The organism is Nonomuraea mesophila, from assembly GCF_004352805.1.
GTDB lineage: Bacteria > Actinomycetota > Actinomycetes > Streptosporangiales > Streptosporangiaceae > Nonomuraea > Nonomuraea longispora.
Genome location: NZ_SMLD01000034.1, coordinates 1 through 54913, shown reverse-complemented (window position 1 = coordinate 54913; position 54913 = coordinate 1). Strand labels below are relative to the sequence as shown.

The following is a 54913-nucleotide window of genomic DNA, read 5'->3' as shown; positions in this document are numbered from 1 at the left end:
AAGGGCTAACACCGTCCCTAGATATGAATGGACACCTATGGAAAGTGATCAGGAGTGAGACGCCTTCGAACAGGTCTTTCTGACATCTGTGGACACTGCTGGACGATCTCGGTCTTACTACGGATCAGAAGGTTACGGGTTCGACTCCTGTCGGCCGCGCTCCAGCTCAAAGGCCCTCCTGGAAACATCCTGGAGGGTCTTTTTAGTGCCGTACAGCAGCGTTGTTCAGCAACGCCGCCGAGCTTAACCGTCTGATTCGGTAGTCAGACACTCATTCAGCCGGTCGAGCGCCTTGCGGGTCTCGGGGCTTGGGACCTGGGTGTACACGTCCATGGTCATAGAGATCTGGTAGTGGCGCAGTATCCGTATGGCCACACGCGGATGGATGTCGAGGGCGGCCAGAAGTGAGGTGCAGGTGTGCCGGGTGTCGTGCACACGGATCCGAGGAACGCCCGCTCTGCGACAGTGGCTCTGAACGCCCGGTTGAAGTTGCGGGGCTCGATCGGTGTGCCCGTTCGGGTGGTGAACGTCAGGTCCGAGGTCTTCCGCCCGTCGCCGGCCATCTTCCGCGCCTTCTTGAACGCGCTGACGATGCCTGAGTGCCGTAACGCACGGACCGAATGTGACCCGATGTGTGGGAGCGGGGAGATCCGGCGCGTCGTTACTTCGCCTGCCCGTTCATGAGCCGTCGCCATAGCGACTCGGCTTCGCTGACCCGCACCCTCGGGCTTTCCGAGACGACCCACGGGACGACGGTCCGATCGTGCCGCCGAATGAACCCTTGCCCGCCGGTCTGGCAGTACTCGAAGACCACCGGCAAGCATTCACAGGTGTAGTTCCGGACACGGGCGGGACCTGGATGCCGCTCGACCTGCGTCCACCTCACCAGCACCGGGTCCGGAAGAGGTGTGGCGGGATGCGTACCGTGGAAGTCGTAGTCGTCTGCCACAGCGCTCACCGTCCTTCGTGACGAGCGATCACCAACGACGCACCAGGGGCGTCGGAGGTGACAGTGACCGATGAACAGGCGTTGGCGAGCGAGGAGCCATCTCCAGTCGCAGTGCGCTCGCACGGTGCGGCAGGCCGGAGTGCAGCTACGAAGCCCCACCCGGAGGGGCCCTGGACCTCGCTCACCAACGCCATACCTCCAAGCTAGCAAGCCTGTAAGCCCCTGTCTATTCCACGCAGCTCCATGAAGCTCCACGATCCAGTGTGAAGGGCCATGAAACGCCCTTCTACTCTCATGCTGTGGCCAGATATGTCGAGCACACACGCACCTGGGAGTACGACGAAGACCGCTCCCGCTGGGAGCAGATCCTCGAAGTCCTGAACACGCGCATCGACTCGGGCGAGTGGGGCCCCAAGTACAAGATCTCCGAAGTCAAGCTCATGGAAGAGTTCGGAGTCGCCCGCCCCACCATACGCAAGGCCATGGAACGCCTCAGAAACGCCGGCAAGGTCTACACCGTCCCCAACCTAGGCAGCTTCGTGAAGACCGGCAGCGAGACCGAATAGAGCAGAGAACGCCGACGACCTCAGGAGAGAGCCGCCGCCGGACCTTCTCGATGTCGTTGGGTGAGTCGTCGGCCACTTGCGGCGCGTTCTTCCCGCCGTCGTGCGGGGGCGGCGGGCCGGGGGCTTATAGGACCGGGCGTACGGTGTGCAGCAGTGCGGTCTGCCAGGCCAGGGTGGCGGCGAGCGCGATCGCGTCCTCCCGCCGGATCATCCGCGAGACTCCGGCCGCAACCAGCTCCGGCGTGACCGGCTGGCGCAGTTCGGCGATCCACCAGAGCACCCCCGATGGGTCGCCCTGGTGGCCGATATCCCACGCCGGGTAGGTGTTGCGCAGCGCGGACAGCTGGCGTCCCCGCAAGTCGAGCAGGAGCGCCGCCTGCGCCACGACACGACGGGCGTTCTGGTCGGCGGCTTCAACGAGGGCGTGTAGCTCGGCGTACGTCATCGGGTGTCTCCGAGTGCTGTCGCTGGTCGAGGTGACGCGGTTACGGTGAAGCATGTTCCGGGTGACGCTCGTCACACGAGGGGTTGCCTGGACGGGGCAACAGGCAACCATGGCCTTTGGGGAGCAGCTGCGACACTGGCGTGAGCGGCGCAAGGTGTCGCTGTCGGTACTCGCGCAGGCCACCCACTACTCCAAGGGCTACCTGAGCCGAGTTGAGCGGCGGCAACGCAGTCCGGAACGGCTGCTCGCCGAGCTCGCCGATGACGTCCTCGGAGCCGACGGAAGGCTCATCCAATCGTGGGTGAGCGAATTCGGGCCGCAGCCTATGCTGGGGGCAAGCGCAGGAGGTGAGGCAACGAAACGGCGCACGTTCCTCAAGAGCGCGAGCACGGCGCTGGTCGCGGGCGGCCTGGCCGAGCTGGACCGAAACACCGATGCGGTCGCGCGGTTGCGTGATGCGCTCGTCCCGAACGCTCCCGCCGAGTCGGCCGGGATGGCGTTGCCGCAGTTCTCTCGTGCCATGACCCGGGCGCGCCGAGACTTCACCGCGGCCCGATACGCTGGCCTGGCCGACGATCTCGCCGAGCTGATCCCCATTGCCCGCACCGCCACCGAACCGGCCGGGCAGACGCTGGCCGCCCAGGTGTACCACCTTGCCGCCCGGACCCTCATCAAGCTGTCCGCCCCGCCATACGCTTGGGTGGCCGCCCATCAGGGCGAGCAGGCAGCCACCGCCAGCGCCGACCTGAGGGCGATCGCCGAGGCCCGCCGGGATATGGTCAGCCTGTTCCACCGCGCCGCCGACTACGGCAAGGCCCGCGACCTCACCGCCCGCGCCGCCGACATGTTGCAGACGCAGCTGGCAGGCGCGGCACCTCAGGCGTGGGGCGCGTACGGGGCGCTCATGTCCACCGGCGCCATCGCGGCCGCGCGGATGGAGGACCGGCACAGCGCGCTCGCCATGCTGGAGGAGGCGACGAACGCGGCGGCCAAGGCTCCCGCGCTGGTGCTTTCGGCCGGCCACGTGGTCACGTATCGGATCGGAGTGTCCATCGTGCTCGGGGACGCCGGGATGGCGATCGAACACGCCCGTAGCATCTCGCCCGACGACATCCCGACGGTGGAGCGGCGGGCCTCGTACTACACGGGCGTGGCTGAGGCGTACACGCTGTGGGGAAAGACTGATCGGGCGGTTCGCGCGCTGCTCGTCGCGGAGAAGATCGCGCCCGCCGAAGTGCGGCGGTCGGGCCCGCGCCGGGTCATCGAGGACCTGTTGCATCGGGACCTGCACAGCAACCTGTCGGGGCTCAGGGCGCTCGCCCGGCGTGCTTCCGTCGCTCTGTAGTCCTCGCGCGTACGGCTGCGCGTGGGCTGCGCACGCCGCGCTTTTACCTTGGCCTGAGGGAGCCACGGGTCAAGGAAGCTCGGGCCGGTCCCTCATCTCGTACCGCTGCCGCTCGTCGTACGGGCCGATCACGTCCGCCTCGGACAGCCGCTTCATCTGCTTCTAAAACCACGACCGCGAGATGCCGGGCGGGCGCCGGGCCGAGGCTGCTGGACTACACGGTCACCTGTACCACTCGTCACCGTCCGAGCCGGCCCGACGCTCCAGATAATCCTTCAGCGACCCAGCAACCCTCTTACGATCATCAGTCTCGTGATCCCACACGAACACATCGTCACGCGCTACCGGGACCCGGACATACGCGAACTGATCTCCGCCGCCGTTGTCCCCCACGAACATGAGCTGGTCGAAAGACATGTAAAGCCGCGCGAAGTCGGCGCTGCGCCGAAACGCCTCGTTCTCCTCGATGATCTGCTGCACGGACCACACCAGCCCAGATCCGTACTCATCCTGGACCCCGTTGGTGCCTCGCAGAAAATCTCGTAATTCGACTGGCACTTCTTGACCCAAGCGCCGCTGAATCTGATCGATTTCTTCATCGGAAGCAGGCGTAGCGAACTGCGCACCGTCGTACAGCCGACCGATCAGATCACTCCACATGACAGAACCTCACCGTCTACGGCAAATAGTGATCATGATAGGCGGGCCTCGATGCCGTCGAGAAGGAGGATGAGCCCGTCCTCGAAGGCGGCGGATCCATCCGGCGGACCGCCGTCGCGGATGGCGGCCAGGAGCGTGGGGGTCTCCCGGGCTTGGTCAAGGTCGCCTGGTGGGGGCTCGTCCCGCTGGTGGCGTGCCTGTTCCTCCAGGACGAAGCCGGTGATGTAGGAGCCGAGTGTGGTGATGGCGCGCATCGCCTGTACGGGGCTGAAGCCCTGGAGCACCAGCGCGTGGAGCTCCCGATCGAACGTGGCGGCGATGTCGGGGCCCGGGCTGGTTCCCGCTATGAGGCGGGCGCCGTCGCGATGGGACAGCAGGATGTCGCGGCGCTCCCGGGCCCGGCGGGCGAGCCAGTCGCGCCACTTCTCGCCCTCGCGCGGCGGCCCGAGATCCTGGCGCGCCTGAATGTGGCGGGCCAGCTCGTCGAGGAGTTCCTGCTTGTTGCGGAAGTGCCAGTAGAGGGCAGGGGACTTGACCTGTAGCCGGGCGGCCAGCCGGCGCGTCGTGAGCTCGTCGAGCCCGACCTCCTCCAGCAGCTCCAGCGCTGCGCTGATGATCGTCGTTCGATTCACGTCGTGTCTCGGTCTCCTGCCGCATTTGACTCCTTATCAACGATAAGGCATCGTGGCGTCGCCAACGATTTATCAGCGATAAGGAGAAGGTGTGCCGCACACGCGTTCCACCCGGCTTCTGCTGGGCTGCGGCCTGGTCGTCTCGGTGCTGTTCGTGGGGGTGATCCTCGTTGAGGGCGCGATCCGACCTGGGTACGAGCCCCTGCACCGCTTCGGCAGCGAGCTCTCCCTGGGCGAGCGAGGATGGGTGCAGATCGCCAACTTCGTCGTCAGCGGGCTGCTCGTCCTCGGGTTCGCCCTCGGTCTACGGCGCGTGATGCGCGACGGGCGCGGATCGACGGCCGCCCCCGTACTCGCGGCCGTCTTCGGGATGTGCCTGATCGTGGGCGGCGTCTTCGTCACCGACCCCAAGCCCGGCTATCCCGTGGGCAGCACCGGAACGACCGAGCCGACGGTGCACGGCCTGATCCATGACGGCAATCCCATTCCGTTCTACCTGTCACTGATCGCGCTCATGTGCGTGATGACCTGGCGCTTCGCGGCCGAGACCGGGGGGCGGCCCTGGATGTGGTTCTGCGTCGCCACCGTGATCGCGGTGCCGGTGACCTTCGTGATTGCCGCTGGTCTGTACGACGCCGAGAGCCAGACCGGGACGTACCACGGGCTCTGGCAGCGCATCAACCTGGCCATCAGCCTGGGCTGGTTCGGGGTGATCGCGGCGGTGTCCCTGCGCGGGGCGTGTCAAAGGCGGATGACGCCCTGTACGTAGCTCGCTCACTATGCACAGGAGGGTGTAATAGGCCCCTGCGCGGGCATGTGGGTCTGCCGTTCCCGCCGAAAGACGCCCGGGTCGCACGGCAGGATGGGCGTCATGTTGGAGATCAACTTACTGACCGAGTCCGACCGCGACCGCTGGGAGTGGCTGGCTCGGGGCAAGGACACGTACTTCGAGGTCGAACGCAGCGACGACGACTACGAACGGACCTGGAGGCGTCTGCTCGACGACGAGCATGTGCGCGGGATCGGCGCCGGGCTGGACGGCGGGATGGTCGGCATCGCGCACTACGTGTTCCACGCCGGGATCTGGTCCGCCGGGAGATGTTACCTGGCGGACCTGTTCGTGGACGCGGAGGTCCGGCGGCGGGGTGTCGCGACGGCGGTGATGGAGTGGGTGGCGCGCGACGCCGAGGAGCACGGCTTCCCCAGCCTCTACTGGAACACGGTGGAGGACGCCCCGGCTCGCCGGCTGTACGACAAGGTGGGCAGGTTCCACCAGGGGCTCATCCTGTACACCTACCGGCGGAACCCGAGCCGGGCCTCCGCCCGGCGCTGAGGAGCGGTCCAGGACGAAGTGATCGCGACGTTGGCCCGCCGGCTCTAGAACGCCGGCTCTAGAACGCTGCCTCGTCTCGGCGGAATCCGGGGCTGTGCGGCAGACGGGCCCGCTGGTGGATTCTCTCCACCAGTTCCGCGGCCCGGGCCTTGATGAACGCGACCCCCTCCGTGCCCCAGTCGTGGGGCTTGGTGTCCACAACGCAGATGGTGCCCAGGGTCTCCGTCCCGTCGATCAACGGGGCGCCCAGGTAGGCGCGGATCCCGATCTCGTCGACGACCGGATTGTTGGCGAACAGGTGATAATCCATCACTTCGTCCAACGCCATCGCGTGTTTCCTCGTCACCACGTACATGCAGTAGCCGTGGTCGCAGGCCATGGTCCGGAACGGATCCGTTTCGGGGTCAACGTTCCGGTCCAGCGAGGAAGGGTACAGACCGGCGAAATACTGCCGTTCGGGGCCAATGATGTTGACCATGGAGAAGGGTGCGTCAAGCTCTAGGGCCAGGGCCTTGGCGAACTCGTCGAACTCAGGGTCAGGCTCCTCCCGGATGCCCAGTTCCTCCAGCCGGGCGGCGCGGCGGTGCGCGTCCTCGTCTATGGGAGTCACTAGGCGAAAGGTGGAGGGAAGACTCATCACAGGCTCCTGTCTGCTTATCCGGCCGTTCCTATCTGGGAGTGCGGCCATCCGCTCGGAGGATAGCAAGGTGGTGACAAGCGGGCAGAGGCCAGCAAATCGGTCTGTCAAGCTCCGCGGCTTCGGGGGACGGCCCCCGGCACGCCGTGCGGTCGAGGCCACGTCGTGGCAGTTGGCAGCGCCGCATTGCAGCGGAGCCCCGGCGCTCAAGACCGTAACAGACGTACGCCACGTCACCTCATATCCCGAATGAACCGATAGTGTGCCCCTGACTCGTTATGGTGACCGTTGTCCCTCCGATCACCCGTGTACCAAGGACACTTGATGTCTGCGCCTTCCCTGCCTTCCACCGCCCCCGAACGCCAAGATGCCGGAGGCCGTGGCAGACCACGCGGTCGCGGCAAACGTCGTCCGCTCAACGTTCGCGCGTTTCACCTGTGGGCATCCGTTCTGCCAGCGGCTTTGATGGCCGCACTCGGCCTGGGCGCGGTGGCGGTGCTGATCCTGACGAGTCCTTCGACGCCACAGGCCTGGTCGACACTGGCGGTCATGGTGGGGGGAATGGTGGCCATCATGTGTGTCGCCATCGTCGCGGCGGACAAGGCCGCACAGCGGGAGCACCAGATTTCTGACCGTTCTGCCGCCCGTTTCAGAGAAGTCGAGACACGACTCGCGAGCCTGGGGTTCCTGATTTCTCGCGGACGGCAGGAGTTGCAACGCCTGGCAGAGCGGATCGCCGCCGGCGAGGTTCCCGCGCGACGCGGCGTCGACTTCCAGCCCATGGCGACCGGCGGCTCCTTCACGCAGCTTGAGGCCGAGGTCCAGGAGGCCCAGAACGAGGCCTGGAACGCGGTCATCACCGCGGCCAGCCGGAGAACGAACAACCGTCCCGCGCACCAGCCCGTCGAGGTCTTCGTCAACCTCGCTCTGCGCATGCAGTCACTGTCACACCGGGCGATGCGGGGACTCGACGAGTTGGAGAACCAGGTCGAGGATCCGGAGCTGCTCAAGGGGCTGTTCAGGGTCGATCATCTCAGTACGCGCCTGCGCCGGCAGGCCGAGAGCCTCGCCGTGATCGGCGGAGCCGTGCCGAGGCGCCAGTGGAGCAAGCCGGTCGCCACGTACGAGATCCTGCGCTCGGCCATCGCCGAGGTCGAGTACTTCAGCCGCGTCAAAGTGGTGCCGCCGGTCGAGGGCGCTGTGGACGGCGCCGCGGCCGCGGACATCATCCATCTGCTCGCCGAACTGGTCGAGAACGCCACCAAGTTCTCGCCGCCGCACACGCAGGTGCTTCTTCACGCGGAGACCGTGACCGCCGGCCTGGCCATCGAGATCGAGGACCGTGGCCTCGGCATGACGCGGGACACCCAGCGCCGGCTGAACGACATTCTCGCCGCTCCGGAACGTACGGACATCGACGAACTGGTGCAGGACGGCCGTATCGGACTGCTCGTGGTGTCCGCCCTCTCGCGCCGGCACAAGATCGTGGTCAAGGTGCAGACCAACATCTACGGCGGCACCCAGACCATCGTGGTGATCCCGAACGAGTTGCTCAATGTGGAGACCCAGGAGCCCGTCTCACGGCAGCCGGCCTCGGCCGAGCCGTCCGACCGCGCGCCCGCGGCACCGCCGGCACCGGCGCCCGCGGTGCCGCCGTCGCCAGGGGCCAGTGCCCCGGGCTCGCTCTTCTCCCCGAAGTCCTCCGCCGCCTCCCGACAGGAGGCCGCGGTGCCCGGCCCCGGCGCCCGCCCTGACGTCCCGCCGGAGACCCGCCGGAAGCAGAGCGCCGGCCAGAGCGCCGGCCCGCCCGCCCGGCACGTGGAGAAGCGGCCCGACGCCGGCCCTCCGCGAGGTGCCGGCCAACGCCCCGAACTGCCGAGGCGTCGCCCTCAGACGAACATGGCGCCCGGGCTTCGCAACGCTCCCGCGCAACTGGACGACGATACGGATCTCAACCTCGATCACGGGCTGATGGCGTCATTCACGAACGGGATGCGCAGTGGCCAGGACGAGGACACGAGAGACGAGACCGGACACTCCAGTTTGTAGATCACCACCCGTTCGAGAAGGAGGATCCTGTTGAGTCCAGTCCCGTCCAACAAGAACCCAGACCTTGCCTGGCTGCTCAAAGGCTTAGCTCAGGAGGTCCCTGCCATACGTGGCAGCGTGCTGTTGTCCTCCGACGGACTGGTGAAAGCCGCCCACGGTCTCGACCGCGACAGTTCCGAATATCTCGCAGCCCTCGCGTCCGGCCTTTTCTCCATGGCACGGAGCGCCAGCGACAAATTCGACGGCGCGAGCGAGGTCCGGCAGGTGGTGACCGAACTCAAGTCGAGCCGGCTGTTCCTCGCGTGGGCCGGCCACAATTCGGTCATCGCGGTGCTGGCCGGCGGTGACGCCGACCCGGGTGTCGTGGGTTTCGAGATGGCCCGGCTGATCAAGGCCGTCCGTCCCTTCCTGCACACCGCGCCCCGCCCGTCGGCGACAGGTTCCGGCGACAGGAACCGATGAACATGGCCGGTGACGACGAAGTATGGCTTGACGACGAAGCAGGTCCCCTGATTCGCCCCTACACGGTCAACGCTGGGCGCACCCGCCCGACCGTGGAGATGGATCTGCTCTCGTTGGTGGTCACCACGGGCAAGCCGAGTCCGGACGTCGATCCGGAACACGTCAAGGTCATCGGCCTGTGTCAGACACCGCTCTCGGTCGTCGAGGTGGCGGCGCACCTTCGGCTTCCCGTGATGGTCACCAAGGTCCTCCTCGCGGACCTGGTTGACTGCGGAGCCGTCGTCGTCTGGGAAACGTCCACTTCGTCCAGCCACGTCACCGACCGAGTTCTCCTGGAGAAGTTGCTCGATGGTCTACAGCGAATCTGAGATGCCGGCCATCCAGGTGAAAATTCTGATCGCCGGTGGATTCGGCGTCGGAAAGACGACCTTCGTGGGCTCGACGAGTGAGATCGAGCCGCTGAACACCGAAGAGCTGATCACTGCGGCCAGCATGGGCATCGACAACCTCAGCAAGACGGCGGACAAGTCCACGACCACGGTCGCCTTCGACTTCGGCCGGCTCACCATCCCGCAGCACAACATCGTGCTCTATCTGTTCGGGACCCCCGGGCAGGAGCGTTTCTGGTTCATGTGGGACGAGTTGTCGGCAGGCGCGCTCGGCGCCATTGTCCTGGCGGACACCCGGCGGCTTCAGGAGAGTTTCGCCGCCATCGACTTCTTCGAGAGTCGCGGCATCCGGTTTCTGGTCGCGGTCAACGTGTTCGACGACGCGTTCGCCTACGAACCGGACGAGGTGCGAGCCGCGCTCGAACTCGACTCGCACGTGCCGATCGTCCTCTGCGACGCCCGTGACCGCCGCTCGGCGATGTCGGTGCTCCGAGGGCTGATCCAGTATCTCCTCGCCGCCGCGTCCGCTTATTCCGCCTGATACGCGACGGCCGGCGATCGGTTCCGGCACGCGCGGTGGCGTCCTTCGCCGGAACCGACCACTGGTCACGGCCTCACGGTCGATCGACGGCCGGGACGGGGCTCACGATTGTGGCAGGGGCTTGGAGAGGTACGGGAAGTCCGCGCGAAGCGTCCCCGTGGCCGAGCCGGGGTCGAGGCCCATGTCGAACGGCGTGTTGAGCACCAACTCGAACATGACTTCCGGCGTGCAGTCCGTCAGATTGCGGCCGTTGCGCCTGTCGACGGTGAACTCCGGCGCGGTGCCGAGCTCGTATCGCAAAATGTCGGGGAAAATCAGGTCGCGAACGTGGCGACCGTGGACGGCGGGGTCCGGGTGTGTGCCCATGGCGCCGACCACGTCCGCGGTCAGCTTCTCCACCAGGGCCCCGTAGATGGCGTGGTCCTGGACCGGCTGCGTGGTGTTGTACTCGCTGGAACGTTCGGTGTCGTCCGGGTTGAAGATGGTGTTGACCAGCGGCTGCGCGCACCGGTTGATCTGACGCCAGCCGCCGGCGTCGGTCGCCAGCACGCTGGTGCCCCAGAAGCCGATGGAGGCCGTCCCGAAGGCGGCGTCGGGAACCTCGAGCACAATGGCGCTGACGTTGGTGCCGCTGAAGACGTTCGCCGCGTTGCCGCGGTCCCAGCCTCCCAGGTCGGGCGGGGTGCCCGTGGCGACGGCCTTGACGACGGCCGTGACGACCGAGCCTTCGATGAAGAAGGGGTCCCCGGCCGGCCCGGCCCAGACGCGTACGCCGTCCTTGCCCGTGATCTCCTCCTCGGTCCACCCCGAGGCCACGGCCGTCCCGGCGGCGAAGCGGTCGCGCGCGTCCGGGCCGTCGAGCCGGCGAAGCTCGATCGCCTGCCTGCCGTCGGCTTCGCGGGCGCCGAAGGTGGCCCGGAAGGTGATGTCCTGGACCGCGTCGCCGTCCACATCGATGTTGAACTCGTACATCGCCTCGGGGTGGAAGCCGTCCGTCCCGGACAACGGGTTCACATTGATGACGAAGACGGTGCCCGAGGTTCCTCGGAAAAGATAGACATCGCTGATGTCAAGACGCTTGTCCTGACGGGCGAGTGGCGAGTCGAGATGGTGCGACATGAAGCTCCTTGAAAGGCCGATCATTTACCACGGGTTCGAGATCCGCTGGGTCCACCAGACGACCTTGCCGATTCCCGATACGGCCGCCCTGGAGCCCCAGTCCATTGCCAGGGCGTCCACAATGGCCAGCCCGCGATGGTGTTCGTCGTCGTGCGCGGCCGTGATCAACCGGGGCGGCCGGGGGTCGGGATCGGAGATCTCGAAGCGCAGCGTGTCCCGCGACAGGCTGATGCGAAGGCGAACGAGGCGCCCTCTGCGCAGCTCAGGGTGCACATGCCTGGCGGCGTTGGTGACCACTTCCGAGGTGATCAGTTTCGCTTCGTCAATGGTTTCCGCGAACACTCCCCAGAACGAAAGAGTGTTTTCCACCATGCGACGTACGGCGCTCGGCCTGAAGTCGTCCAGATGCCACTCGCAGGACGCCGTACGCGCCTTTGTCCGCTGGATCATCCGCCACCACTGAATTCGGGACACGCGATTGCTTGTTATGGCTCGACCGATGCTAGGGCTATCGGCGGCGGAGCTCCGGTTTCTTTCTGCACAGTGATGCGGTCGGCCGGTTTCAAGCTGCTGGGTCAACACCAGCCAAAGGCAATGTCAGGACGGCGCCCCCGTTACGACAGCCCGCCCGAGTCGAGGATACGGAAGGCGAGCACGGCGTCGTGCCGCGCCGAAGGACCATTGAGCAGGGACCGGGAGAGAATCCCTTCCACGCGGACCAGCCGCTTGCGCACGGCCGGCACGGTCAGCCCCAGCAGCGACGCGGTCGCGTCCAGCCGGGCATTGCTGCTCAGCCAGGTCCGCAACGTCTCGAGAAGACACGGGTCGCTGTCGTGCAGGGGGCTGAGGTACGACTCCGCCCAGTGGAACACCGCAGGAGTGCCGAGGAGCGCGTCCAGCGTCACCTCACCGGGTTCGTCGTCGCCGGGCCGCGCCGGCTGAGCGAGGAGGCGTAGCGCGAGCTGCGTCTCCGCCTGCACGGCGAGATCGTTCAGGTCACAACCCAGCAGCCGCTCGATATGGCGCAACCGGGCGGACAACGTGTTGCGGTGGATCTTCAGCTGGCGCGTCGCCGCGTTGAAGAAGGCGAGCCACGACGTGAGGGTCTCCTTCAGCTCCTCGGCGTCGGGATCCTGGGGGCGTTCGGGCCGGTGATCGAGCAGCCGGCGCAGCGACCCGGCCGCCCACCGGTGGCCACGGGCTCCCAGCAGCGACGCTATGTCCTCGCGTGACGTGTACGTCGCGCACCGCGCGTCGATCCCCTTGGCCACCGCGAGCGCGTGAAAGGCCTGCTGGTACCCGGCCGCGATGTCGCGCAGCGGCACGAGGCGTCCGGCCCCGGCGTAGCACCCGGGGTTGCCCGCGACCTGGGAACGCAACGCCTGGTCCAGCGGGTTGCCCGCCTCCTGCGAGTCGGCCGGGGCCAGGATGATGAGGTGCCCGATGTAGACGGGACAGGCCACGATCCAGGCCCGGCCCCCGGTGACCTCGGCGCACCTCCTGGCGTAGTCGGCTCTGCGGTTCGCCTGGCACTCCACGATGTAGACACGGGCGGGATCGGGAAGCTGCCCCGGCAGAGCTCCGGCGACCCGTTTCGCCGACTGGACCTGGCCGAGCATCAGCAGATGCAGGACCGCCTCGCGGCTGTGCGACTCGGCCAGCTCCACCTGGCGCGAGTGCCGGCCGAGCTCCTCCATCCGCCACCGCAACCACAGCAGGCCGGCGGCGTCGGACACCAGGCTCCGGGTGCGCGAGGAGAAGGGTTCGTCCCTGGCGACGATGAGAACCGGGTTCGGCTCCTGGCTGCCGATGGACATGATGTGGGCGACCTGCGTACCCAGGCTGATCGAGGCGGATCGGGTCTGCTTGGTGATGACGCGGCGGATGTCCTGTTCCGCTCGGGAGAAGAGCTCCTCCGAGGAACTGGGGTAGGCGTACAACGGCGAGCCGGAAGGGTCGACCAGCATCGCGTGCCCGGAGATCTGCCGGGCCAGCCACCGCAGGAGACGGCTCAGGCCGTCCGGCCGCAGCGCGATGCGCTGCATCGTCTTCAACTGATCGGTACGCTCGTGCAGCTCGCGCCGCTGTTCCCGGCGGATGACGGGGTGGATTCCGGCGCAGACGTGGGGCGCGTCGTCCACCGCGGTGAGCAGCGGAACGCCGTGCTCCCTGGCGGCCGGCAACGACGCGGACAGCACGTCGTCCTCGGCGGCTCCCGCGAGGACCACTCCGGCGGCGCCTCCCACGGCCGGCCAGTCGATGCCCGCCCCGGCCGGCAGGACGAGCAGCACGTCGTTCAGCGCGTGGATCGGCCTCCTGCCGCCCGCGCCCAGCCTCCCGGCTCCCGCGCCGACCGCCCACATTCCCTCGGCGACCGCCGCCACCGGCCTGCCGCCGTGCCGGACCGCGTCCTCAGGGTCCACGAACCGCAGGCCCAGGCCGGGCCGGCTCACCAGACCACTGAGAGTCGGCATGCGTGCTCCTCTCCGGCGCCGGCGGAGGGCCGGCTCGCGCGGTCACGGCCCGCACCGGGCAAAACCACACCCTTGTGCTTGATCACACAAAAGTAGCGCGCCAACCGCGAAGGGATACAGCGATGTGAGATGCCGTGTAATTCGGCGTTCACGTCGCGCTGAACCGGGCGCGGTCATCCCCGGCTCGTGTCAGGCGCCGGAGCCGCCGTCCACCGGTACGATCGCGCCCGTCACCATCGAGGCGCGGTCGCTGAGCAGCCACGCGGCCGCCTCGGCGACCTCGCGGGGTTCGGCCATCCGGCCGAGCGGGATCGCGGCCTTGGCCCGCTCGATGATGCCGGGGGTCGCCTCCTCCCACGCGTCCATCATCTGCGTGGCCGTGCCGCCGGGGGTGATGCCGTTGACCCGGATGCCGTCAGGGGCCCAGCTCACCGCGGCGGTCTCGGTGATGCTGTTGAGCGCGCGCTTCATCGCGCCGTACGCGGGCAGGGCGGGGTTCGCGCGGCGGCTGCCGATGCTCGACGTGTTGACGATCGCCCCGCCGCCGTCGCGGCGCATGAGTGCGGCCTCGGCGTTCATGGCGGTCCAGTGCGCGCGGAAGTTCACGGCGAACTGTTCGTCGATGTCCTCGTCGGCCGTCGTGTCGAGCGGGCCGGGCCGCTGCTGGATGGCCGCGCCGTTGTTGAAGGCGCCGTCGAGCCGGCCGTGCAGCTCGTCGACGCGCTCGACCGCCGCACGGATGCTCGCGCGGTCGGCGAGGTCCAGGGCGACGGCGTCCGCGACGCCGCCGCCGGCGCGGATCTCGGTGACGATGCGGTCGAGGGCGCCGGTGCCGCGGGAGGCGAGCACGACGGCGGCGCCCTCCCGTGCGAAGAGCCGGGCCGCGGCCGCCCCGATGCCGCGGCTGGCGCCGGTGATGAACACGACCTTGCCGGTGAGCAGGCCGATGGGCGCGAAGTCGGTGTCGTACGTCATGCCGACAGCTTCAGGCCGCTTCCGGGGCCGGATGCAGGCACAGGCAGTACCAGGATCCGTCGCCGCGCGGCGTGCAGACTGAAGGTATGGACAAGCAGGAGCTGGGGGCGTTCCTCCGCAGCCGCCGCGAGCGGCTCAGGCCGGAGGACGTCGGCCTTCCCTCGGGCTCGCGCCGCCGGACACCGGGGCTTCGCCGCGAGGAGGTGGCGGTCCTCGCGCACATCTCCACGGAGTATTACGCACGGCTGGAGCAGGGCCGGGCGCCGCGCCCGTCGAGCGAGGTGCTCGCCGGGATCGCACGGACGCTGCGGCTCACGGACGCCGAGTCCGACCACCTCCACATCCTCGCGGGCACCGCGCCGAGCCGTACGCGGCTGCACCGGCGCGACGTCCGCCCGAGCATCCTCGCGCTCCTCGAACGGCTGCCGCAGACCGCCGCTTTCGTGACGTCCGCCGCGTTCGAGGTGCTCGCGTGGAACGACCTGACGGCCGCGCTCATGGAGGACTTCGGGAAACTCGCGCCGGAGGAGCGCAACCTCGCGCGCCGGGCCTTCCTCGGGCCGGAGACGTTGTACGGGGTCTCCGACGCCACGGAGTTCCGGCACAGCGTGGTCATGGAGCTGCGGGCCACGCTCGCCCGCTATCCGTCGGACCCCATGGTGACGGGCCTGGTCGGCGAGCTCCGCGACGGCAGCCCTGAGTTCGCCCGGCTCTGGGAGCGGCACGACGTGCAGGCAGCGCCGATGCTCACGAAGACCTTCCACCACCCGGTGGTCGGGGAGGTCACCGTCGACTGCGACGCGCTCACGCTGACGGACCGCGACCAGCACCTCGTGATCTACAGCGCGCCGCCGGGATCTCCCGGGGCCGAGGCGCTGGCGCTGTTGAGCGTGCTCGGGGCCGAGGCCGGCGAATTCCTGGGCTAGCCAGGGCGCCCTCACGTGCGCAGGGGCTCAGGCGGGGAAGTCCAGGCGGTAGAAGACGGCCATCCGGCGCATGAACGGCAACCTTCGCGCCACCGCGACCAGCGCGCGGTAACCGGGCTTCAGCTTGTCGTGTCCGGGCAGGTCGAAGGCGCTCAGCGCGGTGACCGAGCGTAACCGGGGGTCGATCGCGCTGAGGTCGGCGGGGCCGTCCACGCCCCAGTGCAGGGTCGCGCCGGCGAGCCGGACCACCCGGTTGATCTTCTGCCAGCGGATGCCGCGCCGGCTGAACGCGTCGAAGACGAACGTCCCGGAGGGGAAGCGGTCGATGATCGCGCGGAACAGCGTGTGGCCCTCGTCCTCCGTGAGGTACATGGTCAGGCCCTCGGCAACGACCAGCACGGGCAGGTCGCCCTTCACCTGGTCGAGCCAGGTCAGGTCGGTGACGGACGAGGGGATCGCGGTGTGGTGCTCGCGTGCCGGGTAGAGGCGCTCGCGCAGGTCGATGACCTCGGGGAAGTCGACGTCGTACCAGTGCACGCCGGGGCCTGGGCCGACGCGGTGGGCGCGGGTGTCCATGCCGCACCCCAGGTGCAGCACGATCGCCGCAGGGTGGTCGGCGAGGAAGTCGCGGGTCCAGTCGTCCAGGTGCCTGGCACGCATGGCGACGGTACCGCGTCGCCGCGCTTCATGCCGACCTTGGTGAAGTCGGTGTCGATGGCGTGTACGGCTTCGAGTGCCATCCTGTCCCCCAGGATGGGGGCGGGCGACTCGGCGTCGACGGCCCGGCCGTACAGCGTGGCGAGCATGGTCGCCTTCTCACCACTCAGCTGCACTTTCTGCATGGACGTCACGCTACGCCTGTCAGGGGGAACGCGCCGCCGGGGACATGTCAGTCATGTCCCCGTACGGAGCGATATATCAGGACAGGCGGCCCTTGCGGCGCAGGTAGTCGGGGTTCTCGACGGCGCGGGCCATCGTCTCGATGGCCAGCTGGGCGCCGAGTTGCGAGGTGACGTTGGAGGCCACGTCCAGCATCGGGTTGATCTCCACGACGTCGAAGCCGACCAGCTCGTGCTCACGGACGATCGCGAAGATCGTCTGGCGGAGCTCCTCGTACGACATGCCGTCGGCCTCGGCGGAGGCGCACCCCGGCACGAGCGGCATGTCGAGCACGTCGATGTCCACGCTGACGTACACCTTCCTGCCCTTGGGCAGGGTCGCGAGCACGTCGTCGATGCCGGCCCTCCTGAAGCCCTTCATGGTGAACACGTCGTTGCCGTTGGCGCGGCTCTCGGCGAGGTCGTCCTGGGCGGCGCGCATGCCGCGGCTGCCGATCTGCACGATCTTCTCGACGTTCGGCAGCTTCCCGATCTTGAGCATGGGGCTGCCGTTGCCGTACTGGGCTCCGTGGATGAAGGGGCGGTAGTCGAGGTGCGCGTCGAAGTGCACGACGCAGATCGGCTCCTCGTAAGCGCGTACGACGCCGTAGGTGACCGAGTGCTCGCCGCCGAGGACGATGGGGACGGCTCCGGCCTCCAGGATCTGCGCGGTGCTGTGGGTGATGTTCTTGAAGGTCTGCTCGGGGTTGGAGTAGATGATGTCGACGTCGCCGCAGTCGACGATGCGCTCGTTGGCGGTTTCGTACTCGAGGTAGCGCCTGTCCTCCTCGATGTCGAAATATCCGGACCTGGCCTGCATGCGGCCGTAGCCGGCGTACCGTACGGACTGCTCCCGGATCGCCCGCGGTGCCATCCGCGCGCCCGGGTACCAGGGCGCGCCCTCGTCGTTGGGCACCCCCAGGATGGCCAGGTCGGCATCGAGCTGCGAGAGGTCACTCACGATGGGCGACCGCTGGAAGGTCGGGATGCCAACGAACGGAAGGTTGAGCCGTAGATCCGACATGATGCGTGATGTTCCTTCTGGTTGGTGGTGCGTCAGGCGTCCAGCCGCAGCTCAAGACGGCGAGCGAAGCGGCTGAGGCCGTAGTTGAGGACGAAGTAGCAGACGGCGGCGAAGCCGAGCACGGCGAACGGCTCGGTCAGCAGCCGGGAGTTGGTGACCTCGACCCGGTGGAAGAACTCGAAGACCCCGATGATCGAGACCAGCGAGGTGTCCTTGATCAGCTTGATGAACTCCGACACCAGGGCCGGAGCCATGCGGCGCAGCGCCTGGGGCAGCACCACGTCGCGCATCGTGCTCGCCTGGGACAGGCCGGAGGCGCGGGCGGCCTCCCACTGCCCGCTCGGCACGGACGCGATGCCCGCGTGCACGATCTCCGCCAGGTAGGCGCTGGTGAACACGCCAAGCGCGACCACGCCCGCCCAGAATGGGGTGAGGTCGAAGCCGAGGTCGGACAGGACGAAATAGCAGTAGAGGATGAAGACGATCAGCGGTGCGCTGCGGATGAGCTGGATGTAGCCGATCGCCGGCCACCGTACGAGCCGCGAGCGGGCCGAGCGCATCGCGCCCACCAGCACGCCGAGCACGGCGCTGAGCACGATGGCCAGCACCGCGAGCTTCGCGGTCTCCCAGAGCCCGGCCAGCATGAACGGGAGGTTGTCGATGATCGCACCCATGGTCACGACTCCAACGCCGGCGTCGGGGCCGCGGTTCTGGCGCCCGGCCGGATTCTGGTCAGCATGCCGCGGACGACGAGAGCCAGCAGCGCGGACTCGGCCAGGCAGATCACGACGAAGATGACGAGCGCGGCGGTGTACGCCTCGAACGCGGCGAAGGTGGCCGACTCGATCTGCTGGGCCTGGAAGACGACGTCGGTGACGCCGATGGCCATGACCACGGAGGTGTTCTTGGTGGCGCTGATGTACTGGTTGCCGATCGCGGGGAACGCCAGCGCGAACGCCTGCGGCAGCACCACCGCGCGCATCGCCGTCCAGTAGCCGAGGCCGCCGGCCCTGGCCGCTTCGAGTTGCCCTCTGGGCACCGACTGGATCCCGCTGCGCAGCGCCTCCGCGACGTACGCCGAGGTGTAGATGGTCAGGCCGAGCAGCCCGGCGAGGAACTGGTTGGAGTACACCAAGTTCAGCGGCGCGGCGGCGGCCCTGACGAGCTCCAGGCTGAACATGCCGAAGCTCCAGAAGACCAGTTGCACGAGCAGCGGCACGTTACGGAAGAACTCGACGTAGGCGGACAGCAGCCAGCGCAGCGGCGCGAGCGCGGGCGCGGTGGACACCCGGCCGAGCGCCACCAGCGTGCCCACCACCGTGGAGCCGATGATGGCGAGCACGGCGAGCTGCACGCTCACCCAGGCGCCGTGCAGCAGGAAACTCCTGCCGGGATCGTCGAGCACCACGCTCCAGCTGAGGTCGTCGAACATGGCTCACGACCCCGACGGAAGAACGCGGATCTTGTACGGCTCGGGCAGCACTTCGCCCCACCACTTGGCGTAGATGCGGTCGTAGGAGCCGTCCTCGGCCATGCTCATCAGCGCGGCGTTGACCTCGTCGCGCAGGGCGGCGTCACCCTGCCGGAACCCCATGGCGAGCGGTCCCTGGGCGATCCCCGGACTGACGATCTTGACCTTCACGCCCGCTTCGTCGGCGGCCGACTTCAGGCCGGTGAGGATGCCGACCGTGGTGGTGACGGCGTCGGCGTCGCCGCGCAGCAGCGACTGCAGGGCCGTGGGCCAGGACTGGAAGCTGAGGATCTTCGCGCCCGGCGCCTTCTCGCGCAGCACGCTCTCCTCCGTGGAGCCCTGGACCAGCGCGACGGTCTTGCCGTCGAGCTGGTCGACGCTGGTGATCTTGGAGTCGCCGCGCACCATCAGGCGCTGGTCGTCCTCGAAGTACGGCTCGGAGAAGTCGATCGCCTTGTCGCGCGCCCGAGTCGCGATCATGGTCGCGGTGATCACGTCGATCTTTCCGCTGTCCAGGTTGGCGACCCGGTTCTTCGGGTTGACCTCGACGAACTTCGGCCTGACCTTCAGCCGCTTGGCGACCTCCGTGACGAGGTCGATCTCGAAGCCCTCCGGCTCGGTTCTGCCCTGCCCGATCGACCCGAACGGCGGGGTGTCGAACTTGACCCCGAACACGATCTCCCCGCGTTTTCTGATCTTTTCGAGCGAGTTGACCCCGGTGCCGCCTTTGGTTCCCGCCACCGGGGCCAGCCCCGCTCGGGGGCGGTCGCCGCAGGCGGTGAGCAACAGCAGCGCGAGCGCCAGGCACACGACCCGTTTCATCCGTACAGACACCTCTTCGTCAGATATGCGAGACCCGGCGCAGGAACTCCTGGGCCCTCTCGGTCGACGGGCTGGCGAAGAAGTCATCGGGCGCGGCGCTCTCGACGACGCGCCCGCCGTCCATGAACACGACCCGGTCGGCCACCTTGCGCGCGAAACCCATCTCGTGCGTGACCACGACCATGGTCATCCCGCTGCCGGCCAGGTCGACCATGACCTCCAGGACCTCCTGGATCATCTCCGGGTCCAGGGCGCTGGTCGGCTCGTCGAACAGCATGATCGCGGGGTCCATGGCCAGGGCGCGGGCGATCGCCACCCGCTGCTGCTGACCGCCGGAGAGCTGTGTGGGCAGATTGTCGGCCTTCTCCGGTATCCCGACCCGTTCCAGCAGTTCCATCGCCCGGCGGCGGGCCGCGTCCTTGGGAAGCTTCTTCACCCGGACGGGGGCGAGCATGATGTTCTGCGCCACCGTCATGTGCGGGTACAGGTTGAAGTGCTGGAAGACGAAGCCGACTCCGCTGCGCAGCTCGTTCAGGTTCGTGGCCCTGGCGTGCGGATCGCGGCCGTCGACCACGACCGCGCCGCCGGAGACGTCCTCCAGGGCGTTGATGCAGCGCAGCAGCGTGCTCTTGCCCGAACCCGATGGGCCGAGCAGGACCACCACCTCGCCCTCGGCGACCGACAGGTCGATGCCGTTCAGCACCGCGAGGTCGCCGTACGACTTCTGTACGCCGGTGAACTCAATGATCGGCATCCGGGTCAGGCCTTCCGTGCGTGTCATGTGCGGTAGGTCCGGGCATGCCCCAGGTGAGCAGCCGCTCGACGATGGGGGCGGTCTCTTCGGTGAGGAACCGGCCGGCCTCGTCCAGCAGCCGGTCCATGTGGGCGCGCATCGCCTCCTCCGCCTCGTCCGCCCGGCCCGCGCCGATCGCGTCGGCGATCCGCTGGTGCTCGATGACCGTGACCTCGCCCGAGCGGTGCGAGTCGAGCACGACGTCCAGGGCCGCCTCCAGACGGTCCAGCGCCGGATCGAGAACGACGTCGAGCATGGCCTTGACGATGGGATTGCGGGTGCACCTGGCCACCCGGCGATGAAAGGTCAGCGCGATGTCGCGCGGCACCTCGTGCACGTCGGCGAAATGCCTGCCGTGCCGCTCGACCAGCCCGGTGAGCGCCTGTGCCGCAGCGGCGTTGTCCTCGCAGAGCGCCGCCTCCCTGGCCGCCTCGGGCTCTACCGTCCGCCGCGCGCGCAGCAGGTCGATCAGGCCTTCCGACGTACGTACCTGCGTGCCTTCCAGGAACCGGGTGGCGGTGGTCCGCCCGCGCAACACGGTGGCGACGTGCTGGCGGCCGGCCGAGGTGAGCATCCTGCCCTTGGTCCCCGCGGCCACGGTGAAGCCGCGCCGGTCCAGCAGGCGCAGCCGCCGGGCGACCGTGGCCTCGCTGATGTCCAGGCCGGCGCCCTGCTTGAGCACCTGCAGCACCTGCCGCGCGCCCAACGGCTCCGGCGCTCCCGCCAGCACCTCGAGGATGGCGTCAGCCGAGCGTTCCTCCACCTTCACCACACCACTCCCACCAGCGGACCAAGATCCTACATGTCCGTTACATCCCGTTTTGTGCCTCTTTGCCGTGTTGGTACATCAGTCAAATCTGACAGACGTCCGTCATGGGTTACAGGAATGATGCATTAAGGTGAAAATAGGGTCACGGTCGAGAAGTCGGGCACGGGACGCCGGCTCGCAGGCAGGATGTCAACGCGTGGATACGAAAGAGTCCACGATCAGCCAGACGCCGGCTGCCACGACCGTGCCCGCGACGGCGAGATGCCTCGCGCGGGCAACCGCGTCGCGCAGACCATCACCGAGGCCTTCACCCTCAAGAAGTGACACCCTGACGACAGGCCGGCACGACCACCCGTGCCGGGCCCCGCGGCTTGCCGGGAACGCGCGGACCGGCGCCGGAACCGTACGGGAGTAATCCGGTTCCTCACTCAGAGTGAAGGGTCGGGAAATCATTTATCGGCGCCCGTGGAATACCGCTGGGGCGGAAAGCATCCGCATGGTGATCGTGCGTGATGGTTTCGGCCGTCACGAATCGCCGGTCGAATGAAACGTTCACCGGTTGGCAACCCTTCTGAGCTGGTGGCACGCCATTGTCCGGGAACCGCGTGACGACATCGGAAAAATCCCTTTGATACGAAAGCGTCCGGCCGACGAATACCGGGCGCGCGTTTCAGGGAGACATGACCAACGGCGACGTCACGGGGAGATTTCATCATGGGCGGCAACCTCTTCGGCATGCTCAAAAGCCGGGTCGACGACAACGCGAGGAGAGTGGTGGACGCCTGCGTCGGCGAGATCGCCGGTTTCCAGGCGATCGAGTCCCGGGCGCGGGCGTCGATGATGGAGTTCGCGGTCGTCGTACGGCAGCGCACGGCCGAGCTGGCCGCCTCCGGAGAGCCGCTGCTGGACAGCGACCTGGCCTTCATCGAGTCGGTCGGCGAGCAGCGCGGCGCGCAGGGCGTGGCGCCCGGCTGCCAGCGCGGCGCGCTGGCGCTGCACGCGGCGTTCACCATGCGGGAGCTCTCCGAGGCGGCCGGGCCGGGCGACCTGACGGAGACGATGCGCATGCTCGACTGGCTGGCCCGGCAGGGCGCGCGGGCACAGGCGGTCTACACCCGGGGCTACCTCAGAGGCTATGAGCGGTTCCTGCCGACGGCCTCGCGCGTCCACCTGCTGGCCACCATGGTGCTGCACGACGATCCCATGGCCGGCGAGCTGGCCGTCAGCCTCGGGGTGCCGGTGACCGAGCACTACCTGGTCACGGTGGTCCGGGTGGCGACGGAGCCGCCGAAGACGTGCCGGGAGGAGGTCGTGTGCACCCTGCTGCAGCGGCATCGCGTGCCGTTCGGGTGGCAGGAACCGGACGAGTTGGTGGCGCTCGTGCCGTATCACGGGGCCCGGCCGGAGCAGCGGGCGGCGGCGGAGCGGTCAGGGCTGGCGCTGGCGCAGGCGGTCGCGGAGATCGTGGGGCGGCCGTGCTCGGTGGGCACGGCCCATGGGCGCCGCCGCGCGCTCGTCCAGGCGGCCGCGCTGGCGCGGAAGGTCAGCAGGGTGGCGCCGATCGAACGGGTGCCGCGCAGGTCGTACGGGGTGGCCGACGTGTTCGCGGAGCTGGGCGCGGTGGAGACGCCGCAGGTGGACCAGTGGTTACGGGAGACGGCCAAGCGGCTCGGCGACGGGCCGGAGCTGGTGCCCACGCTGGACGCCTACTACCGCAACGACATGAACCGCCTGCGTACCGCCGAATCCCTGCACATCCATCCGCGCACCCTGGACTACCGGCTGCGGCGGGTGCGGGAGCTGGTGGGGATCGAGCCGGGCTCCACGCACGGCGTACGGGTGCTGAGCACGACCGTCACCCGGATGCTGGCGGGCGCGTGGACCGAGCACGGCCTGGCCTGAACCCCTGCGGCTTTGACATCAGTGACAACCGCCCGCCGGCCGCCGTGGCGGAGATTCGCGTGATGTGACGATGCCCGGCGCCGCCCGGGTCGGCGAAGGTGTCACTGACAGGGCACGGCCGGCCGCCAGGGAAACCCAGCGAGAGGTCCGACACATGGTTGTACATGCGAGAAGAACGCTCATCGGCGTGCTGGCCGCGATCGCGGCGCTGCTGTTCTCCGTCGCGCTGCACACGGGTTCGGCCACCGCGGCGCCCGAACGCGGGTTCACCGACGAGTCGACCGCGACGCTCCCGGATGCCTCCGACAAGGACGGCAGGGCTTCGCTGGACGCCACGTACTCGTGCTCGCGCAGTGTGCCGATCCCGGCGTACTACGTCGACATCGACTGCTCGGTCTACAGCGGCGCGATCAGGGTCGTGGTGACCTGCAGCGACGGCTACTGGTTCGCCAGCCCGATCATCTTCGCGGGCTACCGGTTCACCGGGCGGGGCACGTGCGGCCCGCCGTGGACCGTACGGACCACGGACGTCGAGACGGTGTTCTGACCGGAACCCCGGCCGCCCGGGTCCACCGGGCGGCCGGGGATCACCCCTCCGGGTAGAAGAGGAACAACGTGCAGCCCGTCGCCGACTGCGGGACGTGCGAGGAGCCCGCGGGGGCGTGGATGAAGGAGCCGGCCGGATAGTCGCGCTCGCCGTCGTTGAAGACGCCGGAGACCACGTAGACCTCCTCGGGGCCGGGTTCGTGCACGTCGATCCCCTGCCAGTGAGCTCCTGGGTCCATCTCCAGCACGCAGGCCTTCGCGCCGTTGTCCCCTTGCCACAACATGCGCGCCCGGATGCCCGGGAAGAGGTCGGTCACCGGGGCGTCCTCGACGGAGGACCACACGTACGCGGAGATGCTCTGTTCTGTCGTCATGGTGCCAGCGTGGCGGCCGGTCGGGGCCCCCGCCGAGTGTCAGGAATGACATCATCAGGTACTTTCGTGCCATGCATCGGGTGACCGCGCTGATCCGCCCGCCGCAGTCGACGTTCGAGCTCGGCTGCGCGGCCCAGGTGTTCGGGATCGACCGGCCGGGGCTCCCGGCCCGCTACACCTTCACCGTGTGCACGGAACGGCCGGGCCCGGTCGCCACGTACGCCGGCTACGACATGCTCGTGACCGACGACCTCGACGCGCTCGACCACGCGGACACGGTGATCGTCCCCGGCTGGCTGCCCGCCACTGACCCGCCCTCGCCGGCGGTCGTCCAGGCGCTGCAGCGGGCCCACGCCCGGGGCACTCGGGTCGTCAGCATCTGCTCGGGCGCGTTCGCGCTGGCCCACGCCGGGCTGCTGGACGGGCGGCGGGCGACCACGCACTGGGCCCTGGCGGACGAGCTGGCCGCGCGTTTCCCGCACGTACGGATCGACCCGGACGTGCTGTACGTCGACCACGGCGACGTGGCGACCAGCGCCGGCGCAGGGGCCGGCATCGACCTGTGCATGCACCTGGTGCGCAGCGACCAGGGCGGGTCGTACGCGGCGCACATCGCACGGACCATGGTCATGCCGCCCCACCGCGAGGGCGGGCAACTGCAGTATTCCGCGCCGTCGCACCCCGCGCAGATCGACGGCACGCTCGGGCCGCTGCTGGAGTGGGTCACCGGGAGGCTCGGCGAAGCGGTGACCGTCGAGGGCATGGCCGCGCACGTGGGCCTGTCGCCGCGCACGCTCACCCGCCGGTTCGTCGACCAGCTCGGCATCAGCCCGGGGCAGTGGCTGCTGGCCCAGCGGATCGCCACGGCCAGGGACCTGCTGGAGTCGTCGGACCTGCCGTTGGACGCGGTCGCCCGCCGCGTCGGCCTTTCCTCGGCCACCAATCTCCGCAGGCGTTTCCTCAACGCCCTCGGCACGACACCGGGCGCCTACCGGCGGGCGTTCCGGGCCCGTCCACGGTGACGGCGCTGTTTCTCCCGCCGGATCTCACGACGAGCCGTTGCGGGCCGTCGGCGGGGAGACGCAGATCACATCACACTTCGCCGGGCGGCGTCGTCGAGGGGGTGTAAGTCCAACGAAGGAGATGATCCCATGGAAGCCCGTCTGGACTTCTTCGCCAACCCCGTCGCGGCGAAGGTCTCGAAGTACATCTTCTCCGCGGGCAAGGTCGTGCTCGACTCGGCCCTGCCCGCGACCACGCAGCAACTGGTGGCGCTGCGCGTCAGCCAGATCAACGGCTGCGGATTCTGCGTCGACATGCACACCAAGGACGCCGCGCACGCCGGGGAGTCGTCGGTGCGCCTCAACCTGGTCGCGGCCTGGCGGGAGGCCACGGTGTTCACCGACGCCGAGCGGGCCGCCCTGGAGCTGGCCGAGCAGGGCACCCGCATCGCCGACGGCGGCACGGGCGTCACCGACGAGGTCTGGGCGCACGCCGCCAAGCACTACGACGAGGACCAGCTCGCCGCCCTGGTGTCGCTGGTCGCCATGATGAACACCGTCAACCGGCTCAACGTCATCGTCCGCCAGCCCGCCGGCGGCTACGAGCCCGGCAAGTGGGGGTAGTCACGTCCGTTCGGCGCCCGCCGCGAGCAGCTTCTGAGCCAGCTCGCGGCAGCGCCCGCCGAGCTCGGGAGGGTCGAGCACCTCGAAGTCGTGCCCCAGCAGGAGCACGTGCAGGAGCACCATGTCGAGGTTCGCACCGCCGCTGAGCACCTCGCACCGCTCGGCGCCGCGCGGCCGCACCATGGCCGCCGACGCCGGCACCTGCGCACGCACCGTGCCGGCCGGGGCGTGCACGAGGAAACGTGCCTGGTGCGGGTAGACGCGGCTGGCCACGCTTTCCTGCACGTACGCCGCCGCGTCGGGGGCCGCGCGCGGACGGAAGCGCCAGGTCCGTGCCGTCACGCCGGTCATCCGGTCGACGCGGAAGCTGCGCCAGCCGTCGCGGTCGAGGTCGTAGGCGAGGAGATACCAGCGCAGGTCGGAGGCGACCAGACGGTACGGCTCCACCCGCCGCCGTCGCAGTTCGTCGCCCGACGGGTAGTCGAAGCCGGCCTCGACCTCGTCGCGGCAGGCCCTGGCCAGCGTCATGAGCACCTCGGGGTCGATCGGCGTGCGTCCCCTGCCGAACGACTCGACCGAGCCGGAGAGGGCGCGTATCTCGTGCCGCAACCGGGTGGGCAGCACCTGGTCGAGCTTGGTCATCGCCCGGAGCGCCGCGTCGCCGGCTCCGGCGAGCGCTCCGCCCGCGCCGGCGAGCAGCGAGACCGCGGTGGCGATGGCCTCCTCGTCGTCGAGCAGGAGCGGCGGCAGGTCCTGGCCGCGGCCGAGCGTGTAACCGCCACCGACGCCCTGGGTGGCGTGCACCGGGTAGCCGAGCGTACGCAGCCGCTCGACGTCGCGGCGTACGGTGCGGGGCGTGACCCCCAGGCGGCCGGCGAGCTCGGGGCCGGTCCACACCTGGCGCTGTTGCAGCAGCCCGAGCAGAGTGAGCACCCGCTCGGTCGTGCCCCGCTCCTCGGGACTCACCACGTCCATGGTGCCCACCTTGCCAGATAGCGGACCGATCCTGTCCGCTGGAAGCGTGACAGTGGCTGCATGGACACAGCGACACCCGACTGGAACCACTCACTGCGCGAGCAGGCGGAGTGGCATTGGAATCACCACCTCAGGCGGAGGCTCGACGGCCTCACCGACGAGGAATATCTCTGGTCACCGGTGCCGGACGCCTGGAGCGTGCGGCCGCGCGGCACCTCGACGACGCCCATGAACGCCGGCGCCGGGGACTACACGATCGACTACGCCTTCCCCGAACCGTCCCCCGCGCCATTCACCACGATCGCCTGGCGGCTCGGCCACGTCATCGTCGGCGTGCTCGCCATGCGCAACGCGGCGCACTTCGGCGCGCCGCCGGCGTCGTACGAGAGCTGGGAGTACGCGGGCGACGCGGCCACCGCGCTCGACCAGCTGGAGACCCAGTTCGACGTCTGGCTGACCGGGGTGCGCGGCCTCGGCGAGGCCGGCCTCGCGGTCCCGGTCGGCGAGAAGGAGCCCTACCCCGACGCGCCCATGGCGGATCTGGTCCTGCACATCCACCGTGAGCTGATCCACCACATGTCCGAGGTGTGCCTGCTGCGCGACCTCTACCTGCACATGAACGCCGCGAAGGGAACAGCCCGATGAGCCGCGAGATCCAGGTCACCTTCGACGCCCACGACCCGAAGGCGCTGTCGACCTTCTGGCGTGACGCGCTCGGTTACGTCCACCCCGGACCGCCCGGCGTGGACCTGCCCGAGGGCGCCGACCCGCTGGCCGCGTGGGACGACTTCCTTGAACGCACCGGCGTGCCCGAGGACCGGCGCAACATGGCGTCGGCCCTCCAGGACCCGGACGGACGGGGCCCGCGCCTGTTCTTCCAGCGGGTGCCGGAGGACAAGATGGCCAAGAACCGGGTGCACCTGGACATCCGCGCGGCTCCTGGACTGGAGGGAGCCGCACGGATGGCCGCGCTGGAAGCCGAGTGCGACCGGCTCGTCGCGCTCGGAGCCAAGCGGGTACGCCGCCACGAACCCGACCGGTGGATGAGCGCCGGATTCATCGTGATGACCGACCCGGAGGGCAACGAATTCTGCCTGGACTGACGTTCCCCTGACGGGGACGGCGTCAGTCGAAGAGACCCAGCCCGAGCAGGTCCACCAGGCGGTTCAGCTGCGGCCGCGCGTTGCGGATGACGGCTGAACCGCCTGCGGCGAAGGACTGCAGGGCCCGGATCGCCGACACGTCGGCGAAGGTGACCCCGCTGACGTCGATGATCAGGTGATCGTCGATGTAGCGGGCCTCGGTCAGTGTGCGCAGGAGCTCTCCGCTGTTGCTGGAGTCGATCTCACCTATGAGGTTGATCACGGAAGGCCCGGCGTTGATCGTGCAGGTGACCTGCAGAATGTTGTCCACGTACAAAAGATGCTCCGGCGTGGGCGGAGGCGCTGACAAGACCATGTCACCCTCGTCGGCGACCGAGGTGTCGACTGTGGTGGTGTGTCTGTCTCGGCGTACGTGCCGAGCTGGGTTAATCGGGCGGCGCGATCCGTAAGCCGGGCGCGGCTTGACGTTGTGCCTCGCGTGCAACATCGCTTCCCCCCTGATCATGACGGGCTGTGGGCCTGGGCGGCTCGACACCTCTACGGTAAACTAGTAAGAACAATACCGGAATAGCTTTTCCTCAATCAAACTTCGCGCGACGATGTGCAGGCCACGCTATGCTGCTGGTCATCTCAACACAGGGAGGAGTCGCACAGGCATGGACAACGATGGTGGGCGTCGTGCAGGGTGGACGTTCCTGACCAACCACGCACGGGTGCTCCTGGCCATCGCCGTGGACCCCAAGGTGCGTGTGCGTGACATCGCCTCGACGATCGGCATCACGGAGCGCGCCGCCCAGAGCATCGTGTCGGACCTGGAGGAAGCCGGCTACATCCAGCGCAACCGGGTGGGACGCCGCAACCACTACCACATACAGCCCGGCGTGACCTTCCGTCACCACACCGAGGCCGACATGCCCGTGCAGGTGCTGATCGACATCTTCACCCATCGCGACCTGCCCGCGGGCGGTGCGAGCTCCTCCGTCCTGTCGATCACCGAGAACCGCGGCGAGGCACGTTAGCCGCTGGACACATCCGCCGCCGATCTGTCACCATCTGAGCCATGATCGTGAGAAAGGACGACGCCACCCGCATCCGGTGAGCGTCCACGTGCAGCGGGAAGCTGCCGCAATCCGCGAAAGCTGGCTGGGCAGGGCGTTGTCGACGCGGCCCGCCGACCGTCCGGCCGCAGAGGCCGCCATCTCGGGGCTCTACCGCCTGATCGGCCTGCCCCGACCCCGTTTCCACTGGGTCTCCTCGCCCGCGAAGGGCCTGGCCACCGTGCCGCCGGGGACCCGGACCCGGGAGGACATCGACCGCCTCACCGAGTGGCCCGTGCCCAGGCGGCTGTCCGCGCTCGCGGGCACGCTGCGCCATGAGCTCGACGCCCGGCTCAGGCCACGCGGGCGGCCGTTCGACCAGATCGTCCGCCGTACGACGTACCTCCCGCTCCAGCGCTCCGTCACCAGCACCCTCCTCCCACCGCTGAACGCGGCGCACGAGTCGCGGGTGTTCCGGCGCGCCTGGTACGACACGCTCTCCGTCGCCTGGATCGCCGAGTACGACGCCCTGCGCCGGGCCGCCGGCGCGGTCTTCACCGGCGAGCACCGCCGGCTCCTCGCTCTGTGGACGGCCGCGACCACGTCGTGCGGCTGGTGGTGGCCGAGGGAGGACACGTGCGTGGTCTCCGAGCGGCCCGTCACCCTGCACACCGAGGTGTGGGGCGAGAACGGAGAGGTCCGCCCGCACCACGCGGACGGCCCCGCCGTGCGCTACTCCGACGGCTGGGACCTGCACGCCTGGCACGGCAGGCCGGTGCCCGCCTGGGTGATCACGGATCCGAGCGTACGGCGCATCGCGGACGAACCGAACGTGGAGGTCAGGCGGTGCGCGATCGAGCACATCGGCTGGCCCGCGTACGTCGACCAGGCCGGGCTGCGGCTCGTCGCCAGGGCGCCCGACCCCGGCAATCCAGGCTGCGAGCTGCAGCTCTACGACATGCGAGCGGGAACGAGGGTGCTGCTCGCCGTCAACGGATCACAGGAGCGCGACGGTCACCGGCGCCGCTACGGGCTCACCGTGCCGGCCTTCGACGACCCGATCGCCGCCGCCGGCTGGACCTACGGGCTGTCCGCCGAGCACTACTCCCTTCTCCAGCGAAGAACCTGAGGTGATCATCATGACCGTGACTCTCGCCACCTTGACCCGGCGGACCGGCCTCACCGTGCTCGACCACCTCGAGCAGTCGGTCCGCATCCCCGTCGTCGACGGCCTCCAGGCCCAGGGCGACCTCATCGTCATCCCGCTCGCGATGCTCGCAGGCTCCGTCGGGGCCGGGCGCGACACCGTGTGGCAGCCCGTGCCGTCGGCGGGCGTCGAGTTGCTGCGCGGAGAGGCCGGCGGCAACCCGCACACGCTCGTCGCCGACCCCGGCACGTGCCTGTGGACGACGCAGGTGGCCGATCCGGATCACCTGGCGATCGCCATGTTCGAGGCGCGGGACACCGTCTACCTGCTGCACCCCGAACACGGAGGTACGGGCTGCGCGCCGGGCACGTACGTGGTGCGGCGCCAGCGCGAGCGCGAAGGCCCCAGGATGCGCCTGGTCGCCGACTGACCGTCAGGCGCGCAGGCCGTGGGCCTGGGCCAGCAGCTCGGCCGAGCGCATCCAGGCCTTCCTGTCGGGAGCGGCGAACGCGACGATCAGCTCGTCGGCCTGGGCGTGCTCGGCGAAGCGGGCGACGTAGGCCTCGACCTCGTCCGGGTCGCCGACGGCGGAGTATTTCGCCATCTGCACGAGCTGCTGCCCGGCCGGCGACTCCAGGATCATGTCGGCCTCCTCCGGCGTGAACGTGCGCCCCCGCCCGAGGAACCTGGTCACCCTGAGCCGCTTGGACTCCAGGAACTGCTCCTCGGCCTCCTCCTTCGTCTCGGCGGCGATCACGTTGAGCGCCGCGATGACGTGGGGCCGGTCGAGCTGCGCCGACGGCTTGAAGTCGCGCCGGTAGACGGCCACGGCCTCCTCCAGCGCGGTGGGCGCGAAGTGCGAGGCGAACGCGTACGGCAGGCCGAGCGCCGCCGCGAGCTGCGCCCCGAACAGGGAGGAGCCGAGGATGTAGAGCGGCACGTCGGTGCCCTTGCCCGGCGTGGCGTCGACGCCGGGGATGCGCGACTCGCCCGTCAGGTACCCCTGCAGTTCGAGCACGTCCTGCGGGAACGAGTCGGCGGAGGCGGGGCTGCGGCGCAGGGCCCGCATGGTCTGCTGGTCGCTGCCCGGAGCCCGGCCGAGACCGAGGTCGATGCGGCCGGGGTGGAGGGTCTCCAAGGTGCCGAACTGCTCGGCGATGGTCAGCGGCGCGTGGTTGGGGAGCATGACGCCGCCCGCGCCGAGGCGGATGGTGCTGGTGTGCGCGGCGACGTGGGCGATCAGCACGCTGGTCGCCGAGGACGCGATGCTCGGCATGTTGTGGTGCTCGGCGTACCAGATGCGTTGGTAGCCGAGCTCCTCCGCACGCTGGGCGAGGGCGACGCTGGCGGTGAAGCTGTCGCGCGCCGTCTCGCCCTCGCCGATGTGGGCCAGATCAAGGATGGACAGCGGCAGAGCCATGAGCACGCGCCTTTCGAGAAGTACGGATGGCTCTGTGCAACATCGTACGAGGCGCGGATATTTCGCCGGGCCCCCACAGGCCCGGCGATGATCACGAGGCGGTGCAGGTGAGGGTGGACGGAGTGCCGTTCTGACCGCTGTGAGAGGCGAGGAAGCCGAACGTGGTGCTGCCGCCCGCCGCCACGGCGCCGTTCCAGCCGAGGTTGGTCACGGAGACGGACCCGCCGCCGCCGGCCAGGGTGCCGTTCCACAGCTGCGAGATCGTCTGCCCGCTGGGGAACGTCCAGCCGACCTGCCAGCCGCCGATCGCGGACGAGCCCGTGTTCGTGACGGTGACCTCGCCCTGGAAGCCGCCCTGCCACTCGCTCGTCACCTTGTACGCCGCCGTGCACCCGCCCTCGCCGGGCGTCGGCGTGTCGGTCGGCGTGACCGTGACGGTGGGCGTGACCGTCGGTGAGGGCGCGGCCATGGCCAGGTCGTACGCCCGCTGCGGCACGAACTGCCCGGCGGTCGCGATGCACCCGTCGGCCTCGCCGGGTGGCTTGACCCACAGGTAGGCGGCGATCGCGGAGTCACCGGTGTCCGTGGTGCTCCAGATGCCCGTGGCGCGGCCGGGCGGGTCGCACCACTCGCTGCCGGAAGGGCCGTTGCCGTTGCGGCTGGTGTCGATGACCGCCTTGAGCCGGGACACGCCGGTCGCCGCGATCACGCTCTTCGCGTACGACACCAGGCCGGGCGTCGACCGGTAGTTCGAGGTGTTGACCGCGATGCCGTCGGCGCTGCCGGACACGTCGGCGCCGTTCAGCCTGGAGGCGGCCTCCGAGGCGGACAACCAGGCGTCGTGCCCGACGTCGAAGTAGACCTTGGCCTGCGACGACGTGGCCCTGAACGTTCTGCCCGCGTACGCCATGGAGGCCTGGACCTCGGCCTGTTCCGAGCCGTTCATGCAGTTGGACATGATGGCCAGTGCGTCGGGCTCCAGCACGATGGTCGCGGGCCGGCCGCCGAGCCCGGCGGCGATCTCGTCGATCCAGCCGCGGTAGGCGGCGTGGTCGGGGGCGCCGCCGGCGCTGGGGCCGCCGCAGTCGCGGTTCGGCATGGCGTACACGACCATGATGGGGATCTTGCCCGCGGCGGCTGCCGCGCCGACGTACGCGTCGACCTGGCCGCGCACGGTCGAGGGGTTGTACGTCGCGAACCACCTGCCCTGCGGCACGGCGGCGATGCGGTCCCTGATCACGGAGGTACGGCTGTCGCTGGGGTTGGCGGCCACCCATTTGGCGGCGTTCGTCTGGGGATCGACGTAGAAAGCGGAGTCGGCGGCCCTGGCCGTGGAGGAGGACAGGACGACCGCTCCCGCCGCGACCGTGGCGGCCGCGGTGAGGAGCACCGCCAGCAGGGGGTTCCTGCGAGACATGGGTTCTACTCCGTCCGTCATGTGGGAGCGCTCCCACGGGCACTTCGGATCGTAGGTAGCCCTCATCCCCCGCACCAAGACCTCCGATCGATCACCACGGCGTATCCGCAGGCCAACCTGGCTTCGGGAGCTGAAACTTTCAGCCGGCCAGGCACGCCTCGAAGACCGCGGTGAGGCGGTCGACGTCGGCCGGCGTGGGGTCCTGCGGACCGAGGCGGCGGCGGGTGGCGCCGATGCCGAGGAAGACCGCCGTGGCCATGCGGGCCCTGTGCTGCGCGTCAGGGCCATGAAGCTGCTCGGCGATGGGGTTGAGCACGGCGGTGATGAGCCGCTCACGAGCCAGGGACCGCACCTCGGGATGGGCGGCGGAACGTTCGAGCGCCCGCAGGATCGGGTTGTCGGGCGGTCGCCGCATCCGCTCGGCGGCATATTCGGCCAGCCGGCGCGGCAGGGCGTCGGCGCCGCCCTCGAACAGGGCGCTGAGCGTCGGCTCCCCCTGCAGAACGGCGGCGAAGAGCCCGGCCTTGGAACCGAAGTAGCGGCCCACCAGGGCGACGTTGGCCTCGGCCGCCGCAGCGATCATGCGAACGGTCACCGTCTCGTAGCCCTGCTCGCCGAACAGCGTGCGCGCCGCCTGCAGGATGCGTTCGCGCGTCGCCTCACGGTCGCGCGGCCTGGCTCCCGCCTCCATTGCCTGGGCGTCCATACCAGAACTCTAGTCACCACGGCCTCCACCTGCGGCTGCGCGCTCCCACCCCCCTCCTTGCCGCGCGGCTAGTAAACAGGCGTATACTCCGTTGGGTCACGACTGTATTCAGGGGGGATGTGGTGTCTTGGTAGCCCAGGCACATACGGCGGCCCCCACGAAGCGGCAGTACACGCACCGCGAAATCCTCGAGGTCATGTCCGGGCTGATGCTCGCGATGCTCACGTCGATGATCTCGACTTCCGTGGTGGGCACCGCGCTGCCGACGATCGTGGGGGAACTCGGGGGTCAGGACCAGTACTCATGGGTCGCGAGCGCGACCATGCTGACGATGACGGTCTCCACGCCGTTGTGGGGCAAGCTGTCCGACCTGTTCGGGCGCAAGCTGCTCTTCCAGAGCGCTCTGGGGTTGTTCGTCGCCGCGTCCCTCGTCGCCGGGATGTCCCAGGACATCGGGCAGCTCATCGCGGCACGGGCCGTGCAGGGGCTCGGTGTCGGCGGCCTGTCGGCGCTGTCGCAGGTGATCCTCGGGGACATCGTCTCGCCCCGCGAGCGCGGCCGCTACTCCGGTTACATGGGAGCGGTCTTCGGGATCTCCACGGTCGCCGGCCCCCTGCTCGGCGGGTTCATCGTGGACGCCGACTGGCTGGGCTGGCGCTGGTGCTTCTACGTGGTCGTGCCGTTCGCCGTGGTGGCCTTCCTGGTGATCCAGAGGGTGCTCAAGCTGCCGGCCACCAAGCGGGACACCTCGATCGACATCTGGGGCGCCACGACCATCACGGCCGCCGCGAGCGCGCTCATGCTGCTGCTGACGCTCGGCGGCAACACGTTCGAGTGGGACTCGGTCTGGACCTACTTCCTCGCGTCCATCGCCCTGCTCATGCTGGCGCTCGCGGTGTTGTCCGAGCGGACCGCGCGCAACCCGATCCTGCCGCCGCGGTTGTTCCGCAACCGTACGTTCGTGCTCACCAGCATCGCCTCCCTGTTCGTCGGCATGGCGATGTTCGGCGCGATGATCTACCTGCCGCAGTACCTGCAGAACGTCAAGGGCCTCAGCCCGACCGACTCGGGGCTGATGACGCTGCCCATGGTGGCGGCGCTGTTCGTGTCCGGTGTGGTCTCCGGGAAGATCGTCACCAAGACCGGCAGGTGGAAGCTGTTCCCCGTCGCGGGCATGCTGATCGTGGCCGCCGGGCTGTTCCTGCTGTCGAAGCTGCACGTCGACTCCGGCGAGTGGCTCATCGGGTTCGACGTGGCGGTGCTGGGCACCGGGCTCGGCATGTCCATGCAGATGCTGATCCTCGCCGCCCAGAACGGCTCCGAGCCGCGTGACATGGCCTCCACCACGGCCGGCGTCTCGTTCTTCCGCTCGCTGGGCGGCGCCGTCGGCGTGGCCGCGTTCGGCGCCATCCTGACCAACCGGCTCAAGGACGAGATGGCCGAGATGCTGAAGGCCGCGAAGATCGCGCTGCCCGGCGGCTCCGACTTCAAGCTCGGCAGCCCCGAAGCCATCCAGCGGCTGCCCGAACCCGTCAAGCACATCGTGCTGGAGTCGTTCACGCGCGGCATGGAGACCGTGTTCATGGTGGGCGTGCCCATCGCTCTGCTCGGGTTCGTGGCCACGTTGTTCCTCAAGGAACTGCCGCTGCGCGGGTCCGCCGTGACGGCGCCGCCCGAACCGAAACCGCTCGGCAAGGACGATCTGGTGCTGGCCGGGCTGCTGCTGGAGCTCGTGGCCCAGCGCGTCGAGCGGGCGAACGGCGAGCGCTCCGCGCTGCTCACCGCCGTCGCCAGGATGGCGCCGCCGGACGGCCGTACCGAAGGCGAACGGGCCAGGTCGGTCGCCCAGGACGTGCTGCGGCCCACCTCGCGCGCGCTGATCGCGCAGGCCGCGCCACCGCAGAAAGACCTTGTCACGAGAGGACTCTCGCAATGATCCGCAAGTTCGTCGGCGCCGTCGCGGCCTCGCTGGCCGCCCTGGCCGGGTTGTGGCTGATGATCGCGCCTTTCGCCCTCGGCACCCAGCCGGAGACCGGCGACTGGACGGACACCACCCGGTCCGAGTTCTTCACCGGGCTCGGCGTGGCCGTCGTGGGGCTGGCGGGGGCGATCGCGTTCGCGCTGGCCATCCACGCGGACCTGGTGGCGCGGGGCCTGGTCGAGGTGAGGCGGCGCGAACCCGAGCCGGAGCCAGTGCCCGCCCCCGCGCCGCAGACGTCGTCCGCGGAGCTGGCCGCCCTGCTCGCCCCGCTCGTCGAGGCGCTGCGCGAGGACCTGAACAACAACCCGCGCCCCAACGGCAAAGGCTCCCTGGTGGGAATGGAGGAGAACCGGTGAAGGCCAAGCTGGGCGTATCCGCCCTCGTCCTGCTGTTCCTCGGCGGCCTGTGGCTCGTCGCGGCCCCGTTCGTGGTCGGCTACCAGCCCCGCGGCGCCGCCTACGTGGACGCGACCGTCAACGACCTGTGGATCGGCGGCTCGCTCGCCGCGCTCTCGTTCGTGTCCCTCGTGATCTACGCCGCGGACGCGCTGCGCGAGCTGTCCCGCCGCGGCAAGCACGCCGACACCTGACGAGAGACCCGCCGTGTTCGGCAGTGGCACGGACCCGCGCTGGGGGCCGTCGGAAGGCCGGCTCCCCGCAGGGCGGTTCGAGATCGGCAAGGACGGCGCCGGCCTTCTCGTCGTGGGATACGACGGAACGGGCCCGAGCCGCAACGCGCTCGCGTACGCGGCCGGGCTCGCCCGCAGGGACGAAGCCGCGCTGGTCGTCGTCTTCGTGGAGTCCTTCTACACCCCGTCGCTGTGGTTCTTCGCCGGCTCGCCCCTCATCCCCGACGCGGCGGCCGACCTCACCGAGGACCTCAGGGACGAGCTGAGGGGCGCGGGCGTCCCCTGGCGGTTCGTCAGCGTACGCGGTGACGCGGCGCGGGAGCTGGAGACGCTGGCCGGCGCCTACAGGGCCGACGCCATCGTGGTGGGCCGCTCGCGTTCCACGCTGGGCGGCTCGGTGGCGGCCAAGCTCGCCAGACGGGCTCGCCGTACGGTGCTGGTCGTCCCCTGACCAGCTCCGACGTCGCATATGGTGGCCAGATGAAACGTACTGCCGCCATGGCGTTCGTGGTGCTCGCGTCCGTTTCGTGTGGGGCTCAGGAGCAGGCCGCGTCGTCCACGACCGCCGTTCCCGTCCCTCCCGCGTCCGACCCGGCATCCGAGACGCAGACTCCCGTTGCCGTCACGCCCGAGCCCGAGCCGACGGGCCCGCCGCCCTTCAGCTCCCAGGTCTCCCGGGTCACCCGCGACCGCCTGCCGCACTCGTGGCAGCCCGGCTGCCCGGTCTCCTACCGGGACCTGCGGCTGGTCACGCTGTCGTACTGGGGGTTCGACGGCAAGCCGCACACCGGGGAGCTGGTGGTGCGCAAGACCGTCACCGACGACATCGTGACGGTCTTCGAGAAGCTGTACGACTGGCGCTGGCCGATCCGGCAGATGAAGCTGGTCGACGCCTACAAAGCGGACGACTACGACTCGATCGACGCCGACAACACCTCGGCCTTCAACTGCCGCCGGGCCACCGGATCCAGCAATTGGTCGAACCACGCCTACGGGGAAGCCATTGACATCAATCCCCGCGAGAACCCGTACGTCACCGCAAGCGGCAGCACCGCACACCAGAACGCGAAAAAGTTCACTAAGCGTCCAACTAAGGGTAAAGGTGTGATAAATCCGGGAGACAAGGTCGTCAAGGCGTTCGCCCGGGTCGGCTGGGAGTGGGGCGGCTACTGGTCGGGCACCAAGGACTACCAGCATTTCTCCAAGGGTGGAGGCTGACGATCACGCTATGACGGTCAGAGACGGCGACGGCTGGACCGAATGCGCCCTGGGGCACCGCCATTGGGGCATCCACGGCGCTTCGGGGCTTCTCGTCGTACACCATGACGACCTTGGCGTCCCGCACGTGCTCATGCAGAAACGCGCCGTGTGGAGCCACCACGGCGGCACGTGGGGCCTGCCGGGCGGGGCCCGCGACAGCCACGAGGACGCCGTCACCAGCGCGCTGCGCGAGGCTCACGAGGAGGCCGCGCTGGCCGGCGACGCGCTGCGCGTACAGGGTGTCTATCTCGACGACCACGGCGGGTGGGCGTTCGAGACGGTGATCGCCGAGTCGGCCGAGCTCCTGGCCGCCGCGCCCGCCAACGCCGAGAGCGACGAGCTGCGCTGGCTGCCGCTGCCCGAGGTCACCGGCAGGAACCTGCATCCCGGCTTCGCCGCGACGTGGGGCGAGGTGTCGGCGGCGATCGCGCCCGAGACCATCGTCCTCGACGTCGCCAACATCGTCGGCGCGCGGGCCGAGCACGGCTGGTGGCGCGACCGGCTGGGCGCGGCCACCCGCCTGCTCCAGGACGTCTCGCGGCGCCGGCTTGAACACCCGGTGCTCGCCCAGTGGTTCCCCAGGGTGGTGGCGGTCGTCGAGGGCGCGGCCAAGAACGCGCCCGACGTGCCGGGCATCCAGGTGGTGGCGGCGACCGGCAGCGGCGACGACGCGATCGTCGACGTCGTACGCAGGGCCAGGCCGTGGGAGCGCGTGGTCGTCGTCACCGCGGACCGGGGGCTGAAGGAGCGTGTCGGCGCGCTGGGAGCCGAGACCATGGGCCCGAAGTGGCTCCTGGCCCAACTCGGCGCCTGAGCTCCGCCGAGGGACTTCGCAGGCGTCAGCGGTCGTCGGGCGTGACGCTGTCGAAGGCGAACTTGAGCCGCGTCACCTCGAGCACCCGCTGCAGCACCCCGTGCACCCCGACGAGCCCTAACGACCCGGCGTGCTCGGCCACCCTGCGGCGGTGCTCCACCAGCACCCACAGCCCGCTGGAGTCGCAGAACTCGAGTCCGGACGCGTCGATGACGACCTGGAAGAAACCCTCGGCGTAGAGCTTGACCAGCCACTCCTTGAGCAGCGGCGCCGTGAGCTTGTCGAGGTCGCCGTCGAGCCGCACCAGCACGCGGCCCTGCGCGCGCATCACCTCGACGTCGAGATCCGCCACCTCCTGAACGTACACCCCTGCCACCACAGCCGCTATCGTGGTTTCCGCACGGGAGGGTTCGCATAGTGGACGAGTGCAGCCGCCTTGAAAGCGGCCAGGTCAGCGATGGCCTCGTGGGTTCGAATCCCACACCCTCCGCTAGGCCGGCAGCGCGCCTGGGCGCGCGCCCCGATCACACCGTCATCGGCAGGCTGCGGTCCAGGCCGGTGTTGTGCAGCAGCCGGGACATGAACGGGCGGGGCGCTTTCAGCGCCAAGGTGATGCCCATCGACCGGGCGCGGCGCTGGATGCCGACCAGAACGCCCACGCCGCCGGCGTCGCAGAAGGACACCTGCGACAGGTCGAGGATGAGCAGGCTCGTGCTGTAGTGCAGCGTGCTCAGCAGTTGCCGGCGGAGCGCTGCGCTGGTGAAGATGTCGATTTCGCCGGACAGACGGACGGTGGTCGGCTTTGACGGGTCGGCCACGCCGAGTGGCGCCGGGTCGATAACGGTCAGGGCGGATCCCTTTCGAGAAGCTGGATGGGGATGAGATGCCTGCCGGCTGGAAACCGGTCCGCCGCCGGAACGGGCGGGTCCCACTACCGTCTGACCCGGTCGGCAGACGGAACGCGGGTCACGCAAATGCCGATGGCCGTCTGGTCCGGAGGGCGGCTGCTGGTCGGTGACCGACCCGCCCTCGTTCTCCCAGCGGGCCGTGCCGTCGGCGGCCGTACCGCGCATAGGCCGAACGGGGTCGGGCGGCAAGCGCGCACCGGTGAGAGCGTCGTCGACGCTCCACCCGGCGGTGTCCTGGGCGGTGAGCTTGAGCGTGGCCTCAGCAGGACCGGCGGCGGTGTCCGGCGGGATGACCAGCAGGACGACCGGCTCGCCGGCCGCGAAAACGAGAGTGATCAGGCGCGGGTCGGTATGGCGGAACCAGCCGATGCGGACCTGACGCCCGCGTGCCGGGATCCGGTGCGGGATGCTCTGCCACGCATCGCCATGGAGGCCGATGCGGAGCGTGACACGGCCGAGCAGCCGGTCGACGGCGGCGATGAGGCCGGGCAGTTCAGTGGCCGCGTCGCGGGAGTAGGGCCACCAGGCCCCGTCTACCACGGCTCGCCGATCCAGTACCGGGTAGAGACCGAGCCGTAGCGCGGAATCGACCCGGGGGATCGCGGATGAGGTGGGGCTGAGCGGTGCGGGTGGAGAAAGAAGTGCCGGCGTCATGGTCGCCTGACCTGTCCGGGCCCCGAAGAGGCCTGTGGTGGTTCGCCGGGGGCGACGCAGACCTGAGTGCCAACGCTCGATAAGTCCTCGGTACCTTCAGGCTACCTCCTCCTGCCGGGATTCCCGAATTACGGGCCGACCGGGTGACTTCCGGAAACAGGTCCGCAGAGATCACGCAACCGGCCGGAAACATCTTCCGGAAACACACGCCGGTCGCGGGACGGGTCCCGGACGCGCGTCACATCGTCCAGGTGTAGGTGGCGGCGAACGTGCGGTCGATGAACGACTGAGGCAGGCGGGGAAAGACGGCGTCCCGGAGCGCGGTCAAGGTGGCGGAGTTCCAGTGCGCGGCGGCGCCGAACTGGCGTGACCGGCGCACGATCATCTGGGTGCGGGGCGTGCGGGCACGGTCATACGCCTCCAGCCCCTCGGGCACGCCCAGCTTGTCCACCATGGCCGCGAGCGTGACCGCGTCCTCGATCGCCTGGCAGGCGCCTTGGCCCAGGTTGGGGGTCATGGCGTGCGCGGCGTCCCCGAGGATCGCCACCTTTCCGGCGACGTAGGTGGAAAGATCCGGCAGTTCGTACGAATCGTGCTGCACAACGGCGTCCTCGTGTACCGAGCTCAGCAACGCGGGGATGGGGTCGTGCCAGTCCGCGAAACGTTCGCGCAGGTGGGCCAGGTCGCCGCGGGAGCCGGCAGAAGCGTTGACGATCATGTAGCAGTAGACGCGGCCGTCGGGCAGTCGTTGATACCCGAACCGTTCGCCGCGGCCCCACGTTTCCGTGTGTCCTTCGATGGGCTGGGGTGGCGCGATGAGGCGCCAGGTGGTGTAGCCGACGTAGCGCGGCGCGGAGGCCCGCGGCCAGACGGATCGCCGGGTGACGCTGTGCACGCCGTCGGCGCCCACCACGAGGTCTGCGGTGGAGGTGCCGTTGTTGTGGACCACCGTTCCGTCGGTCCGCACCTCACGCACTTCGGTGCCGGGGCGCAGACTGTCCACCGGTACGCCCGCCCGCAGCAGGTCGACCACGTCTGCCCGATGCTGCGTCACCCACTGCCCGAAACGGCGTTTCAGATCGTCGACGTCGATGCGGGTCAGCCAGGCTCCGCTCTTGTGCCGGATGCCGGGGAGCGGATCGGACAAGCCTCTGGCACGCAGGACGTCGCCGAGTCCGAGCAGGTCCAGCGCGCGCAGGCCATTGGGCTGCACCACCAGTCCCGCACCCACCTCGGTGAACTCGGGGGCCCGTTCCAGGACTTCCACCTGCCAGCCACGCTGGTGGAAGGCGATGGCCGCGGTGAGCCCGCCGATACCGCCGCCCACGATGACCGCTTTCATTGCTGACTCTCCCGTGTGGTCGTTCGGCGCAAACCGAAGCCTTTAGGCTCTAAAATTGCTTATAGGCATTAAGCAACCATACGGCGTCTAGGCTGTCAATCGACGAGGCACGCAACGAGAAGAGGGCCCACGGCCGCCGCCATGGAGCACGCCGGAAACGCCGATAGCCGGCCGACGAGTCGACCGGCTATCGGATGGATGGTGCGCGTCGGCAGCGTCCCTACGCGGGCACGCGACCGCCTACGCGCCGCCGGCGACGGACGGCCGGCGGAAAGGAATGAGCCGCGGTGCGGGCCCGCCGTACGAGCCCCCGCGGCCTCACTCGGGCAGACCCGCGAAGCCGTCGCCCACGCTGGCGGCCAGCTGCAGGTAGGAGTCCCTGGTGGTCTCCTGGAGCCGGTCCAGGTCCATCTCCGCGCCCTCTTCCAGGTGCGGGTCGTACGGCACCCGGATCACCGCGCGGCACCGGGCGGCGAAGTGAGCCTCCAGCTTCTTGATGTCGACCGCCGACTTCGAGCGGGGCCTGACGCTGCACAGCACCACGGTCGCGTTCTTCACCAGGTCGCCGTACTGATGCGCCTCAAGCCAGTCGAGCGTCGCCGACGCCGCCCTGGCGCCGTCCACGGACGGCGAGCTGACCAGCACGATCTGGTCGGCGAGCCCGAGCACGCCGCCCATGGCGGAGTGGAGCAGGCCGGTGCCGCAGTCGGTGATGCAGATGGAGTAGAAGTTCTCCAGCACCTGGGAAACGGCCTGGTAGTCGCCGCCGCTGAACGCCTCGGACACCGACGGGTCGCGGTCGGAGGCGAGCACCTCAAGCCGGGAGGCCGCCTGCGAGGTGAACGCCCTGATGTCGACGTAGCGCTTGACCTGGTCACGCTCGTTGAGCAGGTCCCGCACGGTCGCCGACGTCTCCAGCACCAGTTTGTCGGAGAGCGTGCCCCTGTCGGGGTTGGCGTCCACAGCGATGACCCGGTCGCCGCGGATCTGGGCGAGGGTGGCGCCGAGGCCGACCGTGGTCGTGGTCTTGCCCACGCCACCCTTGAGGCTCAGCACGGCCACGCGGTGGTGCCCGGCGGTCACCGGGGTGCGGGCCCTGGTGACCAGCTCGCGGCGGCGGCGCACCTCCGGGGGTTCGCCCGGCTTGATCCAGCCTCCCGACGCCTTGTACACCACCCGGCGCCACCCCTTGGAAGGAGCGTTACGCCGTCCGCGTAGCAGGGACTCCGGGTCGAGGCTCTCGGCGGTCGGCTTGCCGGTGACCGGGGGCCTCGGCGGGGCGCTGAAGACGGGGGCAGGAGCGGGACGGCGGCGCGGCGGCGGCGGGATGTCCCGGTCGGCGGGCCGCCACTCGGGCTGGTCGCCCCACGGCGACCCCTCTCGCTCGGCGGCCCGTCGTCCGGCGTCGTGCCGCGGGCCTTCCTGTCCTGCCCGGCCGTGCTGGGCTCCGCCGCCCAGCGGGTCGTCGTGGGTCGCGCGGTTCTGACGCTGCGAGCGCTCCAGCCGCATGGGGCGGTCCTGGTGCTGAGGACGGTCCTCCTGGACCGGCTCGGTCCACTGGAAGCGCTCCTCGGCCTGCGGACGTTCCTCGGCCTGCGGACGCTCCTCGGGCTCCGCGCGCTGCTCGGAGGCGGCCCAGTGCGGCCCGGAGTCGGTCCAGCGCGGGCTGTCGTTCCTCGGCAGGGTCTCGTCCGAACCGGCCCATCCCAGGGACTCGTTCCGCGGCAGGGTCTCGCCGGACCCGGCCCACGTCGGCGGCTCGTTCCTGGGCAGCGTACCGATCTCCCAGGAGGGCTTCTCCTCCGCACGCGGGCTCTCCCACGAGGGCTTCTCCTCCGCACGGGGGCTCTCCCAAGAGGGTTTCTCCTCCCAGGAAGGCTTCTCGTCCGTACGCGAGCTCTCCTCGGCGGGCTTCTCCTCCGCGCGTGGCCCCTCCTCGGACGCGGCCGGGGAACGGACCGCGAGCGGGTCCTCGCCGGACGGCACTTCGGCCGGCCCTTCCCGCAGCCCGGCGGAAGACCCGGTGGACGGGCCGGTGGACGGCGACGGCGTTGTGGACTGCTCCGCATTCTCGGAGGAGGCCGACTCCGCGGGCGATTCCGCGGGCGACTCCGTAGACGAGTTCGCGGGCGACTCCGTGGACGCCCCGGCGGGTGACCCGGCGGAGGCCCCGGCGGGCGACTCCGCGGGTGGTGGCCACTCGGATGGCGTGGGCCACGGATCGTCCGCGGGCTCCGCCGTCTTGTCCTTCCCGGCCGGCTCCGGTGGAGTGAACGACAGGGTGAAGGTGTCGGTGTCGTCAGGGCGCGGCAGCGGCTTCAGCGGGGTGTTGAACGGGTCGTCGGCGGGCCGTTCCGCCGGCTCGTCCGTCGTGGCCGATGAGCCCGCCGCGGTCTCGCCGAGCCACTGCGCGGCCTCGCTCTCCCCTTCAGGTACGTCCTCAGCCGCGGCGGCGCCGTACACGGAGTCGACGGCCGCGCGGAACAGCGGCGGCGTCGGCGTCTCGTGTTGCTGGGGCACCAGCTTCCACGGGTCCTGGGGGTACGGGGAGGCGACCGGCTCGTCGGCGGAAGCAGTCGAGGCGCTGACCGAGACGGGAGACTCCTCCGTCTCCTTGATCGCGTCGAGCCATGCCAGCTGTTCCTCGAGAGATTCTTCTCGATCGTGTCTTGCCACCGTGTTCCCCCTCGGGTGGGTCTAAAGGGGCAGCAAATACCTTGCAGGTTAACGCCACCCGCCAGTACGCAGCCCGCCAACCCACAACTTCTTTGCCCGGCTACCGTGGTTCGCATGCGAGCCATTGAGATCACCGAGCCGGGCGGCCCTGAGGTGCTGGAGTGGCACGAGGTGCCCGATCCCGAAGTCGGGCGCGGAGACGTGCTCATCGACGTGACCGCCTCCGCGGTCAATCGTGCCGATGTCCTGCAGCGTCAGGGCTTCTACGACCCGCCTCCCGGGACGTCGCCATACCCAGGGCTGGAGGCGTCGGGCGTGGTGACCGAGGTGGGCGCCGACGTCGAGCAGTTCAAGCCCGGCGACGCCGTGTGCGCGCTGCTCGGCGGCGGCGGTTACGCCGAGCGCGTAGCCGTGCCGTGGCAGCAGGTCATGCCGGTGCCCGACCGGGTGTCGCCGCGTGAGGCGGCCGGCCTTCCCGAGGTGGCCTGCACGGTGTGGTCCAACGTGTTCATGATCGGGCGGCTGCGCAAGGGCGAGACGCTGCTGGTGCACGGCGGCGCGAGCGGGATCGGCACGTTCGCGGTGCAACTGGCCAAGGCGCTCGGCTCGCACGTGGTCGCGACGGTCGGCTCGGCGGAGAAGGCGGAGCGGGTCAAGGAGCTCGGCGCCGACGAGGTGATCAACTACCGCGAGGAGGACTTCGCCGACAAGGTACGCGCCGACGTCATCCTCGACATCATGGGCGCGAAATACCTGGCGGGCAACGTCAAGGCCCTGCGCACCGGCGGGCGGCTGGTGGTCATCGGGCTCCAGGGCGGCCGCAAGGCGGAGCTCGACCTCGGCGCCATGCTCGCCAAGCGCGCCTCGGTGCACGCGGCGGGGCTGCGCTCGCGTCCCGTCGAGGAGAAGGGCATGATCGTACGCAGCGTCGTCGACAACGTCTGGCCCCTGGTCGGCGCCGGTGCGGTGCGTCCCGTGGTGCACGCGGAGGTGCCCATGGCCGACGCCGCGCAAGCACACCGATTGTTGGATTCGGGGGAGCACGTCGGCAAGATCCTGCTAGTACGGTGAGAGTTATGAATGCTGAGGACAACAACACCCCCCACATCGTGGTGGTGGGCCCTGACTTCCAAGGTCAGGGCGATAGCGGCGAGGAAGACCGGTCGGTCACCAACCTGGTCGAGCAGCCCGCGAAGGTGATGCGGATCGGCAGCATGATCAGGCAGTTGCTCGAGGAGGTCCGGGCGGCCCCTCTCGACGAGGCCAGCCGCAAGCGGCTGAAGGAGATCCACGAGTCGTCCATCAAGGAGCTCGAGGACGGCCTGGCGCCGGAGCTGGTCGACGAGCTGGAGCGTCTGTCGCTCCCGTTCACCGACGAGACGGGCACGCCGCCGAGCGAGGCCGAGCTGCGCATCGCGCACGCCCAGCTGGTCGGCTGGCTCGAAGGGTTGTTCCACGGCATCCAGACCACGCTGTTCGCGCAGCAGATGGCGGCCCGTGCCCAGCTTGAGCAGATGCGCAGGGCGCTGCCCGGGGTGCCGCACGGGGAGGAGCCGCAGCAGCGGCCGCCCGGTGGTTCCGGCCCTTATCTGTAGAGCTTCTCGATCACCTGCGCGACGCCGTCGTCGTCGTTGGTTCCGGTCACGTGGTCGACCGCGGCCAGCACGTCCGGATGTGCGTTCGCGACGGCGTACGACGTGCCTGCCCAGCTCAGCATGGGCAGGTCGTTCGGCATGTCACCGAACGCCACGGCCTGTGCGGGTTTGATCTCGTGACGTCCGGCGAGGGCGGCCAGGGCGCTGGCCTTCGTGACGCCCTGGGCGCTCATCTCGATCAGCCCCCGCCGGCTGGAGTGGGTCGCGGTCACCAGATGCCCCACCAGTTCGTGCACCATCGCCTGAAGTTCGTCCGCGCCCATGCCGGGGTGCAGGGCCAGCAGTTTGGCGCACGGGCGTGCGGTGAGGGAGCCGGCGTGTGCGGTCCTCCTGGCCTTGTCAAGGCCGCCGAGGAGGAAATCCGACTCGTGCGCAAAACCGGCTTCATACTCGACCGAAAATGCGAGATCGGACACGTTCGCTCTTAGCTGAGCCACGACTTCCTCGAGTACGTCCACGGTGATCAGGTGAGATTCCACTATCCGTTCGGTATGGAGATCGTAGATCAGCGCCCCGTTCGCACAGATGGCGAGCCCGTGGTGACGCACCGCACCCGCGACTCCGCCCATCCACCGCGGCGGCCGCCCCGTCACGAACACCAGTGCAGCCCCCGATTCCTCGACTTTGGCGAAGGCCGCGGCCGTGCGGGGAGACACGGTTCCGTCTGTGCGCAGCGCGGTTCCGTCGAGGTCGGTGGCCACTAGGCGCGGTGCGGGAAGGCTCTGCATAACAGGTTCCAGTTTGCCTGGTGATGCCGCCTGACAGAAATCTTCCTAGGGACGGGAACACCAACGCGCCAGAATGGTGTTAGATGTGATGGCGTTGTATTAGCTGATCCCGTAGTGAAAACCAGCATGACTTTGTCTGAGCCACCCCGGGTGCTTGCTGTACGACACACCGGGATCCACGAGGTGTGGGTCCCATAGATTCACATCCTGAGGGAGAGCTTTTATGGCTCAGGGAACCGTCAAGTGGTTCAACGCCGAGAAGGGCTTCGGCTTCATCGCCCCGGACGGCGGTGCGCCAGACGTGTTCGTGCACTTCTCCGAGATCGTCGGCAACGGCTACCGCAGCCTTGAAGACGGCCAGCGGGTCGAGTTCGAGATCACGCAGGGCCAGAAGGGTCCGCAGGCCTCGCAGGTCCGAGCGATCTGACCTGTAGCAGCGAGAGAGACCGGGGTCCGCATTCCAGCGGGCTCCGGTCTTCGCATGTGTCGGCTTGGTCACGGCTGTGACTCGACTCACCCCTCCGTTGAACCGCCGCACCCCCTGATACATCGACCTCTATATGAGGTATGCGTGGTCATGTCACCCCGTGACCGTCGCCGGGGTGTGCGTGCTGCTGGTCAACGACCATCTGCTCAAGCAGGCCTGGCCCGGGTTCGTCACGGGCAAGCTCAGCGACGTCGCGGGGCTCGTGGTGGCGCCCGCCCTGCTGGCGCTGCTCTTCCTGCGCCGGGCCGACCTGGCGGCCACCGTACTCACCGGAGTGCTGTTCGCGCTCGTCAAATCGACGGAGACGGGCGCTGAGGCCGCCTCCCAGGCCTGGACCCTCGTGGCGGGCCCGTCGCGCGTCCTCGCCGATCCTACGGACCTGCTGGCCCTCCCGGCGCTCGCCCTGGCCTGGTGGGTACGCGGCCGCAGCCTCCGCGCCCCCTCCCCGAAGTGGCGCGTCGTCGCGGCGATGCCGCTGACCGTGCTGGCGGTGGCCGCGACGTCGGCCGTCCAGCTGCCCGCGGCCGAGTCCGTCGAGGTGGACGGCGACCGGATCGTCGTCCACGTCGCGGACGGCCTCGACCAGGTCTCCCACAACGGCGGGGCCACCTGGTCGGCGGCCGCCGGCCACGAGCCGGCGACCGGGCTCAAGAGCCTGCAGAGCGCCGCGTGCGTGCCCATGCAGGCCACCCGGTGCTACCGGGTGGTCCCCGAGAGGATCGCCGTCGAGCAGTCCGACGACGGCGGCAGGACGTGGCAGCCGTCGTGGGAGCTGTCCGGTGACGACCGAGAGCGGCTGCGCAGGACCCACTCCGGCGGCCACGAGCACCTCTCGATGGCCCTGGCCGCGCAGGCCCGGCCAGGCGGGCACGTCGTGGTCGTCGCCAACGGCCTGGACGGCATCGTCGTCCGCGACGTCCAGGGGACGTGGCGGCGGGTGGGCTGGCCCGGCCAGGCCGCGGAGCGGGCAGCGACCGTGAACGTGAGCCTGGAGCGCAACGTGGCGCTGTTCCTGGCCGCCTGCCTGTTGTTCGGCGGCGTCGGGGCGGGGCTGCGCGAGTTCCACCGGGTGTACACCGGTTTCGCCGTCCTCGCCTGCCTGGGCCCCTTCGCCATGGTGGCCGAGGCCGCCCTCGCGGGACAGGACGGGTTCGGCCTGGTCGTGCTCGGCTGGGTCATGGCCACGCTCGGCACCCTGGTCTGCGGCGTGCTGGCGTTCGCCGGCCGGGCGCGTCCCGTGACGGCGGTGGTCGGCGTAGTCGGCGCGCCCCTCGTCTACGCGGCCGTCTACCTGCCCTTCCGCGGCTGGGCCCGCGGCGCGCCCGACACGTACGAGGTCGCCGTCGCGATCGCCGCGGTGCTGACCGCTGTCGTGCTGGTGGCGGGCGCCGCTCTGATCAGGCAGGACGCGGGCCGGCCAGGCGCGTGACCCGGCGGGCCCGTTCCCGTGGGCCACTCCACCTCTCTGCTACTCTGTGACATAGATTGCTTACTTTGCGTCACAATGGGGGATAGGGTGAAAGTCGCCTGCGTCGGCGGTGGACCCGCCAACCTGTACTTCTCGATCTTGATGAAACGTGTGGATCCGTCCCACGACATCACCATCTACGAACGGAACCCGGCCGGCTCGACGTACGGCTGGGGCGTGACCTACTGGGACGAACTGTTCAACGATCTCCACCGGGCCGACGCCGACTCGGCGCGGGCCATCAGCGAGAGTTCGGTCCGCTGGGACTCCTGGGTCGCCGACATCCGCGACCGCGCCACGGTGACGGTCGAGCAGGGGGAGGCCGGCTACGGCATCAGCCGCCGCCGGCTGCTCGGCATCCTCGCGGAACGGGCCGAAGCGCTCGGCGTGCGCATCGAGTGGGAGCGCGAGATCAGCGGTGAGGACGACTTCGGCGACGCCGACCTCGTCGTGGCGGGCGACGGCGTCAACAGCGTGCTGCGCGAACACCACGCCGAGCACTTCGGCCCCGAGTTCGTGACCGGCCAGAACATCTACATCTGGCTCGGCACCACCAAGATCTTCGACGCGTTCGTCTTCGCCTTCGTGGAGACCGAGCACGGCTGGATCTGGTGTTACGGCTACAAGTACAGCCAGGAGCACAGCACCTGCGTCATCGAGTGCACCCCCGAGACCTGGCGGGGGCTCGGGCTCGACCAGGGCAAGGAGGCCGACAGCCTGGCCATCCTGGAGAAGCTCTTCGCCGACATCCTCGACGGGCACCCGCTGATCGGGCGGGCGCAGGCCGACGGCACCGCGCACTGGCTGCACTTCCGTACGCTGACCAACCGCACGTGGCACCACGGCAACATCGTCCTCGTGGGCGACGCCGCGCACACCACGCACTATTCGATCGGCGCGGGCACCGCCCTGGCCCTCGCGGACGCCTCCGTGCTGACCAAGGCGCTGTTCGAGGAGAAGGACCTCGGCAAGGCCCTCACCGCCTATGAGCGCGAGTCGAAGTCGAAGCTCCGCTCACCGCAGCGCGCCGCCCGCAACAGCGCCCGATGGTTCGAGAACCTGCCGCGCTACATCGACCGCTCGCCCATGCACGTGATCACGCTGCTCGGGCAGCGGCACTCGGTGATGCAGCCGTACGTCCCGCCGGGGCTCTACTACCAGTTCGACCGGATCGCCGGGCGGGTCGGAGGGCTCTTCGGGTTCGGGCGCTGAGGCGGCGGGATCACTTGGCCGGCTCCAGCACGTCGAGACCGACGTAGGGGCGCAGCGCCTGCGGGACCACCACGGAGCCGTCGGCCTGCTGGTGGTTCTCCAGGATCGCGACGATCCAGCGGGTCGTGGCCAGCGTGCCGTTGAGCGTGGCCAGGTGCTGGGGCTTGCCGTCCTTGTCGCGATAGCGGGCGGCGAGCCTGCGCGCCTGGAACTCGGTGCAGTTGGAGGTCGAGGTCAGCTCGCGGTAGCGGCCCTGGGTCGGGATCCACGCCTCGCAGTCGAACTTGCGGGCCGCCGACATGCCGAGGTCGCCCGCCGCCGTGTCGATGACGCGGTAGGGGACCTCGATCTTGGCCAGCATCTCCTTCTCCCAGCCGAGCAGGCGCCGGTGCTCCTCGGAGGCCTCCTCCGGGCGCACGTAGGAGAACATCTCCACCTTGTCGAACTGGTGGACCCGGATGATGCCCCTGGTGTCCTTGCCGTAGGAGCCCGCCTCGCGGCGGAAGCACGACGACCAGCCCGCGTAGCGCAGCGGCAGGTCGTCGGCCGCGAGGATCTCCTGCGCGTGATAGCCGGCCAGCGACACCTCGGAGGTGCCCACCAGATAGAGGTCGTCCTCGGGCAGGCGGTAGATCTCCTTGTCGTGGGCCACGTGGAAACCGGTGCCCTGCATGGTCTCCGGCTTGACCAGCACCGGAGTGATCATCGGCGTGAACCCTGCCTCGATCGCCTGCTGCATGGCCATGTTGAGCAGGCCGAGCTGCAGCCGGGCGCCGACGCCCTTCAGGAAGAAGAACCGCGAGCCGGACACCTTGGCGCCCCGCTCCATGTCGATGGCCCCGAGCGCCTCGCCCAGCTCCAGGTGGTCCTTCGGGGTGAAGTCGAACGTGCGCGGCTCGCCGTGGGTCTCCAGCACGACGTAGTCGTCCTCGCCGCCCTCCGGAGCGCCCTGCTCGACGAGGTTGGGCACCGTCTGGAGCACCTCGTCGAGCTCGGCCGCCAGCTTCTCCGCCTCGGCCTCGGCGGCCTTGACCTGGCTCGCGAGGTCTTTGGCCCGCTGGAGCAGCGCGGCCTTCTCCTCGCCCTGCGCCTTGGACACCGACTTGCCCATGCTCTTCTGCTCGGCGCGCATGGACTCGAACGCGGTCAGCGCGGAGCGCCGGCGTTCGTCCAGGTCGAGCAGCGTGTCGACGACCGAGTCGTCCTCACCGCGGGCACGCTGCGACGCCCGTAGCCGGTCGGGATCCTCACGAAGGGTACGCAGGTCAATCACAAAGGAAAGGCTACCGGCGCCGGACCGCGGCCCGCCCCCGTATTTCCCCCGGTGTGCCGAGGTGCTCAGACCTGGCCGGCGCGGACCCGCGCCAGCCACTCGGCCGCCTCGCCGAACGCGTCGTCGGACGTGCCGCGCCTGATCTGCGTCGTCACCCCGTCGGCCCGCGGATAGCTGCCCAGGAAGCGCACCTCGCCGCAGACCCGGTGCAGCCCCGCGATCGCCTCGCCCACGCGGGCGTCGGCGATGTGCCCCTCGAAGTCGAAGTGGAAGAAGTAGCGGCCGATGCCGTCGCCGGTCGGCCGCGACTCGATGCGCGTCAGGTTGACCCCCCGCACCGAGAACTCCGTCAACATCTCCAGCAGCGCGCCCGGATGGTCGTCGGCGAGGAAGACGACCAGCGTGGTGCGGTCGGAACCGGTCGGCTCGGGCAACGGCTGCGGACGGCCCACCCTGACGAACCTGGTCACCGTGTCGGACCTGTCGCCGATGTCGGCGGCCAGCTCGACCAGCCCGTAATGCTCGCCCGCGATGCGCGCGGCGACGGCCGCGTCGTACGGAGACCCGGGCAGCGACACCTCCTGGGCCGCGGCCGCCGTCGAAGGGGCGGCCACCACGACGGCGTCGGGCAGCTCGCGGGAGATGAAGGCGCGGCACTGGGTGATGGCCGCGGGATGCGTGTAGACCCGCTTGACGTGGGCGATCTCGGTGTCGGGCCGGGCCAGCAGCGAGAACTGCACGGGCAGCAGCAGCTCGGCCGTGATCAGCAGCGGCTCGCCCCAGGCGAACTCGTCGAGAGTCGTGGTGATGGCGCCCTCGATCGAGTTCTCCAGCGGCACGACCGCGCCGTCGGCGTCGCCCGTGCGGGCGGCGTTGAGCGCGGCGCTCACGTTGGCGCAGGGCAGGCGCCCGGCGGTGGGGTCGAGGAGCCGCAGGGCCTCTTCGGTGAAGGTGCCTTCGGGTCCGAGATAGGCGAGTCGGGGCATGGGTCCAGAGTATCCGCAGGTGGGCAGCGCATGGTGAGTATTCCGCCGAGCGGGTGAGCCGCCTGCCCCGCTAGGTCGGCCGGGAGACCCGCGGCGCGATCAACGGCCCCAGCCCCAGCCTGGCCGCCCTGACCGCCTCCTCCTCTTCCGGCGACAGCTGCTGCTCGCCCTTCCCGCCGACCACGGACCGCACGTACGTCCGCGTCTCGCTGCGCCCGTTGATCGAGGTCAGCACGATGCCGTCGCCCAGCCCGTTGATCATCGCCACCGAGAACGACAACCGCCCGGTCATCTCCGCCAGGGCGTCGTACCGGCAGACGGCCACGTCCCTGATCGCCTTGAGATCGCATCCGCCCGCGTACGCCTGCCGGGCGAGCATCCGCCGGCAGTCCTCCACCGTGGCCTGCGCCCGCCGCAGGGCCAGACAACCGATGAGCACGCCGCCGGCCCCTGCCAGAACGCCCAAGAAGACCCATGCTGTAACGAGCACGACACCGAGGGTATTGCCTGGGTCAGGCGAGCATCCGGCGTTTCGGCACCCAGGACGCCAGCAACCACACCAGGGCCAGCGCTCCCAGCCCGAAACCGTTCTGGACGATCTTCCCGAGCACCAGGCTCACCCCCGGGATGTCGGCCGCCTTCAGCGACACACCCCACCACGGGACGGGCACCACGTAGTACAGCCACACACCGGCCGCCACCCGCAGCCTGACCGGGTCACGGCCGTCGCCGACGATCGCGCCGAGCACCACGACCACGTACGCGAGGTGGTGGATCCACGCGACCGGCGAGAGGAGCACGGCCATCAGCCCGACCAGCGCGACCGCCGTGACGGTGTCTCCCGCCCGGTACGCCTCCCGCGCGCCGCGGAACCCGTACCAGCCGACCGCGACCACGATCGCCAGCCAGATCACCGACGTCAGGAGGTCGGGCATGTACAGCCGGATCAGCATGCCGCGGATCGACTGGTTGGTGGTGGCCGCGTTCGCACCGAGGCGTTCGGGATCGAGCAGCGCCGAGAACCAGAAGCCGGCCGCGTCCTGCGGGATCACCGCGAACGGCAGCAACGTGAGCACCGCCGCCGCGAACGCCGCCATGAAGAACGTGCGCCACTGCCTGGTGACCAGCAGGTAGATGAGGAAGACGCCGGGCGTCAGCTTCACCGCCGTCGCCAGCCCGATCAGGAACCCGCGCGGCCACCACGGCCTCCTGGCCACGCAGTCGGCCAGGCACAGAGCGACCAGCAGGATGTCGACCTGCCCGAACCGCACCTGGTCCCTGATGGGCATCAGGTACGTGCAGGCCACCATGAACAGGCCGAACACCCACGGCAGGTGGCTCCGCCAGGTGCCCAGGGCGTCCCTGAACGCATATCCGACGGTCACGGCCAGCGCCACGAAGATCCCGGCCGTCCACACCCACTGCGCCACGCCCCAGGACATCCCGGCCAGCCCCACCGCCAGCATCGCCGCGACCGGCGGATAGGTGAACGGCAGCAGCTGCGGCGCGGGCGTGAAGTAGTCGTACACCGGCCGGCCGTCGAGGAGCATCTGCCCCCCGGTGCGGTAGACGTCCAGGTCGACCAGGCGCTGATCGTCAGGGTTGGTGAGCCACGTGTGCACCAGCGGGGTCACGGCCGCCGCTACCACGAGCACCACGACCGCCCAGGCCCACCACTGCCGCCCCCTCGCCGGGCCGTCGGTCATCGCACCTTCTCCCCCGCCCTGCCGCCCGCTCCGCGCGTTTCCCTCGGATGGCCGGGCAGGCGCGGTCGCCGGCTCGCCCGCGGGTGACGGGCCGGTCGCGGACGCTTCGGGTTCGGGGCTCGATGTGGTCAAGGGTCAACGCGGTGTCGCTCGCCGCACGACCGGCGCCGGCCCTGCCTTCCCGGGCAGGCACGTACGTACGGACCTCATGACCGAGCAGCGTACCGTGCCCGGCACGCCCCGCCCGCCGCCGGTTCGCCCACGATGAGTACGTCCTACGGACCGACGCACGACCCGAGGGGGCCCGCGTCCAGCATCTACGATCGAACGCACATCCTTCGCCGACCAACGCTGGAGTTCCCGCACATGCCCAACGACGCCGACGCCAGGCCGGACCCGTACGACGTCCGGCAGGGGCCACGCGGCCGGTGGTGGGTGCGGCCGGGACGTCGGTTTCACCGCGTGCTGGCGTTGCTGCTGGGCGCCGCCCTGGCCACGTCCCTCACCCCAGCGGCGGCGCAGGCGGAGGCGCGAGGGCGGGAGGTCAAGGGGCGGGTGGCCGTGGTCGGCGTGCCCGGCCTCGAGTGGAGCGACATCGACCGGTCACGTACGCCCCACCTGTGGGAACTCGTGAGCCGAGGCTCCTCCGCCTCACTCTCCACTCGTACGGTCCCGCCCCCTGACCGGGGCATCACCTGCCCCACGGCGGGCTGGCTGACCGTCTCCGCAGGCCAGCGAGCCGGTACGCCGGGCAAGGGCTGCTCTCCGGCCCCGGAGCCCCGGTCATCAGGCCGAGGCGCCACGGTTCCCGGCTGGCGGGCGCTGAGCGCGTACCAGGGCGAGACCGGCTTCGACGCCCGGCTGGGCACGCTGGGCCGGATCGTACGGGAGGGCGGCGGGCAGGTGGCGGCGATCGGCCCGGGAGCTGCGCTCGCCGCAGCGGACGCTTCCGGAAATATCCCCACCTACGCCCCTGACCTGGGCTCCGTCACCGACCTGACCCCCTACGACCTGATCGTCTTCGAAGCCGCCGACCTGGCGACCGCCTGGTTCGCCCGCCCCCTGGACGAGTACGGAGTGCCGACCCCGCTGTCCGCCGAGGACAGGAGAACGGCGGTGGCACGGGCCGACCGGCAGATCGGCGCCCTGATCGGCGAACTGCCCGCCGGGACCTCCGTCCTGGTGGCGGGCATCTCCGACGTGACGCCCAACGCCCACCTCCACGTGGCCATCGCCACCGGCCCGTCAGCGCCGGGCGGCCCGCCGTTCCCGCACGGCCGCCTCACCGCGACCTCCACCCGCCAGGACTCCCTGGTCACGATCACCGACCTCACCGCCACGGCCGTACAACTCCTCGGTCTGCCCGCGACCCGCGAGATCGTCGGCCGCCCGTGGCGCTCAGGGGACGCCACCCCGCCCGACCCGGCCGGAGCGGTGACGGACCTGGCCGACGCCGACCTGGCCAGCCAGGTGCTCCGCGACGTGCGCGGCCCCTTCTTCACCGTCCTGGTGACCGTGCAACTCCTCTTCTACGCCTTCGCCGCCCTCGCTCTCCGCCGCCGCTCCAAGAACGGCCGGAGCCGCACCACCCACCCCGGACCAGACCGGAACCACCCGCCACGGG

58 protein-coding genes, 1 tRNA gene and 2 pseudogenes are annotated in these 54913 nt (G+C 69.6%); 31 read left to right on the top strand and 30 right to left on the bottom strand.

Annotated elements, in window-relative coordinates; all coding sequences use genetic code 11:
• Window positions 1-1248: 1248 nt before the first annotated feature.
• On the top strand, window positions 1249-1515 hold the full coding sequence (locus E1295_RS15790; protein WP_132631028.1) for a winged helix-turn-helix domain-containing protein: 267 nt from the start codon (window positions 1249-1251) through the stop codon (window positions 1513-1515).
• Between the two features lie 124 nt (window positions 1516-1639).
• Here E1295_RS15790 and E1295_RS15785 read toward each other — a convergent pair whose 3' ends face one another.
• Window positions 1640-1960 carry a hypothetical protein gene (locus E1295_RS15785; protein WP_132631027.1) on the bottom strand — a complete coding sequence of 107 codons (321 nt, stop codon included), beginning with the start codon at window positions 1958-1960 and terminating at the stop codon, window positions 1640-1642.
• A 61-nt stretch (window positions 1961-2021) separates the two neighbouring features.
• Between E1295_RS15785 and E1295_RS15780 the strand changes: the two genes are divergently transcribed.
• Window positions 2022-3305, top strand: a complete 1284-nt coding sequence (locus E1295_RS15780; RefSeq protein WP_166427247.1) for a helix-turn-helix domain-containing protein — start codon at window positions 2022-2024, stop codon at window positions 3303-3305.
• A gap of 222 nt (window positions 3306-3527) precedes the next feature.
• On the opposite strand, the gene E1295_RS15775 is transcribed toward E1295_RS15780, so the two are convergent.
• Window positions 3528-3965 (bottom strand): SMI1/KNR4 family protein, encoded by a 438-nt coding sequence (locus E1295_RS15775; RefSeq protein WP_132631025.1) that lies wholly within the window; start codon window positions 3963-3965, stop codon window positions 3528-3530.
• Between the two features lie 32 nt (window positions 3966-3997).
• On the bottom strand, window positions 3998-4597 hold the full coding sequence (locus tag E1295_RS15770; protein ID WP_132631024.1) for a TetR/AcrR family transcriptional regulator C-terminal domain-containing protein: 600 nt from the start codon (window positions 4595-4597) through the stop codon (window positions 3998-4000).
• A gap of 91 nt (window positions 4598-4688) precedes the next feature.
• Between E1295_RS15770 and E1295_RS15765 the strand changes: the two genes are divergently transcribed.
• Both E1295_RS15765 and E1295_RS15760 read left to right on the top strand, forming a co-directional pair.
• Window positions 4689-5366: a DUF998 domain-containing protein gene (locus E1295_RS15765; RefSeq protein ID WP_132631023.1), complete on the top strand. Its 678-nt coding sequence runs from the start codon at window positions 4689-4691 to the stop codon at window positions 5364-5366.
• 102 nt (window positions 5367-5468) lie between these two features.
• Window positions 5469-5930, top strand: coding sequence for a GNAT family N-acetyltransferase (locus E1295_RS15760; protein ID WP_246080065.1), 462 nt, complete (start codon window positions 5469-5471; stop codon window positions 5928-5930).
• 58 nt (window positions 5931-5988) lie between these two features.
• Here E1295_RS15760 and E1295_RS15755 read toward each other — a convergent pair whose 3' ends face one another.
• Entirely contained in the window at window positions 5989-6567 is a 579-nt protein-coding gene (locus tag E1295_RS15755; protein ID WP_132631021.1) for a GAF domain-containing protein, read from the bottom strand.
• Between the two features lie 306 nt (window positions 6568-6873).
• Between E1295_RS15755 and E1295_RS15750 the strand changes: the two genes are divergently transcribed.
• Genes E1295_RS15750 through E1295_RS15735 form a run of 4 tightly spaced genes read left to right on the top strand, consistent with a single transcriptional unit; the run spans window position 6874 to window position 10008 of the window.
• On the top strand, window positions 6874-8616 hold the full coding sequence (locus tag E1295_RS15750) for a sensor histidine kinase (RefSeq protein ID WP_132631020.1): 1743 nt from the start codon (window positions 6874-6876) through the stop codon (window positions 8614-8616).
• A gap of 30 nt (window positions 8617-8646) precedes the next feature.
• Window positions 8647-9078 (top strand): roadblock/LC7 domain-containing protein, encoded by a 432-nt coding sequence (locus E1295_RS15745; protein ID WP_246080064.1) that lies wholly within the window; start codon window positions 8647-8649, stop codon window positions 9076-9078.
• A 2-nt stretch (window positions 9079-9080) separates the two neighbouring features.
• The gene (locus tag E1295_RS15740; protein WP_220448734.1) at window positions 9081-9446 is read left to right on the top strand and encodes a DUF742 domain-containing protein; all 366 of its coding nucleotides are present in this window, start codon (window positions 9081-9083) and stop codon (window positions 9444-9446) included.
• Entirely contained in the window at window positions 9427-10008 is a 582-nt protein-coding gene (locus E1295_RS15735) for a GTP-binding protein (RefSeq protein WP_132631017.1), read from the top strand. The genes E1295_RS15740 and E1295_RS15735 overlap by 20 nt, the downstream gene beginning before the upstream one ends.
• A 102-nt stretch (window positions 10009-10110) precedes the next feature.
• Here the strand turns inward: E1295_RS15735 and E1295_RS15730 are convergent, their stop codons facing one another.
• The 4 genes from E1295_RS15730 to E1295_RS15715 all read right to left on the bottom strand — a co-directional run bounded on the left by E1295_RS15730 (window position 10111) and on the right by E1295_RS15715 (window position 14576).
• On the bottom strand, window positions 10111-11127 hold the full coding sequence (locus E1295_RS15730; RefSeq protein WP_132631016.1) for a DUF4331 family protein: 1017 nt from the start codon (window positions 11125-11127) through the stop codon (window positions 10111-10113).
• Between the two features lie 24 nt (window positions 11128-11151).
• Window positions 11152-11577, bottom strand: coding sequence for an ATP-binding protein (locus tag E1295_RS15725; RefSeq protein ID WP_132631015.1), 426 nt, complete (start codon window positions 11575-11577; stop codon window positions 11152-11154).
• Between the two features lie 164 nt (window positions 11578-11741).
• Complete coding sequence (locus E1295_RS15720) at window positions 11742-13601, bottom strand: helix-turn-helix domain-containing protein (RefSeq protein WP_132631014.1); 1860 nt, start codon at window positions 13599-13601, stop codon at window positions 11742-11744.
• Window positions 13602-13790: 189 nt separating this feature from the next.
• Window positions 13791-14576: an SDR family NAD(P)-dependent oxidoreductase gene (locus E1295_RS15715; protein WP_132631013.1), complete on the bottom strand. Its 786-nt coding sequence runs from the start codon at window positions 14574-14576 to the stop codon at window positions 13791-13793.
• Between the two features lie 86 nt (window positions 14577-14662).
• Here E1295_RS15715 and E1295_RS15710 point away from each other — a divergent pair, with 86 nt between their 5' ends.
• On the top strand, window positions 14663-15502 hold the full coding sequence (locus E1295_RS15710) for a helix-turn-helix transcriptional regulator (RefSeq protein WP_132631012.1): 840 nt from the start codon (window positions 14663-14665) through the stop codon (window positions 15500-15502).
• Window positions 15503-15529: 27 nt separating this feature from the next.
• On the opposite strand, the pseudogene E1295_RS15705 reads toward E1295_RS15710, so the two are convergent.
• From E1295_RS15705 to E1295_RS15675, 7 genes and pseudogenes are all read right to left on the bottom strand, one after another.
• Window positions 15530-16192, bottom strand: a pseudogene (locus E1295_RS15705) (class I SAM-dependent methyltransferase); the annotation flags it as partial.
• A gap of 228 nt (window positions 16193-16420) precedes the next feature.
• Window positions 16421-17404, bottom strand: coding sequence for an arginase family protein (locus tag E1295_RS15700; RefSeq protein ID WP_132631011.1), 984 nt, complete (start codon window positions 17402-17404; stop codon window positions 16421-16423).
• Window positions 17405-17436: 32 nt separating this feature from the next.
• Window positions 17437-18078, bottom strand: a complete 642-nt coding sequence (locus E1295_RS15695) for an amino acid ABC transporter permease (protein WP_132631010.1) — start codon at window positions 18076-18078, stop codon at window positions 17437-17439.
• A gap of 2 nt (window positions 18079-18080) precedes the next feature.
• Window positions 18081-18836: an amino acid ABC transporter permease gene (locus E1295_RS15690; RefSeq protein ID WP_132631009.1), complete on the bottom strand. Its 756-nt coding sequence runs from the start codon at window positions 18834-18836 to the stop codon at window positions 18081-18083.
• 3 nt (window positions 18837-18839) lie between these two features.
• Entirely contained in the window at window positions 18840-19697 is an 858-nt protein-coding gene (locus E1295_RS15685) for a transporter substrate-binding domain-containing protein (RefSeq protein WP_166427245.1), read from the bottom strand.
• Between the two features lie 19 nt (window positions 19698-19716).
• Complete coding sequence (locus tag E1295_RS15680) at window positions 19717-20451, bottom strand: amino acid ABC transporter ATP-binding protein (protein ID WP_132631007.1); 735 nt, start codon at window positions 20449-20451, stop codon at window positions 19717-19719.
• Complete coding sequence (locus E1295_RS15675; protein ID WP_166427244.1) at window positions 20438-21259, bottom strand: FCD domain-containing protein; 822 nt, start codon at window positions 21257-21259, stop codon at window positions 20438-20440. The genes E1295_RS15680 and E1295_RS15675 overlap by 14 nt, the downstream gene beginning before the upstream one ends.
• A 714-nt stretch (window positions 21260-21973) precedes the next feature.
• Between E1295_RS15675 and E1295_RS15670 the strand changes: the two genes are divergently transcribed.
• Together E1295_RS15670 and E1295_RS15665 are read left to right on the top strand one after the other, a co-directional pair.
• Window positions 21974-23161: a PucR family transcriptional regulator gene (locus E1295_RS15670; RefSeq protein ID WP_132631005.1), complete on the top strand. Its 1188-nt coding sequence runs from the start codon at window positions 21974-21976 to the stop codon at window positions 23159-23161.
• A 154-nt stretch (window positions 23162-23315) separates the two neighbouring features.
• Window positions 23316-23708 carry a hypothetical protein gene (locus E1295_RS15665; protein WP_132631004.1) on the top strand — a complete coding sequence of 131 codons (393 nt, stop codon included), beginning with the start codon at window positions 23316-23318 and terminating at the stop codon, window positions 23706-23708.
• Between the two features lie 40 nt (window positions 23709-23748).
• On the opposite strand, the gene E1295_RS15660 is transcribed toward E1295_RS15665, so the two are convergent.
• Window positions 23749-24081 (bottom strand): cupin domain-containing protein, encoded by a 333-nt coding sequence (locus E1295_RS15660; protein ID WP_132631003.1) that lies wholly within the window; start codon window positions 24079-24081, stop codon window positions 23749-23751.
• A 71-nt stretch (window positions 24082-24152) separates the two neighbouring features.
• Here E1295_RS15660 and E1295_RS15655 point away from each other — a divergent pair, with 71 nt between their 5' ends.
• The gene (locus E1295_RS15655; protein ID WP_132631002.1) at window positions 24153-25103 is read left to right on the top strand and encodes a GlxA family transcriptional regulator; all 951 of its coding nucleotides are present in this window, start codon (window positions 24153-24155) and stop codon (window positions 25101-25103) included.
• 129 nt (window positions 25104-25232) lie between these two features.
• Window positions 25233-25706, top strand: coding sequence for a carboxymuconolactone decarboxylase family protein (locus E1295_RS15650; RefSeq protein ID WP_132631001.1), 474 nt, complete (start codon window positions 25233-25235; stop codon window positions 25704-25706).
• Here E1295_RS15650 and E1295_RS15645 read toward each other — a convergent pair whose 3' ends face one another.
• A complete protein-coding gene (locus E1295_RS15645; protein WP_132631000.1) occupies window positions 25707-26681 on the bottom strand; it encodes a helix-turn-helix transcriptional regulator in 975 nt (324 codons plus the stop codon). It abuts the gene before it with no gap.
• A 60-nt stretch (window positions 26682-26741) separates the two neighbouring features.
• Between E1295_RS15645 and E1295_RS15640 the strand changes: the two genes are divergently transcribed.
• Both E1295_RS15640 and E1295_RS15635 read left to right on the top strand, forming a co-directional pair.
• On the top strand, window positions 26742-27326 hold the full coding sequence (locus tag E1295_RS15640) for a DinB family protein (protein WP_132630999.1): 585 nt from the start codon (window positions 26742-26744) through the stop codon (window positions 27324-27326).
• Window positions 27323-27784, top strand: a complete 462-nt coding sequence (locus E1295_RS15635; RefSeq protein WP_132630998.1) for a VOC family protein — start codon at window positions 27323-27325, stop codon at window positions 27782-27784. Before E1295_RS15640 ends, E1295_RS15635 begins: the two co-directional genes overlap by 4 nt.
• 22 nt (window positions 27785-27806) lie before the next feature.
• Here the strand turns inward: E1295_RS15635 and E1295_RS48705 are convergent, their stop codons facing one another.
• Entirely contained in the window at window positions 27807-28094 is a 288-nt protein-coding gene (locus tag E1295_RS48705) for an STAS domain-containing protein (protein ID WP_166427243.1), read from the bottom strand.
• 346 nt (window positions 28095-28440) lie between these two features.
• Between E1295_RS48705 and E1295_RS15625 the strand changes: the two genes are divergently transcribed.
• From E1295_RS15625 to E1295_RS15615, 3 genes are all read left to right on the top strand, one after another.
• Window positions 28441-28803, top strand: a complete 363-nt coding sequence (locus tag E1295_RS15625) for a helix-turn-helix transcriptional regulator (RefSeq protein WP_132630996.1) — start codon at window positions 28441-28443, stop codon at window positions 28801-28803.
• A gap of 76 nt (window positions 28804-28879) precedes the next feature.
• Entirely contained in the window at window positions 28880-29950 is a 1071-nt protein-coding gene (locus E1295_RS15620) for a DUF6745 domain-containing protein (protein WP_220448731.1), read from the top strand.
• 10 nt (window positions 29951-29960) lie between these two features.
• On the top strand, window positions 29961-30398 hold the full coding sequence (locus E1295_RS15615; protein WP_132630994.1) for a hypothetical protein: 438 nt from the start codon (window positions 29961-29963) through the stop codon (window positions 30396-30398).
• Between the two features lie 3 nt (window positions 30399-30401).
• Here the strand turns inward: E1295_RS15615 and E1295_RS15610 are convergent, their stop codons facing one another.
• From E1295_RS15610 to E1295_RS15600, 3 genes are all read right to left on the bottom strand, one after another.
• The gene (locus E1295_RS15610) at window positions 30402-31388 is read right to left on the bottom strand and encodes an LLM class flavin-dependent oxidoreductase (RefSeq protein ID WP_132630993.1); all 987 of its coding nucleotides are present in this window, start codon (window positions 31386-31388) and stop codon (window positions 30402-30404) included.
• A 91-nt stretch (window positions 31389-31479) separates the two neighbouring features.
• Entirely contained in the window at window positions 31480-32805 is a 1326-nt protein-coding gene (locus E1295_RS15605) for a glycoside hydrolase family 6 protein (protein WP_132630992.1), read from the bottom strand.
• Window positions 32806-32944: 139 nt separating this feature from the next.
• Window positions 32945-33511, bottom strand: coding sequence for a TetR/AcrR family transcriptional regulator (locus E1295_RS15600; protein ID WP_132630991.1), 567 nt, complete (start codon window positions 33509-33511; stop codon window positions 32945-32947).
• 127 nt (window positions 33512-33638) lie between these two features.
• Here E1295_RS15600 and E1295_RS15595 point away from each other — a divergent pair, with 127 nt between their 5' ends.
• From E1295_RS15595 to E1295_RS15570, 6 genes are read left to right on the top strand one after another with little or no spacing between them, the layout of a single operon-like run.
• Entirely contained in the window at window positions 33639-35447 is a 1809-nt protein-coding gene (locus E1295_RS15595) for an MDR family MFS transporter (protein ID WP_132630990.1), read from the top strand.
• The gene (locus tag E1295_RS15590; RefSeq protein WP_132630989.1) at window positions 35444-35848 is read left to right on the top strand and encodes a hypothetical protein; all 405 of its coding nucleotides are present in this window, start codon (window positions 35444-35446) and stop codon (window positions 35846-35848) included. Before E1295_RS15595 ends, E1295_RS15590 begins: the two co-directional genes overlap by 4 nt.
• Window positions 35845-36081: an SPW repeat protein gene (locus tag E1295_RS15585; RefSeq protein ID WP_132630988.1), complete on the top strand. Its 237-nt coding sequence runs from the start codon at window positions 35845-35847 to the stop codon at window positions 36079-36081. Before E1295_RS15590 ends, E1295_RS15585 begins: the two co-directional genes overlap by 4 nt.
• Before the next feature lie 13 nt (window positions 36082-36094).
• Window positions 36095-36571, top strand: a complete 477-nt coding sequence (locus tag E1295_RS15580) for a universal stress protein (protein WP_132630987.1) — start codon at window positions 36095-36097, stop codon at window positions 36569-36571.
• A 29-nt stretch (window positions 36572-36600) separates the two neighbouring features.
• Complete coding sequence (locus tag E1295_RS15575) at window positions 36601-37338, top strand: M15 family metallopeptidase (RefSeq protein WP_246080062.1); 738 nt, start codon at window positions 36601-36603, stop codon at window positions 37336-37338.
• 10 nt (window positions 37339-37348) lie between these two features.
• The gene (locus E1295_RS15570; RefSeq protein ID WP_132630986.1) at window positions 37349-38194 is read left to right on the top strand and encodes an NUDIX hydrolase; all 846 of its coding nucleotides are present in this window, start codon (window positions 37349-37351) and stop codon (window positions 38192-38194) included.
• Between the two features lie 25 nt (window positions 38195-38219).
• On the opposite strand, the gene E1295_RS15565 is transcribed toward E1295_RS15570, so the two are convergent.
• Complete coding sequence (locus E1295_RS15565) at window positions 38220-38573, bottom strand: STAS domain-containing protein (RefSeq protein WP_132630985.1); 354 nt, start codon at window positions 38571-38573, stop codon at window positions 38220-38222.
• A 24-nt stretch (window positions 38574-38597) separates the two neighbouring features.
• Between E1295_RS15565 and E1295_RS15560 the strand changes: the two genes are divergently transcribed.
• Window positions 38598-38684 (top strand) — tRNA-Ser (locus E1295_RS15560).
• A 34-nt stretch (window positions 38685-38718) separates the two neighbouring features.
• Here E1295_RS15560 and E1295_RS50170 read toward each other — a convergent pair.
• The 3 genes from E1295_RS50170 to E1295_RS51840 form a co-directional block, all read right to left on the bottom strand.
• On the bottom strand, window positions 38719-39756 hold the full coding sequence (locus E1295_RS50170; protein ID WP_220448730.1) for an STAS domain-containing protein: 1038 nt from the start codon (window positions 39754-39756) through the stop codon (window positions 38719-38721).
• A 238-nt stretch (window positions 39757-39994) separates the two neighbouring features.
• On the bottom strand, window positions 39995-41098 hold the full coding sequence (locus tag E1295_RS15550) for an FAD-dependent monooxygenase (protein WP_132630984.1): 1104 nt from the start codon (window positions 41096-41098) through the stop codon (window positions 39995-39997).
• Between the two features lie 318 nt (window positions 41099-41416).
• Entirely contained in the window at window positions 41417-43774 is a 2358-nt protein-coding gene (locus tag E1295_RS51840; RefSeq protein ID WP_281284747.1) for a nucleotide-binding protein, read from the bottom strand.
• A gap of 114 nt (window positions 43775-43888) precedes the next feature.
• Here E1295_RS51840 and E1295_RS15540 point away from each other — a divergent pair, with 114 nt between their 5' ends.
• Window positions 43889-44845 carry an NAD(P)H-quinone oxidoreductase gene (locus E1295_RS15540; protein WP_132630983.1) on the top strand — a complete coding sequence of 319 codons (957 nt, stop codon included), beginning with the start codon at window positions 43889-43891 and terminating at the stop codon, window positions 44843-44845.
• Window positions 44846-44850: 5 nt separating this feature from the next.
• Complete coding sequence (locus E1295_RS15535; RefSeq protein WP_132630982.1) at window positions 44851-45369, top strand: bacterial proteasome activator family protein; 519 nt, start codon at window positions 44851-44853, stop codon at window positions 45367-45369.
• On the opposite strand, the gene E1295_RS15530 is transcribed toward E1295_RS15535, so the two are convergent.
• Window positions 45360-46130, bottom strand: coding sequence for an HAD family hydrolase (locus E1295_RS15530; protein WP_342775874.1), 771 nt, complete (start codon window positions 46128-46130; stop codon window positions 45360-45362). The two genes, E1295_RS15535 and E1295_RS15530, sit on opposite strands and share 10 nt — an antisense overlap.
• Before the next feature lie 250 nt (window positions 46131-46380).
• Here E1295_RS15530 and E1295_RS15525 point away from each other — a divergent pair, with 250 nt between their 5' ends.
• The 3 genes from E1295_RS15525 to E1295_RS15515 all read left to right on the top strand — a co-directional run bounded on the left by E1295_RS15525 (window position 46381) and on the right by E1295_RS15515 (window position 49324).
• Window positions 46381-46584 carry a cold-shock protein gene (locus E1295_RS15525; protein ID WP_043619750.1) on the top strand — a complete coding sequence of 68 codons (204 nt, stop codon included), beginning with the start codon at window positions 46381-46383 and terminating at the stop codon, window positions 46582-46584.
• A 160-nt stretch (window positions 46585-46744) separates the two neighbouring features.
• Window positions 46745-48073, top strand: coding sequence for a hypothetical protein (locus E1295_RS15520; protein WP_132630980.1), 1329 nt, complete (start codon window positions 46745-46747; stop codon window positions 48071-48073).
• A 141-nt stretch (window positions 48074-48214) separates the two neighbouring features.
• Entirely contained in the window at window positions 48215-49324 is a 1110-nt protein-coding gene (locus tag E1295_RS15515; RefSeq protein ID WP_246080067.1) for an FAD-dependent monooxygenase, read from the top strand.
• A 10-nt stretch (window positions 49325-49334) separates the two neighbouring features.
• Here the strand turns inward: E1295_RS15515 and serS are convergent, their stop codons facing one another.
• From serS to E1295_RS15495, 4 genes are all read right to left on the bottom strand, one after another.
• Window positions 49335-50597: a serine--tRNA ligase gene (serS, locus tag E1295_RS15510; RefSeq protein WP_132630978.1), complete on the bottom strand. Its 1263-nt coding sequence runs from the start codon at window positions 50595-50597 to the stop codon at window positions 49335-49337.
• Window positions 50598-50662: 65 nt separating this feature from the next.
• Complete coding sequence (gene pheA / locus E1295_RS15505) at window positions 50663-51583, bottom strand: prephenate dehydratase (protein ID WP_132630977.1); 921 nt, start codon at window positions 51581-51583, stop codon at window positions 50663-50665.
• A gap of 70 nt (window positions 51584-51653) precedes the next feature.
• Complete coding sequence (locus E1295_RS15500; RefSeq protein WP_246080061.1) at window positions 51654-52073, bottom strand: DUF4446 family protein; 420 nt, start codon at window positions 52071-52073, stop codon at window positions 51654-51656.
• Between the two features lie 22 nt (window positions 52074-52095).
• A complete protein-coding gene (locus tag E1295_RS15495; RefSeq protein ID WP_132630976.1) occupies window positions 52096-53289 on the bottom strand; it encodes a glycosyltransferase 87 family protein in 1194 nt (397 codons plus the stop codon).
• Between the two features lie 366 nt (window positions 53290-53655).
• Between E1295_RS15495 and E1295_RS15490 the strand changes: the two are divergent.
• Window positions 53656-54913 (top strand): annotated as a pseudogene (locus E1295_RS15490) (hypothetical protein); the annotation flags it as partial.

Excerpts from the sequence above, each read along its gene's own strand:
- E1295_RS15700 (WP_132631011.1), bottom strand. The coding sequence starts at position 17,404 with ATGTCGGATCTACGGCTCAACCTTCCGTTCGTTGGCATCCCGACCTTC.
- E1295_RS15755 (WP_132631021.1), bottom strand. The coding sequence starts at position 6,567 with ATGAGTCTTCCCTCCACCTTTCGCCTAGTGACTCCCATAGACGAGGAC.
- E1295_RS15660 (WP_132631003.1), bottom strand. The coding sequence starts at position 24,081 with ATGACGACAGAACAGAGCATCTCCGCGTACGTGTGGTCCTCCGTCGAG.
- E1295_RS15785 (WP_132631027.1), bottom strand. The coding sequence starts at position 1,960 with ATGACGTACGCCGAGCTACACGCCCTCGTTGAAGCCGCCGACCAGAAC.
- E1295_RS15720 (WP_132631014.1), bottom strand. The coding sequence starts at position 13,601 with ATGCCGACTCTCAGTGGTCTGGTGAGCCGGCCCGGCCTGGGCCTGCGG.
- E1295_RS50170 (WP_220448730.1), bottom strand. The coding sequence starts at position 39,756 with ATGACGCCGGCACTTCTTTCTCCACCCGCACCGCTCAGCCCCACCTCA.
- pheA (WP_132630977.1), bottom strand. The coding sequence starts at position 51,583 with ATGCCCCGACTCGCCTATCTCGGACCCGAAGGCACCTTCACCGAAGAG.
- E1295_RS15650 (WP_132631001.1), top strand. The coding sequence starts at position 25,233 with ATGGAAGCCCGTCTGGACTTCTTCGCCAACCCCGTCGCGGCGAAGGTC.
- E1295_RS15685 (WP_166427245.1), bottom strand. The coding sequence starts at position 19,697 with ATGAAACGGGTCGTGTGCCTGGCGCTCGCGCTGCTGTTGCTCACCGCC.
- E1295_RS15615 (WP_132630994.1), top strand. The coding sequence starts at position 29,961 with ATGACCGTGACTCTCGCCACCTTGACCCGGCGGACCGGCCTCACCGTG.
- E1295_RS15735 (WP_132631017.1), top strand. The coding sequence starts at position 9,427 with ATGGTCTACAGCGAATCTGAGATGCCGGCCATCCAGGTGAAAATTCTG.
- E1295_RS15725 (WP_132631015.1), bottom strand. The coding sequence starts at position 11,577 with ATGATCCAGCGGACAAAGGCGCGTACGGCGTCCTGCGAGTGGCATCTG.
- E1295_RS15640 (WP_132630999.1), top strand. The coding sequence starts at position 26,742 with ATGGACACAGCGACACCCGACTGGAACCACTCACTGCGCGAGCAGGCG.
- E1295_RS15690 (WP_132631009.1), bottom strand. The coding sequence starts at position 18,836 with ATGTTCGACGACCTCAGCTGGAGCGTGGTGCTCGACGATCCCGGCAGG.
- E1295_RS15550 (WP_132630984.1), bottom strand. The coding sequence starts at position 41,098 with ATGAAAGCGGTCATCGTGGGCGGCGGTATCGGCGGGCTCACCGCGGCC.
- E1295_RS15625 (WP_132630996.1), top strand. The coding sequence starts at position 28,441 with ATGGACAACGATGGTGGGCGTCGTGCAGGGTGGACGTTCCTGACCAAC.
- E1295_RS15710 (WP_132631012.1), top strand. The coding sequence starts at position 14,663 with ATGGACAAGCAGGAGCTGGGGGCGTTCCTCCGCAGCCGCCGCGAGCGG.
- E1295_RS15695 (WP_132631010.1), bottom strand. The coding sequence starts at position 18,078 with ATGGGTGCGATCATCGACAACCTCCCGTTCATGCTGGCCGGGCTCTGG.
- E1295_RS15525 (WP_043619750.1), top strand. The coding sequence starts at position 46,381 with ATGGCTCAGGGAACCGTCAAGTGGTTCAACGCCGAGAAGGGCTTCGGC.
- E1295_RS15570 (WP_132630986.1), top strand. The coding sequence starts at position 37,349 with ATGACGGTCAGAGACGGCGACGGCTGGACCGAATGCGCCCTGGGGCAC.
- E1295_RS15600 (WP_132630991.1), bottom strand. The coding sequence starts at position 33,511 with ATGGACGCCCAGGCAATGGAGGCGGGAGCCAGGCCGCGCGACCGTGAG.
- E1295_RS15775 (WP_132631025.1), bottom strand. The coding sequence starts at position 3,965 with ATGTGGAGTGATCTGATCGGTCGGCTGTACGACGGTGCGCAGTTCGCT.
- E1295_RS15590 (WP_132630989.1), top strand. The coding sequence starts at position 35,444 with ATGATCCGCAAGTTCGTCGGCGCCGTCGCGGCCTCGCTGGCCGCCCTG.
- E1295_RS15655 (WP_132631002.1), top strand. The coding sequence starts at position 24,153 with ATGCATCGGGTGACCGCGCTGATCCGCCCGCCGCAGTCGACGTTCGAG.
- E1295_RS15635 (WP_132630998.1), top strand. The coding sequence starts at position 27,323 with ATGAGCCGCGAGATCCAGGTCACCTTCGACGCCCACGACCCGAAGGCG.
- E1295_RS15740 (WP_220448734.1), top strand. The coding sequence starts at position 9,081 with ATGGCCGGTGACGACGAAGTATGGCTTGACGACGAAGCAGGTCCCCTG.
- E1295_RS15730 (WP_132631016.1), bottom strand. The coding sequence starts at position 11,127 with ATGTCGCACCATCTCGACTCGCCACTCGCCCGTCAGGACAAGCGTCTT.
- E1295_RS15760 (WP_246080065.1), top strand. The coding sequence starts at position 5,469 with ATGTTGGAGATCAACTTACTGACCGAGTCCGACCGCGACCGCTGGGAG.
- E1295_RS15645 (WP_132631000.1), bottom strand. The coding sequence starts at position 26,681 with ATGGACGTGGTGAGTCCCGAGGAGCGGGGCACGACCGAGCGGGTGCTC.
- E1295_RS15605 (WP_132630992.1), bottom strand. The coding sequence starts at position 32,805 with ATGTCTCGCAGGAACCCCCTGCTGGCGGTGCTCCTCACCGCGGCCGCC.
- E1295_RS15495 (WP_132630976.1), bottom strand. The coding sequence starts at position 53,289 with ATGACCGACGGCCCGGCGAGGGGGCGGCAGTGGTGGGCCTGGGCGGTC.
- E1295_RS15535 (WP_132630982.1), top strand. The coding sequence starts at position 44,851 with ATGAATGCTGAGGACAACAACACCCCCCACATCGTGGTGGTGGGCCCT.
- E1295_RS15540 (WP_132630983.1), top strand. The coding sequence starts at position 43,889 with ATGCGAGCCATTGAGATCACCGAGCCGGGCGGCCCTGAGGTGCTGGAG.
- E1295_RS15610 (WP_132630993.1), bottom strand. The coding sequence starts at position 31,388 with ATGGCTCTGCCGCTGTCCATCCTTGATCTGGCCCACATCGGCGAGGGC.
- E1295_RS15575 (WP_246080062.1), top strand. The coding sequence starts at position 36,601 with ATGAAACGTACTGCCGCCATGGCGTTCGTGGTGCTCGCGTCCGTTTCG.
- E1295_RS15665 (WP_132631004.1), top strand. The coding sequence starts at position 23,316 with ATGGTTGTACATGCGAGAAGAACGCTCATCGGCGTGCTGGCCGCGATC.
- E1295_RS15515 (WP_246080067.1), top strand. The coding sequence starts at position 48,215 with ATGAAACGTGTGGATCCGTCCCACGACATCACCATCTACGAACGGAAC.
- E1295_RS15715 (WP_132631013.1), bottom strand. The coding sequence starts at position 14,576 with ATGACGTACGACACCGACTTCGCGCCCATCGGCCTGCTCACCGGCAAG.
- E1295_RS15670 (WP_132631005.1), top strand. The coding sequence starts at position 21,974 with ATGGGCGGCAACCTCTTCGGCATGCTCAAAAGCCGGGTCGACGACAAC.
- E1295_RS15680 (WP_132631007.1), bottom strand. The coding sequence starts at position 20,451 with ATGCCGATCATTGAGTTCACCGGCGTACAGAAGTCGTACGGCGACCTC.